This is a genomic window from Pseudomonas syringae (assembly GCF_001698815.1).
In the GTDB taxonomy this organism is placed as follows: domain Bacteria; phylum Pseudomonadota; class Gammaproteobacteria; order Pseudomonadales; family Pseudomonadaceae; genus Aquipseudomonas; species Aquipseudomonas syringae_A.
Map to the genome: position 1 here is coordinate 1 of NZ_LGSI01000022.1, position 55582 is coordinate 55582.

The 55582-nt window shown below is 59.4% G+C and carries 57 protein-coding genes (1 of these 57 cut by a window edge); 29 read left to right on the forward strand and 28 right to left on the reverse strand.

All coding sequences use genetic code 11. The annotated features are described in order from the left end of the window. Nucleotides 1–247: pyridoxal-phosphate dependent enzyme (locus tag AFK24_RS06625; RefSeq protein ID WP_139110459.1), on the reverse strand; the 247-nt coding region annotated here is incomplete at its 3' end. 227 nt (nt 248–474) lie between these two features. On the opposite strand from AFK24_RS06625, the gene rpiA reads away from it, so the two are divergent. Beyond that, a complete protein-coding gene (gene rpiA, locus AFK24_RS06630; RefSeq protein ID WP_065832504.1) occupies nt 475–1146 on the forward strand; it encodes a ribose-5-phosphate isomerase RpiA in 672 nt (223 codons plus the stop codon). A gap of 378 nt (nt 1147–1524) precedes the next feature. Here rpiA and AFK24_RS06635 read toward each other — a convergent pair whose 3' ends face one another. The 4 genes from AFK24_RS06635 to AFK24_RS06650 all read right to left on the reverse strand — a co-directional run bounded on the left by AFK24_RS06635 (nt 1525) and on the right by AFK24_RS06650 (nt 5855). Beyond that, entirely contained in the window at nt 1525–2430 is a 906-nt protein-coding gene (locus AFK24_RS06635) for an SdiA-regulated domain-containing protein (RefSeq protein ID WP_065832505.1), read from the reverse strand. A gap of 210 nt (nt 2431–2640) precedes the next feature. Then, nucleotides 2641–3561, reverse strand: coding sequence for an SdiA-regulated domain-containing protein (locus tag AFK24_RS06640; protein ID WP_080482062.1), 921 nt, complete (start codon nt 3559–3561; stop codon nt 2641–2643). 177 nt (nt 3562–3738) lie between these two features. Continuing rightward, nucleotides 3739–4404 carry a fumarylacetoacetate hydrolase family protein gene (locus AFK24_RS06645; RefSeq protein ID WP_065832507.1) on the reverse strand — a complete coding sequence of 222 codons (666 nt, stop codon included), beginning with the start codon at nt 4402–4404 and terminating at the stop codon, nt 3739–3741. A gap of 56 nt (nt 4405–4460) precedes the next feature. Further along, nucleotides 4461–5855, reverse strand: coding sequence for an FAD-binding oxidoreductase (locus tag AFK24_RS06650; protein WP_065832508.1), 1395 nt, complete (start codon nt 5853–5855; stop codon nt 4461–4463). Between the two features lie 170 nt (nt 5856–6025). Between AFK24_RS06650 and serA the strand changes: the two genes are divergently transcribed. Beyond that, complete coding sequence (gene serA / locus AFK24_RS06655; protein WP_065832509.1) at nt 6026–7255, forward strand: phosphoglycerate dehydrogenase; 1230 nt, start codon at nt 6026–6028, stop codon at nt 7253–7255. An 86-nt stretch (nt 7256–7341) separates the two neighbouring features. Continuing rightward, nucleotides 7342–7872, forward strand: a complete 531-nt coding sequence (locus AFK24_RS06660) for a GNAT family N-acetyltransferase (RefSeq protein WP_080482063.1) — start codon at nt 7342–7344, stop codon at nt 7870–7872. 125 nt (nt 7873–7997) lie between these two features. Here AFK24_RS06660 and AFK24_RS06665 read toward each other — a convergent pair whose 3' ends face one another. Then, complete coding sequence (locus AFK24_RS06665; protein ID WP_065832510.1) at nt 7998–8435, reverse strand: DUF4399 domain-containing protein; 438 nt, start codon at nt 8433–8435, stop codon at nt 7998–8000. Between the two features lie 165 nt (nt 8436–8600). Beyond that, nucleotides 8601–8978 carry a DUF423 domain-containing protein gene (locus AFK24_RS06670; RefSeq protein ID WP_065832511.1) on the reverse strand — a complete coding sequence of 126 codons (378 nt, stop codon included), beginning with the start codon at nt 8976–8978 and terminating at the stop codon, nt 8601–8603. 80 nt (nt 8979–9058) lie between these two features. Here AFK24_RS06670 and mtgA point away from each other — a divergent pair, with 80 nt between their 5' ends. Next, nucleotides 9059–9769, forward strand: a complete 711-nt coding sequence (mtgA, locus tag AFK24_RS06675) for a monofunctional biosynthetic peptidoglycan transglycosylase (protein WP_065832512.1) — start codon at nt 9059–9061, stop codon at nt 9767–9769. 78 nt (nt 9770–9847) lie between these two features. Here mtgA and rpoH read toward each other — a convergent pair whose 3' ends face one another. From rpoH to ftsY, 4 genes are all read right to left on the reverse strand, one after another. Then, nucleotides 9848–10702 (reverse strand): RNA polymerase sigma factor RpoH, encoded by an 855-nt coding sequence (gene rpoH / locus AFK24_RS06680; protein WP_065832513.1) that lies wholly within the window; start codon nt 10700–10702, stop codon nt 9848–9850. Between the two features lie 208 nt (nt 10703–10910). Continuing rightward, nucleotides 10911–11942 carry a permease-like cell division protein FtsX gene (ftsX, locus tag AFK24_RS06685; RefSeq protein WP_065832514.1) on the reverse strand — a complete coding sequence of 344 codons (1032 nt, stop codon included), beginning with the start codon at nt 11940–11942 and terminating at the stop codon, nt 10911–10913. Beyond that, entirely contained in the window at nt 11939–12610 is a 672-nt protein-coding gene (ftsE, locus tag AFK24_RS06690) for a cell division ATP-binding protein FtsE (protein ID WP_020293460.1), read from the reverse strand. The genes ftsX and ftsE overlap by 4 nt, the downstream gene beginning before the upstream one ends. Next, nucleotides 12607–14127 (reverse strand): signal recognition particle-docking protein FtsY, encoded by a 1521-nt coding sequence (gene ftsY / locus AFK24_RS06695; RefSeq protein ID WP_065832515.1) that lies wholly within the window; start codon nt 14125–14127, stop codon nt 12607–12609. The genes ftsE and ftsY overlap by 4 nt, the downstream gene beginning before the upstream one ends. Nucleotides 14128–14481: 354 nt before the next feature. On the opposite strand from ftsY, the gene AFK24_RS06700 reads away from it, so the two are divergent. The 6 genes from AFK24_RS06700 to AFK24_RS06725 all read left to right on the forward strand — a co-directional run bounded on the left by AFK24_RS06700 (nt 14482) and on the right by AFK24_RS06725 (nt 20331). Then, the gene (locus tag AFK24_RS06700; RefSeq protein WP_065832516.1) at nt 14482–15834 is read left to right on the forward strand and encodes a M16 family metallopeptidase; all 1353 of its coding nucleotides are present in this window, start codon (nt 14482–14484) and stop codon (nt 15832–15834) included. Continuing rightward, the gene (locus AFK24_RS06705; protein ID WP_065832517.1) at nt 15831–17309 is read left to right on the forward strand and encodes a M16 family metallopeptidase; all 1479 of its coding nucleotides are present in this window, start codon (nt 15831–15833) and stop codon (nt 17307–17309) included. Before AFK24_RS06700 ends, AFK24_RS06705 begins: the two co-directional genes overlap by 4 nt. Further along, nucleotides 17309–17893, forward strand: coding sequence for a 16S rRNA (guanine(966)-N(2))-methyltransferase RsmD (gene rsmD, locus AFK24_RS06710; RefSeq protein WP_065832518.1), 585 nt, complete (start codon nt 17309–17311; stop codon nt 17891–17893). The genes AFK24_RS06705 and rsmD overlap by 1 nt, the downstream gene beginning before the upstream one ends. 198 nt (nt 17894–18091) lie before the next feature. Continuing rightward, complete coding sequence (locus tag AFK24_RS06715) at nt 18092–19108, forward strand: hydrolase (protein WP_080482064.1); 1017 nt, start codon at nt 18092–18094, stop codon at nt 19106–19108. Nucleotides 19109–19282: 174 nt separating this feature from the next. Then, nucleotides 19283–20011: an AzlC family ABC transporter permease gene (locus tag AFK24_RS06720; protein ID WP_065832519.1), complete on the forward strand. Its 729-nt coding sequence runs from the start codon at nt 19283–19285 to the stop codon at nt 20009–20011. Next, entirely contained in the window at nt 20008–20331 is a 324-nt protein-coding gene (locus AFK24_RS06725; RefSeq protein ID WP_065832520.1) for an AzlD domain-containing protein, read from the forward strand. The genes AFK24_RS06720 and AFK24_RS06725 overlap by 4 nt, the downstream gene beginning before the upstream one ends. Before the next feature lie 153 nt (nt 20332–20484). On the opposite strand, the gene AFK24_RS06730 is transcribed toward AFK24_RS06725, so the two are convergent. Together AFK24_RS06730 and AFK24_RS06735 are read right to left on the reverse strand one after the other, a co-directional pair. Continuing rightward, nucleotides 20485–21342: a sulfurtransferase gene (locus tag AFK24_RS06730; RefSeq protein WP_065832521.1), complete on the reverse strand. Its 858-nt coding sequence runs from the start codon at nt 21340–21342 to the stop codon at nt 20485–20487. A 52-nt stretch (nt 21343–21394) separates the two neighbouring features. Further along, nucleotides 21395–22066, reverse strand: coding sequence for a TetR/AcrR family transcriptional regulator (locus AFK24_RS06735; protein ID WP_065832522.1), 672 nt, complete (start codon nt 22064–22066; stop codon nt 21395–21397). Between the two features lie 165 nt (nt 22067–22231). Here AFK24_RS06735 and AFK24_RS06740 point away from each other — a divergent pair, with 165 nt between their 5' ends. The 4 genes from AFK24_RS06740 to ggt all read left to right on the forward strand — a co-directional run bounded on the left by AFK24_RS06740 (nt 22232) and on the right by ggt (nt 26520). Then, on the forward strand, nt 22232–23662 hold the full coding sequence (locus AFK24_RS06740) for a coniferyl aldehyde dehydrogenase (protein WP_065832523.1): 1431 nt from the start codon (nt 22232–22234) through the stop codon (nt 23660–23662). A gap of 231 nt (nt 23663–23893) precedes the next feature. Next, the gene (gene coaD, locus AFK24_RS06745; protein WP_065832524.1) at nt 23894–24373 is read left to right on the forward strand and encodes a pantetheine-phosphate adenylyltransferase; all 480 of its coding nucleotides are present in this window, start codon (nt 23894–23896) and stop codon (nt 24371–24373) included. Nucleotides 24374–24476: 103 nt separating this feature from the next. Next, nucleotides 24477–24728, forward strand: coding sequence for a YfhL family 4Fe-4S dicluster ferredoxin (locus AFK24_RS06750; RefSeq protein ID WP_020293448.1), 252 nt, complete (start codon nt 24477–24479; stop codon nt 24726–24728). A 64-nt stretch (nt 24729–24792) separates the two neighbouring features. Then, nucleotides 24793–26520 (forward strand): gamma-glutamyltransferase, encoded by a 1728-nt coding sequence (gene ggt, locus AFK24_RS06755; RefSeq protein ID WP_065832525.1) that lies wholly within the window; start codon nt 24793–24795, stop codon nt 26518–26520. An 8-nt stretch (nt 26521–26528) separates the two neighbouring features. On the opposite strand, the gene AFK24_RS06760 is transcribed toward ggt, so the two are convergent. The 3 genes from AFK24_RS06760 to AFK24_RS06770 form a co-directional block, all read right to left on the reverse strand. After that, nucleotides 26529–26867 carry a multidrug transporter gene (locus AFK24_RS06760; RefSeq protein WP_065832526.1) on the reverse strand — a complete coding sequence of 113 codons (339 nt, stop codon included), beginning with the start codon at nt 26865–26867 and terminating at the stop codon, nt 26529–26531. A gap of 244 nt (nt 26868–27111) precedes the next feature. Further along, nucleotides 27112–27924 (reverse strand): bifunctional DNA-formamidopyrimidine glycosylase/DNA-(apurinic or apyrimidinic site) lyase, encoded by an 813-nt coding sequence (mutM, locus tag AFK24_RS06765; protein WP_065832527.1) that lies wholly within the window; start codon nt 27922–27924, stop codon nt 27112–27114. A 43-nt stretch (nt 27925–27967) separates the two neighbouring features. Next, a complete protein-coding gene (locus AFK24_RS06770) occupies nt 27968–28780 on the reverse strand; it encodes an HDOD domain-containing protein (RefSeq protein ID WP_170826298.1) in 813 nt (270 codons plus the stop codon). A gap of 356 nt (nt 28781–29136) precedes the next feature. Here AFK24_RS06770 and AFK24_RS06775 point away from each other — a divergent pair, with 356 nt between their 5' ends. Together AFK24_RS06775 and AFK24_RS06780 are read left to right on the forward strand one after the other, a co-directional pair. Next, on the forward strand, nt 29137–30333 hold the full coding sequence (locus AFK24_RS06775; protein ID WP_065832529.1) for a class I SAM-dependent rRNA methyltransferase: 1197 nt from the start codon (nt 29137–29139) through the stop codon (nt 30331–30333). A 390-nt stretch (nt 30334–30723) separates the two neighbouring features. Next, nucleotides 30724–31404 carry a TIGR04211 family SH3 domain-containing protein gene (locus tag AFK24_RS06780; RefSeq protein ID WP_170826299.1) on the forward strand — a complete coding sequence of 227 codons (681 nt, stop codon included), beginning with the start codon at nt 30724–30726 and terminating at the stop codon, nt 31402–31404. Between the two features lie 165 nt (nt 31405–31569). Here the strand turns inward: AFK24_RS06780 and rnk are convergent, their stop codons facing one another. The 3 genes from rnk to cyaY form a co-directional block, all read right to left on the reverse strand. Further along, nucleotides 31570–31980, reverse strand: a complete 411-nt coding sequence (gene rnk, locus AFK24_RS06785; protein ID WP_065832531.1) for a nucleoside diphosphate kinase regulator — start codon at nt 31978–31980, stop codon at nt 31570–31572. 147 nt (nt 31981–32127) lie between these two features. Beyond that, a complete protein-coding gene (locus AFK24_RS06790; protein WP_065832532.1) occupies nt 32128–32379 on the reverse strand; it encodes a DUF1289 domain-containing protein in 252 nt (83 codons plus the stop codon). Nucleotides 32380–32381: 2 nt separating this feature from the next. Further along, nucleotides 32382–32714: an iron donor protein CyaY gene (gene cyaY / locus AFK24_RS06795; RefSeq protein WP_065832533.1), complete on the reverse strand. Its 333-nt coding sequence runs from the start codon at nt 32712–32714 to the stop codon at nt 32382–32384. Nucleotides 32715–32952: 238 nt separating this feature from the next. Between cyaY and lptM the strand changes: the two genes are divergently transcribed. From lptM to AFK24_RS06825, 6 genes are read left to right on the forward strand one after another with little or no spacing between them, the layout of a single operon-like run. Next, nucleotides 32953–33099, forward strand: a complete 147-nt coding sequence (lptM, locus tag AFK24_RS06800) for an LPS translocon maturation chaperone LptM (RefSeq protein WP_020293438.1) — start codon at nt 32953–32955, stop codon at nt 33097–33099. A gap of 9 nt (nt 33100–33108) precedes the next feature. Beyond that, nucleotides 33109–34356 (forward strand): diaminopimelate decarboxylase, encoded by a 1248-nt coding sequence (gene lysA, locus AFK24_RS06805; protein WP_065832534.1) that lies wholly within the window; start codon nt 33109–33111, stop codon nt 34354–34356. Between the two features lie 3 nt (nt 34357–34359). Beyond that, nucleotides 34360–35190: a diaminopimelate epimerase gene (gene dapF, locus AFK24_RS06810; RefSeq protein WP_065832535.1), complete on the forward strand. Its 831-nt coding sequence runs from the start codon at nt 34360–34362 to the stop codon at nt 35188–35190. Between the two features lie 13 nt (nt 35191–35203). After that, nucleotides 35204–35938, forward strand: a complete 735-nt coding sequence (locus tag AFK24_RS06815) for a DUF484 family protein (protein ID WP_065832536.1) — start codon at nt 35204–35206, stop codon at nt 35936–35938. Continuing rightward, the gene (gene xerC / locus AFK24_RS06820; RefSeq protein WP_065832537.1) at nt 35938–36837 is read left to right on the forward strand and encodes a tyrosine recombinase XerC; all 900 of its coding nucleotides are present in this window, start codon (nt 35938–35940) and stop codon (nt 36835–36837) included. The genes AFK24_RS06815 and xerC overlap by 1 nt, the downstream gene beginning before the upstream one ends. Beyond that, nucleotides 36830–37522: an HAD family hydrolase gene (locus AFK24_RS06825; RefSeq protein WP_065832538.1), complete on the forward strand. Its 693-nt coding sequence runs from the start codon at nt 36830–36832 to the stop codon at nt 37520–37522. The genes xerC and AFK24_RS06825 overlap by 8 nt, the downstream gene beginning before the upstream one ends. A gap of 158 nt (nt 37523–37680) precedes the next feature. Here AFK24_RS06825 and sutA read toward each other — a convergent pair whose 3' ends face one another. The 4 genes from sutA to glnK form a co-directional block, all read right to left on the reverse strand. Continuing rightward, a complete protein-coding gene (sutA, locus tag AFK24_RS06830) occupies nt 37681–38007 on the reverse strand; it encodes a transcriptional regulator SutA (protein WP_065832539.1) in 327 nt (108 codons plus the stop codon). A 101-nt stretch (nt 38008–38108) separates the two neighbouring features. Next, on the reverse strand, nt 38109–38534 hold the full coding sequence (locus AFK24_RS06835; protein WP_020293431.1) for a secondary thiamine-phosphate synthase enzyme YjbQ: 426 nt from the start codon (nt 38532–38534) through the stop codon (nt 38109–38111). Nucleotides 38535–38692: 158 nt separating this feature from the next. Continuing rightward, the gene (locus AFK24_RS06840; RefSeq protein WP_020293430.1) at nt 38693–40030 is read right to left on the reverse strand and encodes an ammonium transporter; all 1338 of its coding nucleotides are present in this window, start codon (nt 40028–40030) and stop codon (nt 38693–38695) included. A 33-nt stretch (nt 40031–40063) separates the two neighbouring features. After that, nucleotides 40064–40402 (reverse strand): P-II family nitrogen regulator, encoded by a 339-nt coding sequence (gene glnK / locus AFK24_RS06845; protein WP_002555808.1) that lies wholly within the window; start codon nt 40400–40402, stop codon nt 40064–40066. A 417-nt stretch (nt 40403–40819) separates the two neighbouring features. On the opposite strand from glnK, the gene AFK24_RS06850 reads away from it, so the two are divergent. Further along, a complete protein-coding gene (locus AFK24_RS06850; RefSeq protein ID WP_065832540.1) occupies nt 40820–41083 on the forward strand; it encodes an accessory factor UbiK family protein in 264 nt (87 codons plus the stop codon). Nucleotides 41084–41231: 148 nt separating this feature from the next. On the opposite strand, the gene AFK24_RS06855 is transcribed toward AFK24_RS06850, so the two are convergent. Beyond that, entirely contained in the window at nt 41232–42284 is a 1053-nt protein-coding gene (locus AFK24_RS06855) for a PLP-dependent cysteine synthase family protein (protein ID WP_240500353.1), read from the reverse strand. 132 nt (nt 42285–42416) lie between these two features. Here AFK24_RS06855 and AFK24_RS06860 point away from each other — a divergent pair, with 132 nt between their 5' ends. After that, complete coding sequence (locus AFK24_RS06860; RefSeq protein WP_065832542.1) at nt 42417–42878, forward strand: Lrp/AsnC family transcriptional regulator; 462 nt, start codon at nt 42417–42419, stop codon at nt 42876–42878. 17 nt (nt 42879–42895) lie between these two features. On the opposite strand, the gene AFK24_RS06865 is transcribed toward AFK24_RS06860, so the two are convergent. Continuing rightward, a complete protein-coding gene (locus AFK24_RS06865) occupies nt 42896–43537 on the reverse strand; it encodes an Abi family protein (RefSeq protein ID WP_240500354.1) in 642 nt (213 codons plus the stop codon). A gap of 509 nt (nt 43538–44046) precedes the next feature. Between AFK24_RS06865 and AFK24_RS06870 the strand changes: the two genes are divergently transcribed. Then, nucleotides 44047–45540 carry a YifB family Mg chelatase-like AAA ATPase gene (locus AFK24_RS06870; RefSeq protein WP_065832544.1) on the forward strand — a complete coding sequence of 498 codons (1494 nt, stop codon included), beginning with the start codon at nt 44047–44049 and terminating at the stop codon, nt 45538–45540. A 102-nt stretch (nt 45541–45642) separates the two neighbouring features. On the opposite strand, the gene AFK24_RS06875 is transcribed toward AFK24_RS06870, so the two are convergent. Further along, nucleotides 45643–47619, reverse strand: coding sequence for a methyl-accepting chemotaxis protein (locus AFK24_RS06875; RefSeq protein ID WP_065832545.1), 1977 nt, complete (start codon nt 47617–47619; stop codon nt 45643–45645). Nucleotides 47620–47809: 190 nt separating this feature from the next. Further along, nucleotides 47810–48730, reverse strand: a complete 921-nt coding sequence (locus tag AFK24_RS06880; RefSeq protein ID WP_065832546.1) for a LysR substrate-binding domain-containing protein — start codon at nt 48728–48730, stop codon at nt 47810–47812. Nucleotides 48731–48887: 157 nt separating this feature from the next. Between AFK24_RS06880 and AFK24_RS06885 the strand changes: the two genes are divergently transcribed. Further along, nucleotides 48888–50267 (forward strand): NorM family multidrug efflux MATE transporter, encoded by a 1380-nt coding sequence (locus AFK24_RS06885; RefSeq protein WP_065832547.1) that lies wholly within the window; start codon nt 48888–48890, stop codon nt 50265–50267. A gap of 149 nt (nt 50268–50416) precedes the next feature. On the opposite strand, the gene AFK24_RS06890 is transcribed toward AFK24_RS06885, so the two are convergent. Then, the gene (locus tag AFK24_RS06890; protein WP_065832548.1) at nt 50417–52084 is read right to left on the reverse strand and encodes a putative bifunctional diguanylate cyclase/phosphodiesterase; all 1668 of its coding nucleotides are present in this window, start codon (nt 52082–52084) and stop codon (nt 50417–50419) included. A gap of 216 nt (nt 52085–52300) precedes the next feature. On the opposite strand from AFK24_RS06890, the gene rep reads away from it, so the two are divergent. The 3 genes from rep to AFK24_RS06905 all read left to right on the forward strand — a co-directional run. Continuing rightward, nucleotides 52301–54310: a DNA helicase Rep gene (gene rep / locus AFK24_RS06895; protein WP_065832549.1), complete on the forward strand. Its 2010-nt coding sequence runs from the start codon at nt 52301–52303 to the stop codon at nt 54308–54310. A 44-nt stretch (nt 54311–54354) separates the two neighbouring features. Further along, entirely contained in the window at nt 54355–54927 is a 573-nt protein-coding gene (locus tag AFK24_RS06900) for a xanthine phosphoribosyltransferase (protein ID WP_065832550.1), read from the forward strand. 197 nt (nt 54928–55124) lie between these two features. Then, nucleotides 55125–55582, forward strand: the 5' portion of a protein-coding gene (locus AFK24_RS06905) for an MBL fold metallo-hydrolase (RefSeq protein WP_065832551.1). Its footprint extends 427 nt past the window's final position; 458 of the gene's 885 nt are visible here — the first part of the coding sequence; the start codon lies at nt 55125–55127; the stop codon falls past the right edge of the window.

Consider the following 55582-nt stretch of genomic DNA (forward strand, 5'->3'; position numbering starts at 1 on the left):
GGCCTTGCGCGTGATTGCCCGCCGACGCGGTGACCACGCCGCGCGCCAGCTCTTCCGGGCTCAACTGCGCCAGCTTGTTGTACGCGCCGCGAATCTTAAACGAGAACACCGGCTGCAAGTCTTCGCGCTTGAGCAGCACCTGATTGCCCAGCCGTTCGGACAGCTGGCGAGCGCCATGCAGCGGAGTTTCCACGGCCACGTCGTAGACGCGGGAGGTGAGGATTTTCTTGACGTACTGTTCAAGCATCGGGGAAACATCACTGGCGAAAAAGGGCAAGGGCTCGAAGTCTACCGCGCACACTGATGGACGACCACACGAATGACGGGGTTTTCCCGGCGGCATGTCGCTATAATGCTGGCCCTTTTGAGCCATGTAGGAACGAACTTGTTGGCGAGTGGGCATTCCTGATGCAGTACGTCAGGCCCTTCGCCAACAGGTTGGCTCCTGCAAGGTCGCTTTGACTCGGAGCCCGCATGACCCAGGATCAACTCAAACAAGCTGTGGCCCAGGCCGCCGTGGACTTCATCCTCCCGAAACTGGACGACAAGAGCGTCGTCGGCGTCGGCACTGGCTCCACCGCCAACTGCTTCATCGACGCGCTGGCCAGGCACAAGGGCGCTTTCGATGGCGCGGTCGCCAGTTCCGAAGCCACTGCGGCACGCCTCAAGGGCCACGGCATTCCGGTCTACGAACTCAATACCGTCAGCGATCTGGAGTTCTATATCGATGGCGCCGATGAAAGCGACGAACACCTGCACCTGATCAAGGGCGGCGGCGCGGCGTTGACCCGCGAGAAAATCGTCGCGGCCGTGGCCAAGACCTTCATCTGCATTGCCGATGCCAGCAAACTGGTGCCGGTGCTGGGCGCTTTTCCGCTGCCAGTGGAAGTTATTCCTATGGCCCGCAGCCATGTCGCTCGCCAACTGGTGAAGCTGGGCGGCGATCCGGTCTACCGCGAAGGCGTGCTGACCGACAACGGCAACATCATTCTCGACGTGTTCAACATGAACATCACCAACCCGGTCGAGTTGGAAAGCCAGATCAACGCCATCGTCGGCGTGGTCACCAACGGCCTGTTCGCTGCGCGTCCGGCTGATTTGCTGCTGCTGGGCACCAGCGAAGGCGTGAAGACACTGACTCGATAAGCCATTGATCGGTAGGACCGGACTTGTCCGGGAAGCGGTCGGCAAAGACACAGGGTTGGGTCAAGTGAAATGATGCTGACCCATCCGCCGTCATCGGGGACAAGTCCCCTCCTACCGGCTTTGCAAGAATCAGCTAGGACCGGACTTGTCCGGGAAGCGGTGAAGCAAGCGATGAGCCATTTCTGGCAAATCAACGCTGGTCCTGCCTCCTTCGGGGACAAGTCCCCTCCTACCGGCTTTGCAAGAATCAGGTAGGACCGGACTTGTCCGGGAAGCGGTGAGGCAAACGATGAGCGATATCTGGCAAATCAACGCTGGTCCTGCCGCCTTTCGGGGACAAGTCCCCTCCTACCGATTGTTTGCAAAGCGAGACCGGCTTCACTGCTTCTTGAATACATAAAACAGATTCGGCTCGCTGACCAGATACAGCGTGCCGTCGTCGCCCATGGCGATGCCTTCGGCTTGCGGCACATTCTTGCGCAGGCCCATCTGGCCGCCGCTCAGCGAGACATTGCCAACCGGTCGTCCTTCGGTGTCGAGTTCGAGAATCTGTCGCGACTCATCAGACAGCGCCAGCAAATGCCCGCTGCGCTCGTCGAATTGCAGGCTGGACAGGTCACGCACGAACAATCCCGCATCGCGTTGCGCATTGGAGGCTACTTCGATGACATTGGGCGTATCGGTGCTGAGATTGGGAAAGCCCCGCACCTCGATGATCTGCACCGGCTTGCGCTCTTTGGCGACAAACAGCCGCTGGCCCTTGGTGTCGTACGCCAGACCTTCAAAACCGCTATTGCCGCCAGCATCAATGCCCAGGGTCAGTTGTTCGGCGTCCGCCGCGTCGAGAAACAGCGTGTCATCGTCCACGTGCACCTTGATCAGCCGTTGCTGGTATTCATCGCTGATGACGTAAATGCCAGGACTGATGTACTCCACCGCCTCGGCATCACCAAAACCGGTCAGCGCGATGCGGCGCAGAATCCGGCCATCAAGGCTCAGCTCGACCATCTCGGCATTCTTGTTGGTGACGGTGAACAGGCTTTTGCGGTCCGGATCGTAGCTGAGGGCGGAAACGTCATCGTCGAGCCCGACGATGGGCTGGGCTTCGATGATCACGCGATAGTCGCCAAGCCCAACCGTCGCGAGATCTTTCGCTTGCCACAGCACGTGCCAATTGAACCAGGCGCGCTCCATCAACCGATACTCGCGGCCCACGAAAAACATCAGCAACGCCAGGAGAATCAGGATCGGGTAGACAATTTTTGCAGTGAAGAAGCGACGCATGCAGAGGGCTCGACGATCAGACGGGCAGCATAAATACCATGCCAAACTGAATTAAAACTTAATAGCGTTGAGCCATCACCAAATTAATTGCGGGCCGCTCGTTGGAGCGAGGCTTGCCCGCGAAGACAGTATTTCAGGCTCGAAGAATCAGGGCTAATGTACTGGCCTCTTCGCGGGCAAGCCTCGCTCCAACGGATTTGTAGGTCATCCTTACTGTTTCTTGAACGAATAAAACAGGTTCGGCTCGCTGACCATGTACATCGTGCCGCTTTCATCGACTGCCACACCTTCGGCACGAGGAATGGTCTTGTTCAGGCCGTTGAAGCCGCCCAGCAGAGTCATGAAGCTGACCTGCTCACCCTTCTCGTCCAGTTCCAGCAGCAAGTGCGAATCCGCGGACAGTGCGAGGGTGTGGCCGGTGCGCGGCTCGATGCTGAGTGCCGACAGGTTGCGCATATTCAATACGAGGCTTTCGAGTTTCTGTTTGTCGCCCTCAAGCAATCCGCTGCCATCACTTTTCCAGGCAAACATCGCCGCCGGACGCTCTTCGCCAAGCAGGATTTGCTGGCGGCGCGGGTCCCAGGCGATGCCTTCAAAGCCCTTGTTCTGGTCTTTCGACGGGCCGAGGTCGTATTTCATGGCCTCGGCGATGTTTAGCGTCGTGGTGTCCGGCGCTACCTTGACGATGGTCAGCAGGTGCTGGCGCTCATCGGTGATCGCAATCAAGCCATTCTCCAGCACCGCGACGCCTTCAGGATTGCTCCAGCCCACCAGCGGAATCTTGCGCAGTACATCGCCTTTCAACGTCAGCTCGACCAGAAAAGCGTTCTTGCCCATGACCGAAAACAGGGTTTTGCTCGCAGGGCTGTAGGACAGATCAGAAGCCTCGTCCTTCTCCATGCCCGGCAGCAACTTGGCGTCGATATCAACCTTATAGTCGGGCAACCAGAAGCTGGCGGCGCGCTCGGACGGGCTTTCCAGCGCTTCCTTGATCCACAGCACGCCGCGATCATCCCAATGCAGCAGGAAAGCCACGCCGTAGCCGATCACCGCGACAAGCAGCAATCCTGCATACCAGCGCATGCGCGACAGGCGGCCTTTGGGTTTCAACAATCGGGAGCGGGTGGACATGGAGGACATTCCTGAGCAGATACGGCGTCTGGTTGCGCAATGCCCCCGAGCAGGGCCGAGGCGGGATTATCCAGATCAATTGTGAAAAAAACGCCAATTGAATGGAGCAGTGCGGATCGGACATAAAAAAGCCGCCTGCGACAGCGTCGCAGACGGCTTTTCAGGTTCAGGCCAGAATCACCGAACGCTGCTTTCGAAACGGGTGTGGCCGGTCAGTTCAAGCACCAGATCGTCTCCAGCCTGGAACGGACCAACGCCGGCTGGCGTGCCGGTCATGATCAGGTCCCCAGCTTGCAGCGAGAAGCACGCCGCCATGTGCTGAATCATCGGCACGATGGGGTTGAGCATGGAGCTGCTGTTGCCGTCCTGACGAACTTCGCCATTGATGGTCAGACGAATACCAATATCGGTCAGGTCGTCATAGGTTTCTGTCGGGACGAAAGGTGCGATAACTGCCGCGCCGTCGAACGATTTGGCCAATTCCCAAGGCAGGCCTTTCTCTTTCAGCTTCGACTGCAGATCACGCAAGGTCAGGTCCAGGCCCGGAGCGAAGCCGGAAATGGCATCCAGGACTTCTTCGCGGGTCGGGCTCTTGGTCAGCGGTTTGCCGATCAGTACGACGATTTCGGCTTCGTAATGCACCGAGCCGCGATCAGCCGGAATCGTGAACCCACCTTCCAGCGGCACCACGCAACTGCCTGGCTTGATGAACAGCAGCGGCTCGCTCGGCACCGGATTGTCCAGTTCCTTGGCGTGTTCGGCGTAATTGCGGCCAATGCACACCACTTTGCCCATTGGAAAGTGGATGCTGGTCCCGTCGACATACTTGTGCTGATAGCTCATGGCTGCTCCTGGCTCTGATCGTTGTAGGTGTTGCCACTATAAATAGCGAAGGCCGATTAAACCGCGAAGATTTTGCCCGGATTCATGATGCCGTTCGGGTCGAATACGGCTTTGACGGCCTTCATGTATTCGATCTCAACCGGCGAACGGCTGTAAGTCAGATAATCGCGCTTGGTCATGCCCACGCCGTGTTCGGCGGAAATCGAGCCGTTGTACTTCTGCACGGTTTCGAACACCCATTTGTTGACCTTGGCGCACTTGACGAAGAACTCGTTCTTGTCGAGCGCCTCAGGCTTGAGGATGTTCAAGTGCAGGTTGCCATCGCCGATATGACCGTACCAGAGCACTTCGAAATCCGGATAGTGTTCGGCGACGATCGCGTCAATTTCGCTCAAGAACGCGGGCACTTTAGAAACTGTGACCGAAATGTCGTTCTTGTAAGGCGTGAAGTGCGAGATGGTTTCCGAGATGTATTCGCGCAGCTTCCACAGGTTCTGCAGTTGCTGTTCGCTCTGGCTCATCACGCCATCCTGCACCCAGCCCTGCTCGACGCAATGCTCGAACGTCGCCAGCGCTTCGTTGGCCACGTCTTCGGTGGTCGCTTCGAATTCCAGCAGGACATAGAACGGGCACGGGGTATCGAACGGCGAAGGTACGTCGCCACGGCTCATGACCCGGGCGAATGCCTTGTCGGAAAAGAACTCGAAGGCCGTCAGATCCAGCCTGCCGTGGAAAGCATGCAGCACGGGCATGATCGAATCGAAGTCTGTGGTTCCCAGCACCATCGCGGTCAGGTTCTTCGGCGCACGGTCCAGGCGCATGGTGGCCTCGACCACAAAGCCCAATGTGCCTTCACCGCCGATGAACAACTGACGCAGATCGTAGCCGGTGGCGTTCTTGATCAGGTCTTTGTTCAGTTCGAGGATGTCGCCCTTGCCGGTGACGACTTTCAGGCCCGCAACCCAATTGCGCGTCATTCCATAGCGAATGACCTTGATCCCGCCGGCATTGGTGCCGATATTGCCGCCAATCTGACTGGAACCCGACGACGCGAAATCGACCGGATAGTACAGGCCGTTTTCTTCCGCGAGGTTCTGCAACTGCTTGGTGATCACACCCGGCTGGCAGCGTGCGGTGCGCTCGGTGAGGTTCAGTTCCAGCACCTGGTTCATGTAGTCGAACGAGACAACCACTTCGCCATTAGCTGCCACGGCTGCGGCGGAAAGCCCGGTCCGGCCGCCGGATGGCACCAGCGCAACCTTGTGTTCATTGGCCCAAAGGACGATTGCCTGCACTTGCTCGATGGTCTTGGGAAAGACGATGGCAACGGGCGCGGGTGCGTACTGCTTGGTCCAGTCCTTGCCGTAGGCCTCAAGGGAGTCGGCATCGGTCAGCACTTTGCCAGGCTCAACCAGGGTCTTCAGCTCATCTATCAGCGCAGGATGGGTCATCGACGGAACTCTCGAACAATTCATGGTCATCCTGAGAACGCTTCACGTCCAGGAATGGGGTTTCGCGGGGTGCATATGCTAGCATACGCCCCCCGCTAATCGAGCTTTCGGGCCGATAAAGCGAAGGCTTCACTTCCTGCCATTTTTCTCCGGGACACAGGTTTAAGCAGATGAGCAAGACTTCCCTCGACAAGAGCAAGATCAAGTTCCTTCTTCTCGAAGGCGTCCATCAATCCGCTGTGGACGTCCTCAAGGCAGCCGGTTACACCAGCATCGAGTACCACACCAAGTCTCTGCCGGAAGCCGAACTGAAAGAAAAGATCGCCGACGCTCACTTCATCGGCATCCGTTCCCGCACGCAACTGACTGAAGAGCTGTTCGACAACGCCAGGAAACTGGTCGCAGTCGGCTGCTTCTGCATCGGTACCAACCAGGTCGACCTGAACGCTGCCCGCGAGCGCGGTATCGCCGTGTTCAACGCGCCATATTCCAACACCCGTTCGGTTGCCGAGCTGGTACTGGCCGAAGCGATCCTGCTGTTGCGCGGCATCCCTGAGAAGAACGCATCCTGCCACCGTGGCGGCTGGATCAAGAGCGCGGCCAACTCCTTCGAAATCCGTGGCAAGAAGCTCGGCATCGTCGGCTACGGCTCGATCGGCACTCAGCTTTCCGTGCTGGCCGAAGGCCTTGGCATGCAGGTTTATTTCTACGACACCCTGACCAAGCTGCCATTGGGCAACGCGACCCAGGTTTCCAGCCTGACCGAACTGCTGGGCATGTCGGACATCGTGACCCTGCACGTTCCGGAAACCGCTGAAACCCAGTGGATGATCGGCGAGAAAGAAATCCGCTCCATGAAAAAGGGCAGCATCCTGATCAACGCGGCGCGCGGCACCGTCGTTGAACTGGACGCCCTGGCTGACGCGATCAAGGACAAACACCTGATCGGCGCGGCCATCGACGTGTTCCCGGTTGAGCCTCGCTCCAACGACGACATCTTCGAAAGCCCGCTGCGTGGCCTGGACAACGTGATCCTGACCCCGCACATCGGTGGTTCCACCGCCGAAGCCCAGGCCAACATCGGCCTGGAAGTGGCAGAGAAGCTGGTCAAGTACAGCGACAACGGTACGTCGGTGTCCTCGGTCAACTTCCCGGAAGTTGCGCTGCCGGCTCACCCTGGCAAGCACCGTTTGCTGCACATCCACGAAAACATTCCGGGTGTGATGAGCGAGATCAACAAGGTCTTCGCCGAAAACGGCATCAACATCTCCGGTCAGTTCCTGCAGACCAACGAGAAAGTCGGCTACGTGGTCATCGACGTCGATGCCGAGTATTCCGATCTGGCGCAGGAAAAGCTGCAGCACATCAAAGGCACCATCCGCAGCCGCGTGTTGTTCTAAGCTTTAAGCGTCAACAAAAAAGGAGACCTTCGGGTCTCCTTTTTGGTTTTTGGCGTTTTGTGAGCAAGGGAAAAAGGGAGAAGGTCATGACCGGAAATGGAATCAAGATCCGCACAGCGCGCAAAGCGGATCTGCCCGGAATCGTAAAGCTTCAGCACGCGAATCAACTGGCTCAAGGTGGCACACTCGCCGCCGAACTGACATCTGAGCAGATAGAAGAAATGATGTCGGACATGCCGCAGATCGTCGCTTGTCGCGACAATGAAGTGGTTGCTTTCCTGATGACGACATCCCAGACAGTGAACAGCCTGCGGCCGATCCCTGTTGTGGAAAAAACGCTCCAGACCTATGCCTACCTGGATGACGACGCCTACATCTACGGCCCGATCTGTGTCAGCGAAACCGAGCGCGGTGGCGGCCTCGCGCAGGCGATGTTCAAGCATTTGCTGGAGCTGGAGCCCGGCCGACAAGGTGTGTTGTTCATCCGGGGCGACAATGAGCCGTCGATCAAGGCGCACAAGAAGATGGGCATGAATCAGGCCGGGGAGTTCACACTCAACGGCGCGCAGTTCCAGGTCTTCGCTTACAAAGCCATGGCGCGGGACAGACGGGGTTAGCGGGCGCGTTGCGTAGGACCGGCTTTAGCCGGGAGAGCTTCATTCCTGACCAAGGAGTTTCAGCGAATGTACCGCCCCCTCCCGGTTGAAGCCGGTCCTACGGTAATGGGCTGGTGCCCAGCCGATTACTTCACATTAACCGTAATCGCCTTCGACTCGACCGACGGGTTGAGCGGGATGTGGCTCTTGTCGCCGACAATCAATTGCAAGGTGTGGCGACCCGGCGGCAAGGTGATTTCGGTTTCGGTCTGGCCTTTGCCGAAGTGGCGGATGTTATCGCTCACCGGCAACGGTGCGTTGGGGTCAGGCTGATCTTTTACGTCAATCAGCAAATGATGGTGCCCGGTATCGGGAACATCCACGCCCGCCGGCGCAACGCCCATGCCTTTAAGACCGAACTGAACCTTGAACGTACCCGGAACGGTGGAGCCGTCCTTGGGCGAGATAATGTAAACCTCGGCACCCGCAGGCGACGCGGTGTGCGGAACGTCGGCAGCATTGGCGAGAAGAGAGGCGCTCAGCAAGAGGCCCGCGAGAGCAGTTTTTACCAACAAGGTCTTCATGTTTTCTCCAGGTTTTTTTATGAGACTCAGCCATCGGACCTTGGATCCGTGGCTTCGGCTCAAGCCGCGCGAGGCTCAAGCATGATCCTTACCATAGCGCGGGACTGGAGTTATGTTTGAACCAAGTGGCTTTATGTCAGAGATTTCATGTTGCAGCGGCGGCAATCAAACCCCGCCCAGACGCCACGCGGCCAGACCGAGAATCGCCCAGCCAATCAAAAACGCCAGCCCGCCAAACGGCGTGATGATGCCCAGCTTGCTGACTCCGGTAAGCGTCAGCAGATAAAGGCTGCCGGAAAACAGCAGGATGCCGATGGCGAACGAGTAACCGGCCAGGGTCATCAAGCGGCCGGGAATCTGCGCCGCGAGCAACGCCACGCCCAGCAACGCCAGCGCATGCACCAACTGATAGAGCACGCCGGTATGGAAAATCGCCAGATATTCAGCGCTTAAGCGGTTTTTCAGGCCATGGGCAGCGAATGCACCGAGGGCCACGCCGGTGAAACCAAAGAAGGCGGCAAGCATTAAAAAGGTACGAAGCATCGAGAACTCCAGTCAAAAATCGTCCAAAGGCGCACGGTCTGTATAATGGCCCGCTCAACGGGTTCGGCCAAGCCATCTCTATGCTGCGTTTAATTGTGCAACGGTTCATCAAAGGCCTGCTCTGGTTTGCAGCGGGTAGCGTCATTCTGGTTTTGATCTTCCGTTTCGTGCCACCCCCAGGCACTGCACTGATGGTCGAGCGCAAGGTTGAATCCTGGCTCGACGGCCAGCCTATTGACCTGCAACGCGACTGGGAGCCTTGGGAAAAAATCTCCAACAACCTGAAAATTGCCGTGATTGCCGGTGAAGACCAGAAATTCGCCGAGCATTGGGGTTTTGACGTCGGTGCAATTCAGGCGGCCATCAGCCATAACGAGCTTGGCGGCTCCATTCGCGGCGCGAGCACCTTGAGCCAGCAGGTGTCGAAGAACCTGTTCCTGTGGTCCGGCCGCAGCTATGTGCGTAAAGGCCTGGAGGCGTGGTTCACCCTGTTGATCGAGATGCTCTGGTCCAAGGAGCGGATTCTTGAGGTCTACCTGAACAGTGTCGAATGGGATGAAGGCGTGTTCGGCGCCCAAGCGGCGGCGCAGCACCACTTCGGCGTCAACGCCAGCGCCCTGTCCACGCAACAGGCGAGCTATCTGGCCGCCGTCCTGCCCAACCCCCGCAAATGGAGTGCAAGCCACCCGAGCAGCTACGTGCTGCGCCGTGCCGGCTGGATCCGCCAGCAAATGCGCCAGTTAGGCGGGGATGAGTATTTGACCGGGTTGAATCATAGCCGGACGTTTTGAGCCCAAGCCTCGCTCCAACGAAAATTGACAGCCAATAAAAAACGCCCCATTCGGGGCGTTTTTTTGTTCGGCTACCGCTTACGCAGCAATCGACAACTTGAGCTTGTTCATCGCGCTTTTTTCCAGCTGACGAATACGCTCGGCGGAGACGTTGTACTTCTGCGCCAGGTCATGCAGCGTGGCTTTCTCTTCAGCCAGCCAGCGCTGATAGAGAATGTCGCGGCTGCGATCGTCCAGCACTTCCAGCGCCTGATGCAGATTGGCGGTGGAATTGTCGGTCCAGTCGGAATCCTCCAGCTGACGCGCCGGATCGTAACGGTGGTCTTCCAGATAATTGGAAGGCGACTGGAACGCGCTGTCGTCGTCGGCTTCGGCTGCCGGGTCGAACGCCATGTCGTGACCGGTCAGACGACTTTCCATCTCGCGCACTTCACGTGGCTCGACACCGAGGCTTTCCGCCACGCGATGCACTTCTTCATTGTTCAGCCAGGCCAGACGTTTCTTCTGGCTGCGCAGATTGAAGAACAGCTTGCGCTGTGCCTTGGTGGTCGCGACCTTGACGATGCGCCAGTTGCGCAGGATGAACTCGTGGATTTCCGCCTTGATCCAGTGAACGGCGAAGGAAACCAGACGCACACCCATCTCCGGGTTGAAGCGTTTCACGGCTTTCATCAGGCCAACGTTGCCTTCCTGGATCAGGTCAGCCTGGGCCAGACCGTAGCCGGAATAGCTGCGTGCGATGTGCACGACAAAACGCAGGTGGGCGAGGACCATCTGCCGAGCCGCCCCCAAATCCTGCTCATAATACAAACTCTCAGCCAGTTCACGCTCCTGCTCCGGCGTCAGCAAAGGGATGCTGTTCACGGTGTGCACATAGGCTTCCAGGTTTGCGCCTGGGGCTAATGCATAGACAGGTTGCAAAGAAGTGGTCATACGAAACGATACCTCCGACACATGACTCGTGCAGTTCAGCACTGCGAAATTGACCGGGAACCGCTAGACAAGTTCCCTAACCAAACCGCGCTCCCTCTTGGGAATACGCTATGTAGGAAGCGGCTTTAGCCGCAAGGGCCGCGAGAGCCGCGTTTTCACGTGCTCCCGGCTAAAGCCGGTCCTACATCGTCAATAGATGAAGAAAAATTTACCGAGGTGCCAACTCACTCAAATGGCGTGCTACTGCAATCCACGCACCGATATACCCCAAGAGCACCGCTCCAAGCAAGAGCGAAAGGCCATCTGCAAGCGGAACACCGGCCAGCGCGAAGTCACTTCCATACAGCCCGGCCAGCCCGACAACCGCGTCGTTGAGCCAGTCTAGACCAAAAGCCAGAACCCCCCAAGACAGAAACCCTGCCCCGAGACCATACAATGCGCCCATATAAAGGAAAGGACGCCGTACATAACTATCGGTGCCGCCAACCAGTTTAATGACCTCAATTTCCGTGCGTCGGTTCTCAATGTGCAGACGAATGGTGTTACCAATCACCAGCAGCAAGGCCAGAACCAGTAGGACAGTCAGGCCAAACACAAAGCGGTCGCCCAGTTTCAGGATCGCCGCCAGACGCTCGACCCAGACCAGATCCAGTTGGGCCTGCTGCACCTTCGGCATTTCCGCCAGACGGGTGCGCAGTGCTTCCAGCGCGGGCTTGTCGACTTCGTTCGGCGTGACCAGCACGACGCCCGGCAACGGGTTTTCCGGCAACTCCTTGAGCGCCTCGCCCAGCCCCGATTGCTGCTGAAATTCGGTCAAGGCCTGCTCGCGGCTGATGTATTCAGCGTCGGCAACCCCCGGCATCAGCTTGATTTCATCGCGCAGCTTGTCGCCTTCGCTGGCGCTGGCATCGAGCTTGAGGTACAGCGAAATCTGCGCCGCCCGCTGCCAGGAACCGCCGAGACGCTCGACGTTGTTCAACAGCAACGACAGGCCCATCGGCAGGCTCAAGGCGATCGCCATGACCAGACAGGTAAAGAAGCTGCCAATCGGCTGCTTGCCCAGACGGCGCAAACTGTCGGCCAGACTGGAGCGATGGCTTTCCAGCCAGGCATTGAACAGCGTGCCGAAATCCGGTCCGTCGTCATCGTGGCTGTTTTTCTTGGGTTTTTTCTGTGGCGTCGGTTCGGCGGCTTTTGGCGCGACGCGATCGGAAACCTTGGACGAACGTGTGGCACTCATACCCCAGCCTCCCCGTCGCCGATCAAACGACCGCGTTGCAAGGTCAGCATGCGATGGCGCATGCGGGCGATCAGCGCCAGGTCGTGACTGGCAATCAGCACGCTGGTGCCCAGCCGGTTGATGTCTTCAAACACGCCCATGATTTCCGCCGCCAGGCGTGGATCGAGGTTACCGGTCGGTTCATCGGCCAGCAGCAAAGCCGGGCGATGAACGATGGCGCGGGCGATACCGACGCGTTGCTGTTGACCGGTGGACAGATCGCCGGGGTACAAGTCGGTCTTGTCCGACAGCGCCACACGCTCCAGCGCGGAATCGACGCGCTTGTTGATCTCGGCCTTGGACAAGCCAAGAATCTGCAACGGCAAGGCGATGTTGTTGAACACGGTGCGATCAAACAGTAACTGGTGGTTCTGGAACACCACGCCGATCTGCCGACGCAAAAACGGGATCTGCGCCGTGGTGATCTGGCCCAGATCTTGACCGGCCAGCAGCAGTTTGCCCGTGGTCGGGCGCTCCATGGCCAGCAGCAGGCGCAACAAGGTGCTTTTGCCCGCACCGGAGTGACCGGTGACAAACAAGAATTCACCGCGACGTACTCGAAAGCTCAGCTCATGCAAGCCGACGTGTCCGTTCGGATAGCGTTTACCGACCTGTTCGAAACGAATCATGTGCGCTCCCGCTCCGCAAACAGAGCCTGGACAAAGGGTTCGGCTTCAAAGGTGCGCAGGTCATCAATGCCCTCGCCCACGCCGATGTAACGAATCGGCAGCCCGAACTGCTTGGCCAGCGCGAAAATCACGCCGCCCTTGGCGGTGCCGTCGAGCTTGGTCAAGGCCAGACCGGTCAGGGTCACGGTTTGATGGAACTGTTTGGCCTGGTTGATGGCGTTCTGCCCGGTGCCGGCATCGAGTACCAACAGCACTTCGTGCGGCGCGTCGGCGTCGAGCTTGCCCATGACCCGGCGAACCTTTTTCAGTTCTTCCATCAGGTTGTCTTTGGTGTGCAGACGCCCGGCGGTGTCAGCGATCAACACGTCGATACCACGGGCCTTGGCAGCCTGCACGGCATCGAAGATCACCGAAGCGGAATCCGCGCCGGTGTGTTGGGCGATGACCGGAATATTGTTGCGCTCACCCCAAACCTGCAATTGCTCGACAGCCGCAGCGCGGAAGGTATCGCCCGCGGCCAGCATGACTTTCTTGCCTTCCAGCTGCAGCTTCTTGGCCAGCTTGCCGATGGTCGTGGTCTTGCCCGCGCCATTGACGCCGACCACCAGAATCACGAACGGTCGGCGGCTGCTGTCGATGATCAGCGGTTGCTCAACCGGCTTGAGCAGCGCGGCCAGCTCGGCCTGCAAGGATTTGTACAGCGCGTCGGCATCGGTCAGCTGCTTGCGCGCGACCTTCTGCGTCAGGCTTTGAATGATCACACCCGTGGCTTCGACACCGACATCGGCGGTCAGCAGGCGGGTTTCGATTTCTTCGAGCAGATCATCGTCGATGACTTTTTTGCCAAGAAACAGGCTGGCCATGCCTTCGCCGAGACTGGCGCTGGTTTTCGACAGGCCTTGCTTGAGGCGGGCAAAGAAACCAGCTTTGGCCGCTTCGGTCACGGGCACGACGGCTGGTGGCGCAGGTTCTGGCTCTGGCGCGACGACAACTGGCGCGATCACCGGCGCAACCGGGACGATCACCGGCGCTACGGCGACTGGTTCTGGTTCCGGGACTGGCTCTGGCTCTGGCTCTGGAACGATGGTCGACTCGGGCTCAACCATTGGCACGTCAATTCGCGGCTCTGGCTGCGGCTCAGGAGTCGGCGCTGGCTGCGGATGGAAAACCACCGGCGGCGCGATTGGCGGCGTAACGTGCGGCTCAAGCTCGTCGATCAGCGCCACTGACTCTTCGGCAACCGGCAAGGTCAGCCACGGCTGGGACTGCGCAGGCGGATTGATCGGCTGCGGCTCAGCGTGGAAGGCTTCGCGCACAGGTTCAGGCGTCGCCGCCGGGACGAACTGCGGCTCAGCGACCAGCGGAGTCGATTCGACAATCGGCTCAGGCGTAGCTGTGGGTAAGTCTTGTGGCTGTTCGACTACGGTTTCCTGCGGCTTCTTGCGCAGCCATCCGAACAGGCCTTTCTTCTCGCCAGCCGGGGCTGGGTTCTTCTTGTCGTCGTTGGAACCAAACATGGAGGACGGCTATCTCAAGGTAGCGACGCGCCAGAGCGGCGCCTCTGAAAATTCTGACATGCAAAACAGACTACTTTTGCGACTGCTTGTTCAGCTGCCCGCCGAGCATAATCCGCAACTCACTGTAGGAGCGAGCTTGCTCGCGATTCGATTTATCAGGCGAAGAGCTCATCGACCGACTTAGCGCTATCGCGAGCAAGCTCGCTCCTACAGGGATGGTCAGCTACGTGACAGCCCGGCAACACAGTTGCTGAATCATTGTAATGGTCGCAGAGCACACGGATCGCTATCCTAACACCCCCGCGCCCGCCGACGCTAAGTTCACGCGGGCCGTCCTACAGGTTCAAATTACGAATGAATGCTTTAGCCCGCCGCGCCGCAGGCCTGCTGCTCAGCACAATTTGTCTGCCCCTGACAGTATTGGCCGCCGACCCGCAACCTACCCATGAATTCATGCTCGAGAACGGCCTCAAAGTGGTCGTGCGCGAAGACCACCGCGCTCCGGTGGTGGTTTCGCAGGTCTGGTACAAAGTCGGCTCCAGCTACGAGACGCCCGGCCAGACCGGTTTGTCCCACGCGCTGGAACACATGATGTTCAAAGGCAGCTCCAAAGCAGGTCCGGGCGAAGCCTCGTTGATCCTGCGGGATCTGGGCGCCGAAGAAAACGCGTTCACCAGCGACGACTACACCGCTTATTACCAGGTCCTGGCCCGCGACCGCCTGAGCGTTGCCTTCGAGCTGGAAGCCGACCGCATGGCCAGCCTCAAGCTGCCGGCCGACGAGTTCAGCCGCGAAATCGAAGTCATCAAGGAAGAGCGTCGCCTGCGCACCGACGACAAGCCGAACGCCAAGGCCTATGAACGCTTCAAGGCCATGGCTTACCCGGCCAGCGGCTACCACACGCCCACCATCGGCTGGATGGCTGACCTCGAACGCATGAAAGTCGAGGAGCTGCGCCACTGGTATGAATCCTGGTACGTGCCGAACAACGCCACGCTGGTGGTGGTCGGTGATGTAAACCCGGAAGAGGTCAAAGCCCTGGCCGAACGCTTCTTCGGTCCGATCCCGCGTCGTGACGTACCGCCATCGAAAAAACCGCTGGAACTGGCGGAGCCGGGCGAACGACTGATCACGCTGCATGTGCAGACGCAGATGCCAAGCCTGATGTACGGCTTCAACGTGCCGAGCCTGGCCACCGCTGAAGACCCGCGTTCGGTCAACGCCCTGCGCCTGATCGCTGCCCTGCTCGACGGCGGCTACAGCGCGCGCATCCCGTCGCGCCTGGAACGTGGCGAAGAACTGGTCTCCGGCGCTTCGTCCAACTACGACGCGTTCGCCCGTGGCGACAGCCTGTTCATGATCAGCGCTACGCCCAACATGCAGAAGAAAAAAACCCTGGCCAACGTGGAAGCTGGCATCTGGAAACTGCTCAACGAGCTGAAAACCAAGCCGCCTTCTGCTGAAGAGCTGGAACGGGTCCGCGCGCAGGTTATCGCCGGGCTGGTCTACGAGCGCGACTCCATCACCAGTCAGGCCAGCACCATCGGCGAGCTGGAAACCGTCGGACTGTCGTGGAAGTTGATCGACGAAGAGCTGGCATCCCTGCAAAGCGTCACCCCGGCCGATATCCAGAAGGCCGCTAGCACTTATTTCACCCGTGAGCGCCTCAGCGTTGCGCACGTTCTGCCTGAGGAGAAAGCAAAATGAGTGAGCGCAACGGCCCACGTAATACGCTGTTTGGTCTGTTGTTGAGCACCGGACTCAGTGTTTTCGCCGCACAAACGGTGCTTGCCGAAGATGCAGTCAAAACCGACGCTCCCGCGCAACCTGCACTGCAATCGCTGAAAGAGCTCGACGGCAAGGCACCCGCTCGACGCGCCCTGAACATCCAGACCTGGAAAACCGCCGAAGGCGCGAAAGTCCTGTTCGTCGAAGCCCGCGAGCTGCCGATGTTTGATCTGCGCCTGACCTTTGCCGCTGGCAGCAGTCAGGATCAGGCCACGCCCGGTATTGCCGTGCTGACCAACGCGATGCTCAACGAAGGCGTCAAAGGCAAGGACGTCAGCGCCATCGCTGAAGGTTTCGAAGGTCTGGGCGCTGATTTCAGCAACGGAGCCTATCGCGACATGGCCGTGGCTTCGGTCCGCAGCCTGAGCACAGCGGATAAGCGCGAACCTGCGCTGAAGCTGTTTTCCGAAGTGGTCGGCAAGCCTACCTTCCCGGCCGATTCGCTGGCGCGGATCAAGAACCAGTTGCTGGCCAGCTTCGAGTACCAGAAGCAGAACCCCGGCGCGCTGGCGGGCAAAGAGCTGTTCAAGCGCCTGTACGGTGATCACCCTTACGGCCATCCAAGCGAAGGCACCGCGCAGACCATCACGCCGATCACCCTGGCGCAGCTCAAGGCCTTCCACGCCAAGGCTTATGCCGCTGGCAATACGGTAATTGCCCTGGTGGGCGATTTGTCCCGCGACGAAGCGCAAGCCATTGCCGCGCAGGTCTCGGCATCACTGCCAAAAGGCCCGGCGCTGGCGAAACTGCCAACGCCTGTTGAGCCCAAGGCCGGGGAAACGCATATCGAGTTCCCGTCCAAGCAGACTCACCTGATGCTCGCGCAGCTGGGCATCGACCGTAACGATCCGGATTTCGCCGCGCTTTCACTGGGCAATTCGGTACTCGGCGGTGGTGGCTTCGGAAGCCGACTGATGACCGAAGTGCGTGAGAAGCGCGGCCTGACCTACGGCATTTCCTCGGGTTTTACCCCGATGCAGGCCCAGGGCCCGTTCATGATAGGTCTGCAGACCCGCGCCGAACTCAGCGAAAACACGCTGAAACTGGTGCAGGACATCGTGCGCGACTTCCTCGCCAACGGCCCGACCCAGAAAGAACTCGACGACGCCAAGCGCGAGCTGTCCGGCAGCTTCCCGCTGTCCACCGCCAGCAACTCGGCTATCGTTGGGCAATTGGGCGCCATCGGCTTTTATGACCTGCCGCTGACCTTCCTCGAAGACTTCATGACCCAATCACAGGAAGTCACCGTCGAGCAGGTCAAGGCCGCCATGAGCAAACACTTGAGCGCAGACAAGATGGTTATCGTCACTGCCGGGCCGACGGTCCCGCAGCAACCACTGCCGCCACCTACCGAAAAACCCGCAGAGCGACCTCTTGGGGTCCCGGAGCATTAATGGCCAATCCACGCCCAAAGGGCCATAACGGCCTGGGCCAACTACGTATCATTGGCGGGCAATGGGGCAGTCGCAAGCTGACTTTCCCTGATGCTCCAGGTCTACGCCCGACACCTGATCGGGTGCGCGAAACCCTGTTCAACTGGCTGGCGACGCACATTGAAGGCGCCCGCGTGCTGGATGTGTTCACCGGCAGCGGAGCGTTGTTCTTCGAAGCGCTGTCCCGTGGCGCGAGCAAGGGCCTGGCACTGGATAACAGCGCGGCGGCCATCGCCAGCCTGCGTCAGAACCTGACCATGCTGGGCTGCACGACCGGTCAGCTGTCGCATACCGACTCGCTGCGTTACCTGGAAAACCAGGCCGCAGAGCCGTTCGATGTGGTGTTCCTCGACCCGCCGTTCCATCAGAACCTGCTGGCCTCGGCCTGCGCTCTGCTGGAATCCCACGGCTGGCTGGCGGAAAACGCCTGGATCTACACCGAAAGCGAAACGCCGCCGTCAACGACCGGCCTGCCGGGTAGCTGGCGCCTACACCGCGAGAAAAAGGCTGGCCAGGTGTATTACGCGTTGTGGCAGCGCGGGTGATCTAGAACCGGCTTTAGCCAGGAGGGGGCATTCGCAGCAATTGCGCTGCCAGGAATACCATCCTCCCGGCTAAAGCCGGTCCTACAGGTGTAATGTCGCCAGCCTGTCGCAGTACCACTCAGCAAAAACCCGCTTACAGCGCACCCCACTTGTGGCAACTTACGCTTATCCAGCAACGTCACTTGCCGGAGGACGACCGTGATCACTCAGCTCGCAAATTCCTCGTTTGCCAACCGCTTCGTCCCCGCCTCGGGTCTGGGCAATCCACATCTGCAAACCTTGTGGGGGCCGCTGTGGCGTCGGGTCAAGCCGATGGAACGCCAGCGCGAGCGAGTCTGGCTGGATGATGGCGATTTCCTGGACCTGGACTGGTACGGCCCGCATCAACTCGACACGCCGCTGGTGCTGGTGCTGCACGGCCTGACCGGCTCGTCGAACTCGCCTTATGTGGCGGGATTGCAACAGGCGTTGGCACAGGAAGGCTGGGCCAGCGCGGCGCTGAACTGGCGCGGCTGCTCCGGCGAACCCAATCTGCTGTCACGCAGCTATCACTCCGGCGCCAGCGAAGACCTCGCTTCGGTGGTCGCCCATTTGCGCGCCCTGCGTCCATTGGCGCCGCTGTACGCCGTTGGTTATTCGCTGGGCGGCAATGTCCTGCTCAAATATCTTGGGGAGTCGGGCACCAACAGCGACTTGCTCGGTGCCGTCGCGGTGTCCGTGCCGTTCCGCCTTGACGAGTGCGCGGATCGGATCGGCATGGGCTTTTCCAAGGTTTACCAGCGGCATTTCATGCGCGAGATGCTCGCCTATATCCACGACAAACAGCGCCATTTCCAGCATGAAGGCATGAGCGAAGGCCTGGCCGAACTGGCGGCGCTGGGCTCGCTGGAAAACATGCGTACTTTCTGGGACTTCGACGGCCGGGTCACCGCCCCGCTGAACGGCTTCGTCGATGCCAAGGATTACTACCGGCGCGCTTCCAGTCGCTATTTCCTCGGAGAAATCCGCACGCCGACGCTGATTATTCAGGCCGAGGACGATCCTTTCGTCTTCAAACACAGCCTGCCCGAAGCCGATGAACTGTCGTCCAGTACGCAATTCGAGCTGCAGGCCAAAGGCGGACATGTGGGGTTTGTGGACGGATCCCTGAAAAATCCCGGTTATTACCTGGAGCGGCGCATTCCGTTGTGGCTGATGACGACGCACCGGGGATAACCCGCGTAACACCTATCGTTGGAGCGAGGCTTGCCCGCGAACAGGTCGACACATTTACAACATCAGAGCCCGGAAGTAAGCCTTCGCGGGCAAGGTGGATCGCCACCCCGGTCGCTCCAACGGAGATTCTGCGTCACGTCCTGAGCTAAGATGCGCGACATAAGGAGGACCCTAATGTCCCGCACTCAACTGTATCTTCAAGGCCTTCGCGACAGCGTGCCGATGATTGTCGGCATTATCCCTTTCGGTATCATTTTCGGCACTCTGGCTGGCGTGGCCGGGCTATCGCTCTGGCAGGCCGTTGGCATGTCGATGTTTGTCTACGCGGGCTCCGCGCAATTCATTGTGATCAGCCTGATGAGTGCTGGCGCCGGTGCAGTGGTCATCCTCCTGACAACCTTCATCGTCAATCTGCGCCACGTGTTGTACAGCGCCACCTTGCAGCCGCAGGTTTCCGGGTTGCCGCAACGCTGGCGGCTGTTGCTGGCGTTCTGGCTTACCGATGAAACCTTCGCCGTGGTGCAGCGTTTCTACCTCGTACACGGCCGCACGCCGCTGGCGCATTGGTATTGGCTGGGCGTTGCCAGCGCGCTGTATGCCAGTTGGGTGCTCAGTTCGCTGGTGGGCGTGTTGTTCGGGCAAGCCGTGCCGGACATGGCTAGCTGGGGACTGGAATTTGCCATGCTCGCCACCTTCATCGGCATTGTCGTGCCGTTATTGCGCAACCAACCGCAAATTGCCGCCGCGCTCGCCGCTGGGGCGGTGGCGCTGATGACTTACGCCTGGCCCTACAAGCTCGGGCTGATGGCCGCGGCTTTCAGCGGTATTGCGGTGGGGGTGATTCTGGAGCGGCTGCGGGCAGCGGCCGGCCCTGAAAGTACGACGAAGGAGGTTCGCTCATGAGTTATTGGTGGCTGATCCTGACGATGGCGGCGATCACGTTTCTGATGCGCTACAGCCTGTTCGCCTGGCCGAACCTGCGCTTCCCGCCCGTGGTGCGCCAAGGCCTGCATTACGTGCCGACCGCAGTCCTGACGGCGATTGTCGTACCCGGCATGTTGCTGCCCGACGGCACTCATTGGCAGCTGAGCCTGGACAATGCTTATCTGCTGGCTGGATTGGCCTCCATTGCCATCGCCGCGCTGAGCCGCAATCTGCTGGCGACCATTGGCGGCGGGCTGCTGGTGTTTTTTCTGCTGCGCTGGGTGTTGGGGCACTTTTAATCAACCCCGGATTATTTGCGGGCAATACATGCCGTAGGACCGGCTTCAGCCGGGAGAAGCCCGTCCAATCGCAGCAGTTGCGGCTTCAGACTTCTCGCCCTCCCGGCTAAAGCCGGTCCTACAGATCCAATGTTTGCTGCAATAGACGCGATGTCAGGCGGCGCCAGTCGCCACTTCGCGCTTTGGATCGGTAATCCACTCGCTCCACGACCCGGCGTACAACTTCCCCAGCGGATAACCGGCCAGGCACAGCGAGAAGAGGTTATGGCAAGCGGTTACGCCCGAGCCGCAATAGGCGACGAGCTTCTCAGGCGCGCGACCTTGCAGCTTGGCGGCGAAGCGTTGCTTGAGCTGCTCGGGACTCAGAAAGCGTCCGTCCGGCCCGAGGTTTTCGTTGAACGCCGCACACTGCGCGCCCGGAATATGCCCGGCAACCGGGTCAATGGGTTCGACTTCACCCCGGAAACGCGCCTCGGCGCGGGCATCGATCAACGTCATGTCCGGATTGCCCAATCTCGCCTGCAGATGCTCGGCGTCGATCAGCAACGACTTGTCCGGCTGTCCGTTGAAATGACCGACTTTTTTATCCGGTGCATCAAGACTCAACGGCAAGCCCGCCGCATGCCAGGCTTTCAGCCCGCCATCGAGAATGAACACGCCATCACGTTTGCCCAGCCAGGCCAGCAGCCACCACGCGCGGGCGGCGAATGCACCCGGACCATCGTCGTAAAGGACGACGTCGCTGTCGGCGTTAACGCCCAGCACCTGCAAACGCTGCACCAGTGCCTGAGGATTCGGCAACGGATGGCGACCGGTTTTGCCCTTGCTGACCGGCCCGCTGAGGTCGCGCTCCAGGTCTGCAAAACAGGCGCCTGCAATGTGCCCTTCGGCGTAGCTGCGCTGCCCATATTCCGGGTCTTCGAGGGCGAAGCGGCAATCGAGAATTACCAGCCCGCCTTTCTCCTGGCGCTCGGCCAGTTGAAGTGGGCTGATCAGTTGCGCGATAGACATGACTGGCTCCTTAAATTGTTCATTATTTGATCGAAACCTGGAAAGCCGTGAATCAAACCGTTTGTGCCAGCGCCTCGTGCAGCGGCACATAGAACTCTGAACACAGGGCGCTCACTTCATCGCGCGCCTGAGCAGTGACATAGCCGAGTTCCAGCATCAACACCTGGTAAACCCCGCGCCGCATGGCGTTTTCGTTCAAATGACTGCTGTTCTCCCGGGTTGTGCAGAGAAAACGCACCCAGGACGTCAGGATGATCCAGGTATTGAGGGTCAGCGACTCGATCTGCACCTCATCCATATCCAGAATGCCAGCCTCGACAAAACCGCCATAGATCGCCATGGCCTGGATCAAGCAATGCTGGGAAAAACGCCGATAGCGGTCGGCAAGCTCCGGATCGGTGTCGAGCAAGTGCTCCAGATCGCGATGCAGGAAACGATAGCGCCACATGCCGTCGAGTATTTCCAGCAGGTAATAACGCTTGTCTTCTACGGTTGGCAATCGCCCGCGAGGTGGACGCAGAAAGGTGTTTACCAACGTCTCGTATTCGCTGAACAGCTCGGCGATGATCGCCTGCTTGTTGGGGAAGTGGTAGTACAGATTGCCCGGCGAAATCTCCATGTGCGCAGCGATGTGATTGGTGCTCACACTGCGCTCGCCCTGCAGATTGAACAGCTCAAGGCTGTTCTGCACGATGCGTTCACGGGTCTTGATGCGTGGGGCCATGCTCAGCTCGGTCGCTCGGGTGTTATTGGAATGAGACGGATGTTAACGCAAGTGCTGCCCGATCGCTGCCCCGCGGGGCTGGTGAATGTCTGCACAAGGTACAAATTGACTTTATAGAGCAACCACTCTAAAACCGGAGCATAACGTCGATTAAGGAAGTCGCGCATGTCTGCCGAACCCGCCTGGAAGCACGCAACGCAACAGCCGCTCAGCGAACTGGATCGGGTGCTCGCACTTCAGCGCAAGGCCTTCGCCGCTAATCCCATGCCGGCCGTCGGCCAGCGCCGGCAATGGCTCAGCAACCTGCGCGAGGTGCTCAGCGCCGAGCGGGAAGCGCTGATCACAGCGATCAGCAGCGATTTCAGTCACCGCAGTGCCGATGAAACCCTGCTCGCCGAACTGATGCCCAGCCTGATGGGCATCGAAGACGCGCGCAAGAATCTGCAGAAATGGATGAAACCGGCGCGGCGCAAGGTCGGCCTGGCCTTTCAGCCGGCGTCGGCGAAGGTCGTGCATCAGCCGCTGGGCGTGGTTGGGGTCATCGTGCCGTGGAATTACCCGCTGTTTCTTGCAGTGGGGCCGATGATCGGCGCGCTGGCGGCTGGCAATCGGGTGATGCTCAAGCTCAGCGAGTCGACGCCCGCTACCGGTGAACTGCTCAAGCGGCTGTTTGCACAAGTATTCCCGGAAGATCTGGTCGCGGTGGTGCTGGGCGAGGCCGAGGTCGGCATCGAGTTTTCCAGGTTGGCGTTCGATCACTTGTTGTTCACCGGCTCGACCAGTATCGGCAGGCAGGTAATGCGCGCTGCCGCTGAAAATCTCACGCCGGTGACGCTGGAACTGGGCGGCAAGTCGCCGGCTATCGTTTCCGCTGACGTGCCGCTCAAGGATGCTGCCGAACGGATCGCCTTCGGCAAGACTTTGAACGCCGGGCAAACCTGTGTCGCGCCGGATTACGTGCTGGTGCCGGAAGATCGTGTCGAGGGTTTCGTCGAAGCTTACCGGCAAGCAGTGCTCGGGTTTTATCCGACGCTGACCGACAACCCGGATTACACGGCAATCATCAATCAGCAACAACTGACGCGCCTTACCGGCTACCTCGAAGACGCCACTACCAAAGGCGCCAGGGTAATTGCGCTGTACGACCGGGGCCAGGACCGGCGCATGCCGTTCAGCCTGTTGCTCAATGTCAGCGACGACATGCTGGTCATGCAGGATGAAATCTTCGGGCCATTGCTGCCGATCGTGCCGTACAACCGCATCGATCAGGCATTTGCCTACATCAATCAGCGCCCTCGCCCGCTGGCTTTGTATTACTTCGGCTACAACAAGGCCGAACAACAGCGCGTACTGGAACAAACGCATTCCGGTGGCGTTTGTCTAAACGACACGCTGCTGCATGTCGCCCAGGACGACTTGCCTTTCGGCGGCGTCGGCCCTTCCGGCATGGGCCATTATCATGGTCGCGAAGGGTTTCTGACGTTCAGCAAGGCCAAGGGCGTGTTCATCAAGCAGCGCTTCAACGCCGCCCGGCTGATCTATCCGCCCTATGGCAAGGCGATTCAACGGTTGGTGTATCGGTTGTTTATTCGGTGAGTGCTGAGGCAGCCCTTACCCTGTTGGAGCGAGGCTTGCTGTAGGACCGGCTTTAGCCGGGAGGGCAATTGATGCTCTCGCGACTAAAGTCGCTCCTACGGGTCATCTAACCCTCGCGCGACATCAACTTTTCAAGGGCAATACGACCTTTGCCTCTGACACGCCGACTTGGCCCATGGGGATTGCTGCGATACCATCCGATTCCCCAAGGACTCCGACCAGGACGACGCGATGAACCGAGTGTTGTATCCAGGCACCTTCGACCCGATTACCAAGGGCCATGGCGATCTGGTCGAACGCGCCTCGCGCCTGTTCGACCAAGTGGTCATTGCCGTGGCCGCCAGCCCGAAGAAAAACCCGCTTTTCCCCCTGGAACAGCGAGTGGAGCTGGCCCGCGAGGTCACCAAACACCTGCCGAATGTCGAGGTGGTGGGCTTTTCAACGTTGCTTGCCCACTTCGCCAAGGAACAGAACGCGAATATTTTTCTACGCGGCCTGCGGGCAGTTTCCGACTTCGAGTACGAGTTTCAGCTGGCGAACATGAATCGCCAACTGGCACCGGACGTGGAAAGCCTGTTTCTCACGCCGTCGGAGCGTTATTCGTTCATATCTTCCACATTGGTCCGTGAAATCGCGGCTTTGGGCGGGGATATCACCAAATTTGTGCATCCGGCTGTCGCCCAGGCGCTTACCGAACGTTTCAAGCGCTAAGCTCTTTATCGGCAACGCCAGGGTGCATCGAATCTACTAATGCGGCACAATTCGCCGCATTAGATTTCATATGCCCCGGCGCTGTCCGTGGCAGGAGTGCTTCATGTCCCTGATCATCACTGACGATTGCATCAACTGCGACGTTTGCGAACCCGAGTGCCCGAACGAGGCGATTTCTCAAGGCGAAGAGATCTACGTGATCAATCCGAGCCTGTGTACCGAATGTGTTGGCCATTACGACGAGCCGCAGTGTCAGCAAGTCTGCCCCGTGGACTGCATCCCGCTGGATGAAACCCACGTCGAGAGCAAGGATGAGCTGATGGCCAAATACCTGATTCTAACCAGCAAGGTGTAGTACCGGCATCCGAGTCCTCGCCGAAACCGGGCTGTTCAGCCTGTCGACCAAAAGCGAGCCCCGCATGATTCCAACGCAACAGTTGCAGCACTATTTGTCGAGCGCACTATTTGCCCTGTGCTTGCTTACCGCACACGTTGTCCTTGCCGCAGAGTCGACCCCATCTGCACAACACGCCGCCATTGCCAGCCCACACCCTGAAGCCACCGCCGCCGGTCGGGAAATCATGGTTGCGGGCGGTAATGCCTTCGACGCGGCCGTGGCCGTCAGCGCGGCATTGGCGGTGGTTGAACCCTACGGGTCCGGTTTGGGCGGCGGCGGGTTTTTCCTGCTGCGCCAGAGCGGTGAACGGCCTCGCTATATTTTTCTCGATGCTCGGGAAAAAGCGCCACTGAAGGCCACCTACGACCTGTACCGCCGTGACGGCAAAATCCAGCCTTCTCTGTCGCTCAACGGCCCTCTGGCCGCAGCAATACCCGGCTTGCCCGCAGCGCTGGTGGAGTTGGCCGAACGTTACGGCAAGCTTCCGCTGAGCATCTCCATGGCGCCGGCCGTTCGCCTGGCTTACCAAGGTTTCGCCGTCGATTCGATCTATCGGCAGCGCGCCACGGCACGTCTGTCCGCGCTGCGCGACGATCCGGAAAGCGCGCGACTGTTTCTGCGGCGCGGTGAAGTGCCAGCGCTGGGTGAAATCATCAAGCAGCCGGAACTGGGCGCAACGCTGAACCGCCTGGCGGATCGTGGCCGCGAAGGTTTCTATAACGGGCTGACCGCGCAATCGCTGATCAGCGGTGTACGCGCGGCAGGCGGGATCTGGTGCCTGGATGACATGGACCGCTACCGGGTTGTCACTCGCGAACCGCTGCGCTTCAAGCTGGACGATAAACGCGAGCTGATCAGCGCACCACCACCTTCGGCTGGCGGCATTGCCCTGGCCCAGAGCCTGACAATGCTCGGGCAATTGCCGTGGCGCGACGCCGACAAGGTGCAGCGTGCCCATTACGTGGTGGAAGTGCTGCGCCGCGCGTATCGCGATCGGGGCTTGCTTGGCGATCCAGATTTTGTCGCCAATCCCGTCAGCCATTTGCTGGACCGGGAATACCTGACGCAAATGGCCAGCAGCATCTCCCCGCGCGATGCCACGCCCAGCAGCAGCCTGCGGCCATCGCCGCTATGGCGCGAGGGTGAACACACGACGCACTTCGCAACGCTGGACCGCGACGGCAACGCGGTGGCGGCCACGCTGTCAGTGAACCTGCCGTTTGGTTCGGCCTTCACAGCACCGGGCACAGGCGTGGTCTTGAACGATGAGATGGACGACTTTGCCGCCGACCCGCGAGGCAGCAATGCTTATGGGCTGGCGGGCAGTCAGGCCAACTCCATTGCGGCCGGCAAGCGGCCGCTGTCGAGCATGAGCCCGAGCTTCATTGAAAGTCCGACTGAATTCACCGCCTTCGGTACCCCCGGCGGCAGCCGAATCCCGAGCATGGTATTGCTGTCGATGCTGCAATACCTGGACGGCCAGCCCATCGCGACCTGGCCTGCGGTGCCGCGCTATCACCATCAATATCTGCCTGACGTCGTCGAACACGAACCGGGCGCGTTCAGCACCGGGGAAATGATTGATCTGCAGGCGCGCGGCTACACGCTCAAGGACATCAAGCATGTCTATGGCAATCAGCAGGTGGTGTTCTGGCACAAGGACAGCGGCAAGGTCGAAGCCGCGAGTGATCCTCGCGGGCTGGGGGTTTCGCAGCAATTCGATCCGAGGGTCTGGGAAGTTTCGCCCTGACTTCCAGGTTATTCGCGCTTGTTGTAGCCGTCGCCGGTGCAGCCCAGGCAGCGCACGAACGCGGCTTTGCCCGGATCAACGACCAACGCCTTGCCCGCATCGCCAATACCGCCACCCATTGCCGTGAACGGCAGCGCGACGACAAATAACCCGGCACCCACGACGGTCGCGACGATCAATAAGGGCCGAGCGATCAGCAGATCGCCGATCATGGCAAATGCCGGGGGATTCTGGATGCTGTAGACCGGATCGCCGCTACCCTGAGCTGGCGGCTGCGCCAGCGCCGGCATCGCCTGCAATCCGAAGAGCAGCGTCAGAGTGGCGGCAAGAATACGAAACGGCTTCATGGCATGGTCCTTCAGGCGCAGCGGATTGGGATGCCGTTCACTATAAACAGCGATGGGGCTTAAGCAAGGGGCGCAAGTGTTGCGAGGGTTGATCACGCCCTGTCAGCGGCCTACCCAAATCAGGTAGGACCGGACTTGTCCGGGAAAGCTTCGGGTCATGCAATGAAGCAGGGCTGGCAGATTGAGGTGGTCAGGCTGGCCGCTTCGGGGACAAGTCCCCTCCTACAGATCGCGCGCCGATCCGCTAACGCTGGCATTTCGGACAATACACACTCGCCCGCTGCCCCAGCTTGATCTCCCGCAGGGTTGTGCCACAGACCTTGCAGGGCTGGTCGCCGCGACCATAAGCGAACAGTTCCTGCTGGAAGTAGCCCGGCTTGCCGTCGCCGCCGGTGAAGTCGCGCAACGTCGTGCCGCCACGCTCGATGGCATGGGCCAGGATGCGTTTGATTTCCACGGCAAGCACCAGATAACGCGCCCTGGAAATACTCTTGGCCTCCCGGCGCGGATCGATGCCCGCAGCGAACAACGCTTCCGTCGCGTAAATATTGCCGACGCCAACCACCACGGCGTTATCCATGATGAACGGCTTCACGGCAATCGTCTTGCCACGGGAGCGTTCAAACAGGCGCTCGCCGTCAAACAGATCGGTCAACGGCTCCGGCCCGAGACGTATCAACAGTTCGTGGTTGAGCGGATCAAGACTCCAGAGCATCGCCCCGAAACGCCGCGGATCGGTGTAGCGCAGGGCCAGCCCGGACTCCAGCTCGATATCGACGTGCTCATGCTTGAGCGCGGGCAAGCCGACCTCAACCAGACGCAAATTGCCCGACATGCCCAAATGGCTGATCAACGTGCCGACTTCGGCCTGAATCAGCAGGTATTTGGCGCGGCGCTCGACCAGCACGATTTTCTGACCCGACAGGCGCACATCGAGGTCTTCCGGGATCGGCCAGCGCAGGCGCCGATCACGGACGATGACGCGGCTGACCCGCTGACCTTCCAGATGAGGCGCAATGCCTCGGCGGGTGGTTTCGACTTCAGGTAATTCAGGCATGGGCAACTCGGTGGAGCGCGGGTGGAAGGCCGTCAGCACACGGTCAGTGTGCGGCCAGTTCGCGAATGCTTTCTTTGAGGTTTTCGAAATCGTAATCGGACAGACCGACGTAATCCAGAATCAGATGCCCGATAGCATTCCATTCATGATCTTCGCTCTGATTGCCCAGCACCCGGTGGGACGCGCAGATATGCTCGGCCATCTTCAATACCGCCAGCAGATTCTTCAGTGGCGCGTTGCGCCCGGAATCATCCTGGAAAATCGCCAGCGCATTGTGATGGTTGGCAATCGCGTTGCTGACATGCTCCGGCAAACGCCAGGACTTGGCGGTGAAATAACCCACCACGGCATGGTTGGTATTCAACGCCTCGTTTTCAGTGTCCACCACCCGCGTGGTCGGGCTGGCATTGGCATAGCCTTGCTCAAGTACATCCATATAGTTGGGAAAACGCTTGAGCATCAGCGGAATACCGCAATCATGAAACAGACCCAGCGCGTAGGCTTCGTCCACGGTTTGCGAGCCGATGCGCTTGGCCAGCGTCAGACTGGTATTGGCCACGTCCTGCGCTGAATCCCAGAAACGGTTCAGAGTCACGATGGTTTCGTCAGTCATCTCGCCCCTGATCGACTGGGCGTTGATCAGATTGATGACAGTGCGGCTGCCCAACAGATTCACGGCGCGCTGGATCGAGGCGATCTTGTTGGTCAGCCCGTAATGCGGCGAATTGACGATCTTCAGGAGCGCCCCTGACAAACCGGGGTCCTGCGAGATCAGGCGGGAGATCACGCCCAGATCCGGGTCGGGCATGTACTGCTCCATCTGCAAATCCACCATGATTTGCGGCTGCGGCGGCACGCTGATGCCTTGCAAGGCCTGCTGGATTTGCTCGGGGGTTAGCTCTTCGGACATAGGTACGCACTCGGGGGCAGACCTGGATTCTACCCCTGAGGCCTCCAATTCCATAACCACTGATTCATAAGCTTTACAAGTTGGACGCGTCAAGAATGCGCACTAGCGTGCGTATTTCCCGGCCAAAGCATTCAATTCAATGACTAAATGCGTCTGAGTCTCACTCCGCGTGAAAGAAATTTCATGAGTTACAAAACGTGAGCGTCGAAGCCCGGAGTACCGCTAGCCGGTTAATTACGGTGATCTCGGCCCCAGAACGGCATGACGCGCTATAATCCCGCTCTTTTTTCCGGAGCGACGTCATGTCCCTGCCTAGCTTGCGCCTCAAAGCCAACGCCGACCGTCGCCTGCGCGCCGGTCACCTGTGGGTCTACAGCAACGAAATCGACGTAGCCGCGACCCCGCTGAACGGCTTTGCCGCAGGCGACCAAGCCCTGCTGGAAGCCGCTGGCGGCAAACCGCTGGGCATCGTGGCCATGAGCCCCAACAACCTGATCTGCGCACGCCTGGTTTCGCGCGACATCAAGTTGCCGCTGGACAAATCGCTGCTGGTGCACCGTATCAACGTCGCGCTGTCGTTGCGTGAGCGTCTGTTCGACAAGCCGTTCTATCGCCTGGTCTTCGGTGACTCCGACCTGCTGCCGGGTCTGGTGGTCGATCGTTTTGGCGACATCCTGGTCGTCCAGCTGGCTTCGGCCACCATGGAAAACCTCAAGGACGACGTCATTGCTGCGCTGGTACAGGTGCTCAAGCCAAGCGGCATCCTGTTCAAGAACGACTCGGCTGCTCGCGACGCCGAAGGCCTGAATCGCTATGTCGAAACCGTCTTTGGCCTGGTTCCGGAGTGGGTCGCGCTGGAAGAGAACGGCGTGAAATTCGAAGCGCCGGTCATGGCCGGGCAGAAAACCGGCTGGTTCTACGACCACCGCATGAATCGCGCGCGCATTGCGCCGTACGTCAAAGGCAGACGCGTTCTGGACTTGTACAGCTACATCGGCGGCTGGGGGATTCAGGCGGCCGCGTTCGGCGCCAGCGACGTGACTTGCGTCGACGCATCCTCGTTCGCCCTGGATGGCGTGGAGCGTAACGCCGCGTTGAACGGCTTCGCGGAAAAAATGACCTGCATCGAAGGCGATGTATTCGAAGCGCTGAAAGAGCTGAAAGCAGGCGAAGAGCGTTTCGACGTGATCATTACCGATCCTCCGGCGTTCATCAAACGCAAGAAAGACATGAAAAACGGCGAAGGCGCGTATCGCCGCCTGAACGAGCAAGCCATGCGTTTGCTCAGCAAGGACGGTATCCTGATCAGCGCTTCGTGCTCGATGCACTTGCCGGAAGATGACCTGCAAAACATCCTCCTGACCAGCGCCCGCCATCTTGATCGCAACATCCAGCTGCTGGAACGCGGCAGCCAGGGCCCGGATCACCCGGTGCACCCGGCAATCGCCGAAACGCGCTACATCAAGAGCATCACTTGCCGGTTGCTGCCTAATAGCTGATTCGGCTGATAAATCCCTGCCCGCTGCAATGGCGGGCGGGGATGAGAAAGATTTTGTAGGAGCCAACTTGTTGGCGAGGCGGAGTTTCAGGCCCCTTCGCGAGCAAGCTCGCTCCCACACAAGTTCGCTTCAACGGGGACTACCGCAAGTCCGAATTCCTACACCCCTCGCGTCCAGTAATGAACCTGAAACCATTCCCACTGTCTGTGACTTGGGGATAAAACGGATGGCGTGTCGGACGTAGAACCCAAACGGGCTTCAGCTTTGCGTCAGCCCGTCGCCAAACTCCGCAGCAGTAGCAGCGATATGCCTGGCAAATCGTTGCCCCATCTTTACCGGCCCGTGCATCGGCGCCTTTATCTTTTCCTTTCATCGAAGATAACAATGTCTATGTCTCGTCACCTTTCTGCATTCCTCTCTCGACTCCCACAACTGCTGAACCAGCCGCGTCGCGCCATTGTTGGTGCCGGCTTGCTCGGCGGTCTGCTCGCCCTGTGTGGCCCAACCCACGCCGCGGAAACCAAACCCAATGAACGCTGGGTCAGCGACAGCCTCAACACCTTTGTCCGTAGTGGCCCAACCGATGGCTACCGGATTGTCGGCACCCTGAAATCCGGACAAAAAGTCGAATTGCTCAACACCCAAGGCGACTACAGCCAGGTCCGCAGCGAAGGCGGCGGCACCGTATGGATTCCAAGCAGCGACTTGCAGAGCGTGCCGAGCCCCACCGAGCGCTTGCCGGAGCTGTCCCAGCAAGTGGTGGACCTGACCAGCCAGTTGAAGAACATCGACGACACCTGGAAGACCCGTGTGCAAGGCATGCAGGAGACGCTGGATACCCGCAAGAAATTGATCGACGAACTCGAAGCCCGCACCAAGGACCTCAACGCGCAACTGGTCGATAGCCAGTCGGAACTGCGCAGTACCCAGGCCAAGCTGGGCGACGAGAACAAACAGGTGCTGATGCGCTATATGGTCTACGGCGGCAGCATCGCCGGCGCCGGATTACTGGTCGGCCTTATCATTCCCGCGCTAACCCGTGGCCGCAAGAAGAATGATGGGTGGGTTTGATCGAGTCGCAATTTGCGGATTAAGCCTCGGTCTGCAGGAGCGAGGCTTGCCCGCGAATGAGGGCGGTACATCCCGCCGAAGCTGGAAACCAGAATCGACGTCTTCGGGGACAAGGTGGAGCGCCACCCCGGCCCCTCCTACCGAATTGACGTTTGAGGCGCGATGTTACTGGTCGTACTCGCCCGCCGCTTCCGGCTGATATTCCACTGCCAGTAACGTGAGCTTGAGGGTTTTGCCGCCCGGCGCGGGCCAGTCGATGTGCTGGCCGACTTGCAGGCCCAGCAAGGCCGTACCAACCGGGGCGAGCACGGAAACAGTGCCCTCGGCGCCGGCGTCCTGCGGATAGACCAGCGTCAGGTGGTAATCCTTGTGGCTGATCTCTTCGCGGCAATGCACGCGCGAATTCATGGTTACAACACCTGCGGGTACTTCATCGTGGCCAACCACTTGTTCAGCGCGGTCCAGTTCGGCTTGCAGCGCTTCAACGCCCGGCGTGTCTTCGTCCAGGCCGTCAATCAATTGCTCAAGGCGCTGCACGTCGAGTCGTGTGAGGATGATGGAAGGTGGGGTGCTCATGGAGGCAGACTCCTTATTTCTGCGCGACATAAAACAAAACCCCACCGGATTCGGCGGGGTTTCAGGACGAGCTTCGATGAATGAAGCATGTCTGGACACTAACACAGACGGACAAATACACAACCTGACGGGCGGGTCAGGCCAGCCTCAGTCTTCGGCGGCTTGATTTGGGTCAGACAATGCGCGGCGCGCCTGGGCGCCAGCGCAAATTTGCCGGCGACGTTCGTCGTCGGCCGAGCGCCATTCGCGGATATCTTCGACATGGCGAAAACAACCGAGGCAGACTTTCTGCTCGTCCAGGCGGCACAGGCTGATGCACGGGGAAGCCACCGCCGGGCTGATGTTGCTGAACAAGGGTTTCGGCGCACGCACCGGTGCGGTTGTAGCCGTATCCGTCACAATCAGATCTCGTCGAAGTCGAGCTTGACGCTCGCCTGTTCAAGGGTGATGCGCGCCAGCATTTCGCTCAACAGCTCGTCGCTGGAGTCGCAAACCCAACGTTTTTCTTCTTCGTCGTAGTCGAAGTGAAAACCGCCGGAACGCGCGGCCAGCCAGAGCTGACGCAACGGTTCCTGGCGACTGAAAATCAGTTGGCTGCCGTTTTCGAACTTGACGGTCAGCACGCCAGCGGAGTTTTCCAGATCAACGTCCAGACCACTCTCGTCGAAAATATCTTCCAGCGATTGCTGGGTGGCATCGACCAGATCGTGAAAACGGGCTTCGGTCAAACTCATTACGTGAACCTCGAAAAGTGTCTACTGACGGCGCAGCGACGCAAGATACGGTCGCTTAAACGTAAATGCAAAGCTTACCCGCTCAACGAGCATGGTAGACGCCAATAATCCGCACACCAGGCCAAAACATAGCCCAACCGCGTCAAACCCCCGCCGGACGGGAAGCCCGCCACGTAGGCAAGGCGCTGGGTGGCCGGTATACTCGGGCGCAATTAATGCTTTTACAAAGGATTTCGCCATGAAGCGCCTGATCTCTTCGCTTGCTGCGCTTGTCGCGGTCGCCTGTCTTGTTGCCGCCTGCGGTCAAAAAGGCCCGCTTTATCTGCCTGATGACACCAAATCTCCAGACGAACAAGCCAAGTCGCAATCGCATAAGCATCTTTAAGGGAATTACATGGACGCCTTCAACTACCGCGACGGTGAGCTGTTCGCGGAGGGAGTAGCGTTGTCTGCCATTGCCGAGCGTTTCGGCACGCCGACCTACGTCTATTCCCGTGCGCATATAGAAGCGCAATATCGCGCGTTTGCCGACGCGCTGAGCGGCATGCCGCATTTGGTGTGTTTCGCCGTCAAAGCCAACTCCAACCTGGGCGTGCTCAATGTCCTGGCGCGTATCGGCGCCGGTTTCGACATTGTTTCCCGTGGCGAGCTGGAGCGTGTGCTGGCCGCTGGAGGTCAGGCTGACAAGATTGTGTTTTCCGGCGTCGGCAAGACCCGCGATGACATGCGGCGCGCCCTGGAAGTCGGCGTGCATTGCTTCAACGTCGAATCCACTGACGAGCTTGAGCGCCTGCAGATCGTTGCGGCTGAACTGAATGTGCGGGCGCCGATCTCCCTGCGCGTCAATCCGGACGTCGATGCGGGCACGCATCCGTACATTTCCACCGGTCTGAAAGAGAACAAGTTCGGCATCGCCATTGCGGACGCCGAAGACGTGTACATCCGCGCCGCGCAGCTGCCGAATCTGGAAGTGGTCGGCGTCGATTGCCATATCGGTTCGCAACTGACCACGCTGGAACCCTTCATTGATGCGCTGGATCGCCTGCTCGCGCTGGTTGATCGCCTCGGTGATTGCGGCATCCACTTGCGTCATATCGATCTGGGTGGCGGGCTCGGCGTGCGTTATCGCGACGAAGAGCCGCCGCTGGCGTCGGACTACATCAAGGCCGTGCGTGAACGCCTGGACGGTCGCGACCTGTCGCTGGTTTTCGAACCCGGCCGTTTCATCGTCGCCAACGCTGGTGTGCTGCTGACCCAGGTCGAGTACCTCAAGCACACCGAACACAAGGATTTCGCCATCGTCGACGCGGCGATGAACGACCTGATCCGCCCGGCGCTGTATCAGGCCTGGATGGACGTCACGGCGGTTCGCCCGCGCGATACTGCGCCGCGCACCTACGACATCGTCGGCCCGATCTGCGAAACCGGTGACTTCCTGGCCAAAGGCCGCGAGCTGGCACTGGCTGAAGGCGATCTGCTTGCCGTGCATTCGGCAGGCGCCTACGGTTTTGTAATGAGCTCGAACTACAACACCCGTGGCCGCACCGCTGAAGTACTGGTCGACGGCGCGCAAGCTTTCGAAGTACGCCGCCGGGAAACCGTGGCCGAGCTGTTTGCCGGCGAAAGCCTGCTGCCGGAGTAACCCATGCTGCTGCGTTTTACCAAGATGCACGGCCTGGGCAACGACTTCATGGTTCTGGACCTTGTGAGTCAGCACGCGCATATTTTGCCCAAGCACGCCAAGCAATGGGGCGATCGGCATACCGGCGTGGGCTTCGATCAGCTGTTGCTGGTGGAAACCCCGACCAACCCGGACGTGGATTTCCGTTACCGGATCTTCAACTCCGATGGCTCCGAGGTCGAGCAGTGCGGCAACGGTGCGCGCTGTTTCGCCCGTTTCGTGCTGGATAAACGCCTGACCGCTAAGCGCCAGATCAAGGTCGAGACCAAAAGCGGGATTATCGAACTGGACATCCGCAACGATGGCCAGATCAGCGTCGACATGGGGCCGCCGCGCCTGATCCCGGAAGAAATTCCGTTTCAGGCTGTGGAACAGGCCTTGAGCTACAGCCTTGATGTAGACGGACAAACCGTCGAGCTGGCGGCGGTGTCGATGGGTAATCCCCACGCAGTGCTGCGCGTCGACGACATCAACAATGCCCCGGTGCACACACTCGGGCCGAAAATCGAGCATCACCCACGCTTTCCCGCGCGAGTGAACGTCGGTTTCCTGTATGTCGTGGATCGTCAGCGCGCACAGTTGCGGGTCTGGGAACGCGGCGCCGGGGAAACCCAGGCATGCGGCACCGGAGCATGCGCCGCAGCCGTTGCAGCCATCAGCCAGGGCTGGATGGATTCGCCGCTGTTGATCGACCTGCCGGGTGGCCGCTTGTCCATCGAATGGGCCGGCCCAGGTCACCCGGTCATGATGACCGGCCCCGCTGTTCGGGTTTATGAAGGCCAAGTTCGTCTATAAGTGAGCAAATGCGATGACCGACAAGCCTCAGACTTCAACCGACACGCCCAGCGAATCGCCTGCCGATCACGCTGCGCCAAACACTGAAGCAGAGGCGATCATCGCTTTCCTGCTCGACCATCCGGATTTCTTCGCCGAGCACGACGAACTGCTGGTGTCGATGCGTATCCCGCATCAACGCGGCGACACCGTCTCGCTGGTCGAACGCCAGCTCAAGCTGCTGCGCGAGCGCAATATCGAGATGCGCCATCGCCTGTCGCAGCTCATGGATGTTGCCCGCGACAACGACCGCCTGTTCGACAAGACCCGCCGCCTGAACCTCGCCTTGATGGACGCCACCAGCCTCGAAGAAATCGTGATTGCCGTGGAAGACAGCCTGCGCCAGGAGTTTCAGGTGCCCTTCGTCAGCCTGATCCTGTTCAGCGACAACGCCATGCCGGTCGGCCGTTGGGTCACCGCTGCCGAGGCGCAAAAAGCCATTGGCGGTCTGATCGGCGAAAAAACCGTGTGCGGCGCGTTGCGCGAACACGAGTTGGCGTTTCTGTTCGGCGCCGAGCAAAGCAAGGAAGTCGGCTCAACGGCCATCGTCACCTTGAATCACCTAGGCCTGCATGGTGTGCTGGCCATCGGCAGTCGTGATCCGCAGCATTACAAAAGCTCGGTCGGCACCCTGTTCCTCAACTACATCGCCGACGTGCTGGGACGTTTGCTGCCGCGCTTCACTCACGCGCTGCGCTCGGTCCGCTAATGGAACGGCAGCTGGACGCTTACTGCACTCACTTGCGCAGTGAGCGCCAAGTCTCGCCTCACACCCTCGAAGCCTATCGGCGGGACCTGAATAAAGTCCTCGCCTTCTGCGACAAAGAAAAAATCACCCGTTGGGCGGCGCTGGATATTCAACACCTGCGCAGCCTGATCGCCCGCCAGCACCAGCAAGGCCAGTCGTCGCGCAGCCTTTCGCGGCTGTTATCCGCCGTGCGTGGGCTTTACCACTACCTCAATCGCGAAGGCATCTGCGAGCACGACCCGGCAAATGGCCTGTCGCCGCCCAAGGGCGAACGCCGCCTGCCCAAGACGCTGGACACCGACCGCGCCCTGCAATTGCTGGATGGCGCTATTGAAGATGACTTTCTGGCCCATCGCGACCAGGCAATTCTGGAACTGTTCTACTCTTCGGGCCTGCGCTTATCGGAGCTGACCGGCTTGAACATGGAGCAGCTGGACCTCAGCGAAGGCCTGGTTCAGGTGCTCGGCAAAGGCAGCAAGACCCGCGTCCTGCCGGTGGGCAAGAAGGCCCGCGAGGCGCTGCAAACCTGGATTGCCTTGCGCGCCCTGGCCAATCCCGAAGACGACGCCGTCTTCATCAGCCAGCAAGGCCGCCGTCTGGGGCCGCGCGCGATTCAGAAGCGGGTCAAACTGGTGGGCGAGCGCGAACTGGGGCAAAACCTGCACCCGCACATGCTGCGGCACTCCTTTGCCAGCCATCTGCTGGAGTCATCTCAGGATCTGCGCGCCGTACAAGAACTGCTCGGCCACGCCGATATCAAAACCACGCAGATCTATACGCACCTGGATTTCCAGCATCTGGCGACGGTGTACGACAGCGCCCATCCTCGGGCCAAACGCAAAGGTTCTGACCATGATTAAGCTGATCACCTTCGATCTCGATGACACGCTGTGGGACACCGCGCCGGCCATCGTCGGCGCCGAGGCCACCTTGCGCGACTGGCTGGCCGCCAATGCGCCAAAGCTGGGCCCGGTGCCCGTCGAGCATCTGTGGGAGATTCGCACCCGCCTGCTGGACGCTGATCCGACCCTCAAACACCGCATCAGCGCCTTGCGACGTCGGGTTTTGTTTCATGCGCTGGAGGACGCGGGCTACGCGCAGGACGTGGCGCAGGATCTGGCCGACAAGAGCTTCGAGGTTTTCCTGCATGGCCGCCATCAGGTGCAGATTTTTCCCGAAGTGCAGCCGATGCTGGAGATTCTGGCCAAGACGTTCACGTTGGGCGTCATCACCAATGGCAATGCCGATGTACGCCGATTAGGGCTGGCGGATTATTTCGCCTTTGCGCTGTGTGCCGAGGATCTGGGCATCGGCAAGCCTGATCCTGCGCCGTTTCTGGAAGCGCTCAAACGCGGCAACGCCGATCCGGCGCATGCCGTGCATATCGGCGATCACCCTGGCGATGACATTGCGGGCGCCCAGCAAGCCGGTATGCGCGCCATCTGGTACAACCCGCAGGGCAAACCCTGGGAAGCCGAAAAGCTGCCGGATGCCGAGATCAGCAGCCTGACGCAATTGCCGGATGTGTTGCGGCGCTGGAGCTGACCCCGTTGGAGCGAGGCTTGCCCGCGAAATAAACGATAACGCGGTGTGCCTGCATTACCGAGGCGTCCGATTCGCGGGCAAGCCTCGCTCCAACGAGATAAACGCGCAAAAAAAAGCCCGCAGCGACAGCGGGCTTTTTTCATGCGGCAACCGAAACCCTAGATCGGGCGGCTACCGTATTTGTTGTCGGGCTTCTTGGGAGGATCGGCGACCACGTTGGCTTCCACTTCCTGAACCTTGCCGCCCCGGGCGAGGAACTCTTCCATTGCACGAGCCAGAGCATCACGCTCTTTGTTTTTGGCTTCCACGCTAGGCAGTTCATCAACCGAGACTGCAGCCTTGGCTTTTCCCTTGGCTGGAGTGACGGAAGGTTCAACGCTGTCATCAACTTCAGCGCCATCGTCTTCGGCAGCAGCTACAAGCTCCTCCCCGTCCTCTTCACCTTCCAGATCATCAACCAGATCGTCGTTGTCGTCGTCGCTCATGTTCTACCTCATGACTTGCGAAAGCAGATTAGTTATAGCCCAGCTGCGCCCGTTTTCGAATGCGGCCGGAAAAAATTCAACATAGCGCTGAAGCTCAGCGATCACGCCTTCTCACCTTGCAAGGTGGCGAGGACGTTGCGAGCACCGCCAACATCGCGATGCTCACCTAGATAAACACCTTGCCAGGTGCCTAGCGCCAATCGCCCTGCCGTTACCGGCAACGTCAATTGGCAGCCTAGCAAACTGGCCTTGAAGTGCGCTGGCAGGTCGTCAGGTCCTTCGTCGTCATGTTCAAAGCCGTCCACGCCCTGAGGTGCCAGACGGTTGAAATAGCGTTCGAAGTCGCGACGCACAGCCGGATCGGCGTTCTCGTTGATGGTCAACGAAGCCGAGGTATGCTGCAGCCACAAATGCAACAGACCCACTCGACAACCGCGCAGCTCGGGCAAGCCTGCCAGTATCTCGTCGGTCACCAGATGGAACCCACGAGGCCTGGCCCGCAGGGTAATCCTGGTCTGTTGCCACATACAGTTCTCCGCACGTTCGGCGCGCATTCTAACGCGCTGGTAGAAAAAGCAAAGCGCGCAATAAACCGGCTTTCCTGTAAGACATCCGCGATGTCCTCTATCGACAAACGCCAGACAAAAAAATGCCCGGCAAACCGGGCATTTTTTTTGGCGCTGACTTACAAGTTGTAGCCACGCTCGTTGTGTTGCGCAAGGTCGAGGCCGACAGCTTCTTCTTCCTCGGTGATGCGCAGGCCCATGACCGCGTCCAGCACCTTGAGGATGATGAAGGTCACGATCGCGGTGTAGATGATCGTGAAGCCGACGCCTTTGCACTGGATCCAGACTTGTGCCGCGATGTCAGTCACGGTGCCGAAGCCGCCCAGAGCAGGGGCTGCGAATACACCGGTGAGGATCGCGCCGACGATACCGCCGATACCGTGCACGCCGAAGGCATCCAGGGAGTCGTCGTAGCCGAGCTTGCGCTTGAGGCTGGTGGCGCAGAAGAAGCAGATCACGCCTGCAGCCAGACCGATGATCAGAGCGCCCATCGGGCCAACAGTACCTGCGGCAGGAGTAACGGCAACCAGACCGGCAACCACACCCGAAGCGATGCCCAGGGCACTTGGCTTACCGTGGGTCAGCCACTCGGCGAACATCCAGCCCAGAGCAGCGGCAGCGGTAGCGATCTGGGTAACCAGCATCGCCATACCGGCAGTGCCGTTGGCCGCAGCAGCGGAACCGGCGTTGAAGCCGAACCAGCCTACCCAGAGCATTGCCGCGCCGACCAGGGTGTAACCCAGGTTGTGCGGAGCCATCGGGGTAGTCGGGAAACCTTTACGCTTGCCCAGTACCAGACAGGCAACCAGACCAGCCACACCCGCGTTGATGTGAACCACGGTGCCGCCTGCGAAGTCCAGGACGCCCCAGTCCCACAACAGACCACCGACGCCGCCCCAGACCATGTGCGCGATTGGCGCATAGACCAGAGTGAACCAGATGCCCATGAAGATCAGCATCGCGGAGAACTTCATGCGCTCTGCGAAGGCGCCGACGATCAACGCCGGGGTGATGATGGCAAAGGTCATCTGAAAGGTGACGAACACCGCTTCAGGGAACAACGCAGCCGGGCCAGTGATGCTGGCTGGCGTGATGCCAGCGAGGAACGCTTTACCCATGCCACCGAAGAAGGAGTTGAAGTTGACGACGCCAGCTTCCATACCCGTGGTATCGAACGCAATGCTGTAGCCGTAAACGACCCACAGGATGCTGATCAAACCAGTGATAGCGAAACACTGCATCATCACGGAAAGAATGTTTTTCGACCGAACCATGCCGCCGTAGAACAGCGCGAGGCCGGGAATAGTCATGAACAGCACCAAGGCTGTCGAAGTCAGCATCCAGGCGGTGTCGCCTGAGTTGAGGACTGGAGCTGCCACTTCGTCCGCCGCCATGGCAAGGCCAGGGGTTACGAGGGACAACAGGGCTCCTAGCCCTGCGAATTGACGCAGAGTCATATTGTTTTCTCCTGGGGCGTTGGGGTTGGCGGCTTAGATTGCGTCGGTATCGGTTTCGCCCGTACGGATGCGAATAGCCTGTTCCAGATTGACCACGAAGATCTTGCCGTCACCAATCTTGCCGGTGTTGGCTGCTTTGGTTATCGCCTCGATAACCCGATCCAGATCCTTGTCATCAATGGCTACATCGATCTTCACCTTGGGAAGGAAGTCGACTACGTATTCCGCACCGCGATACAGCTCGGTGTGGCCTTTCTGACGTCCGAAGCCTTTGACTTCAGTGACGGTGATGCCCTGCACGCCGATTTCAGACAGCGACTCGCGCACGTCGTCCAGCTTGAACGGCTTAATGATTGCAGTGACTAGCTTCATGAAACTTTCTCCCGAATTGGTGGACTTGCCCCAGGAAAACAAACCCGACTCAAGTCTAAGCGCAGTGCCTGGCTTTGTAACGCGTCGGTCGCCTTAAATAGAGGCCCGACCAACCCCAGAAACCGCTTCTGACGAAACACATCCCCGCTCCGCCTGCCGCACTGCCTTCGTCATAGCGACTGCCTCAGTGCATGGGTCATAAGCGTCTAAGCAGAAAGCTTGCCATCTCGTGATATTTCATTGAATACAGGCCCTTGACCCACAATTGCCCAGCCCCGGCCCCTTCCAGACGAGCGGAACGCACAACTACAGTGCGCGCGTGCACGCCACGATGCGCGATAACCGTGCATCCCCGACCTGGATTGACTATAGACGCTGCGTGCTACACTGCCGCCCATCTGATTCTGGAACCTGACCATGCTCGCGCCCAAAGCTTTCCTCGATGCCCTGAGCGGCCACGCCTCGCGCTTGTTCAACGGCGAGACGCCGATCCCGCGCAATGAATTTGAAACCCAGTTCAAAGCCCTGCTGCAAAGCGGCTTCAGCAAACTGGATCTGGTCAGTCGTGAGGAGTTCGACAGCCAGATGGCCGTCCTCGCCCGCACCCGGGCACGTCTGGAAGCGCTGGAAGCCAAGGTTGCGGAGATGGAAGCGAACGCTTCGCCAAAGAATGACGCCTGACCCGTAACCATCCGTTGGAGCGAGGCTGCCCGCGAAGAACGATTACACGGTGGGTCTGGTCCACCAAGGTGCCTGATTCGCGGGCAAGCCTCGCTCCAACGGATTGGTGTTTGCCCTGTATCGAAACAGTGCATCTACCCTTCATCGATTATCTGGCCGGCACCAACAAGTGCTCCAGCTTGCGCGTATAAGGCGCGAGATCACCGATGGTGCGCGCGACCCATTGTGGGTCGTAGTAGGTGTCCAGATAACGCTCGCCGCTGTCGCACATCAGCGTCACCACTGACCCTTTCAAACCTTGCTCCTGCATCTGCAGCGCCACCGTCAGCGCGCCCCAGACGTTGGTACCGGTCGAGCCGCCGGGCTTTTTACCGAGCAGACGTTCCAGCCAGGCCAGCGTGGCGATGCTCGCGGCGTCAGGCACCTGCATCATGTCGTCGATCACACCCGGCAGAAACGACGCCTCGACCTTGGGCCGCCCGATGCCTTCAATGCGACTGCCATGCTGGCTGGTCACGCAGGTATCACCCGTTCGGTAGCTCTCATAGAAGACTGAATTCTCCGGGTCCACCACGATCAGCCGTGTGTCATGCCCCTTATAGCGGATGAAACGCCCAATCGTCGCCGACGTGCCGCCGGTTCCGGCGCTCATCACGATCGCGGCGGGCACCGGATACTCTTCGCCGCTCAACTGCTCGAAGATGCTGTCGGCAATATTGTTATTGCCGCGCCAGTCGGTGGCGCGCTCCGCATAGGTGAACTGGTCCATGTAATGACGATCGCCCGCGCTCGCCAGCCGCTCGGCCTCGGGGTACACATCGCACCCGCGTTCGACGAAATGACAGCGGCCGCCGAGCAATTCCACCTGTTCGATTTTCTTGCTTGCCGTATTGCGCGGCATCACAGCCGTAAAGCTCAGCCCCAGCAGCTTGGCAAAATAAGCTTCGGACACCGCCGTGCTGCCCGAAGATGCCTCGACCACATGCGTACCCTCACGAACCTTGCCGCTGCAAATGGCATGCAGGAACAACGAACGCGCCAGCCGGTGCTTCAAACTGCCACTCGGGTGCGTGCTCTCATCCTTGATGTAGATATCCACATCTTTGAGTGCGGGAACATCCAGTTTGAGCATGTGCGTATCCGCCGACCGCTGTTGATCGCTGGAAATCTTTTTCATGGCCGTACGAATCCAGTCGCTCATCACTGCTATGCCTCTGCTCAAAAGCGGGTTAATGAGCAAATTTTACTGATACGCGGCGAAAATAATTTTCCTTCGTGCTACCTGGATAGCTAATCTCTAGAAAATATTTCTCCAGAACATCGGTAGTGAAGAATGGACAGTTTTGACCGGCACATCCTGACCCTGCTCCAGCGCGATGCGTCCATGCCGCTCAAGGATCTGGCCGAAGCGGTCAACCTCTCGACCACACCGTGCTGGAAGCGCGTGAAGAAGCTCGAAGAAGCGGGCTTCATCAAATCCAAGGTGGTGCTGCTCGACGCGGAAAAACTCGGCCTCGGCTTGTCAGTGTTCGTGCAACTCAAAACCCAACGCCACGACAGCCAGTGGCTCGAACACTTCGCCCAGACCGTCATGCAGTTCGAGGAAGTCATGGAGTTCTACCGGATGGCCGGCGAATGGGATTACATGCTGCGCCTGGTGGTCCACGACATGGCCGCTTATGACCGCTTCTACAAAAAACTCATCAGCAGCACCGAAGGCCTGTCGACCATCACGTCGAGCTTTTCCATGGAACAACTCAAATACACCACCGCGCTGCCGTTGCCGCGTGGTTGATGTTATGCCCCTCTGTTTTAAGTCGTTGCGAATTGGGGCGTGAACACGAGAGAACCTTTCCAGCATTTCCAGTCGGCAAGTATTGGTGGAAACCGATCATGCGCTTGCATCCAACCGAACAAGACCGGATCAATCCACTGGATGATTTCCGAGATATCACGGTGCAGCACCAACAGTGGTTGCCATAGCAAGGGCTCGTGATGGAAGCATCTGTTGCGCAGTACTCTTCCATTGTTAAGGCGCTTGCGGATCAGATCAGGTTGACGCAGAGCTTTGGGACAATGGAAAAAGACCTTCATCAACGGTTTTGACAAAGTCTTGGTCGTCGCTTTGTTGAATAGAGCCGTCCAGAATCCGAAGCTTAGTTCTGCAACGATATTGTCCGGGGAGACTGCAACGTGTCGTTGAATCAAGATTGCTTTTGCATCGCGTATCTTCTCGTAAAGCTTTTCAAGCGCGCCGTCACCGCAGCAACGCCACTCCTCATACCAGTCTTCACGGCCATAGTTAAGAGCCATTTCTTTTTGGATACCGTTGCGTAGCGCAACTTCCAGAATATGGAATACCGAAACCAATGCCTCAGCGATCCTCATATTGTGGACGTAGGCTTGTGCGGCTATCGACTCATGCCCCCTATGTCCGCGTAAGTAACGAGCCATCCTGGGAGTCGATAACTTTGATTCCAGTGTCTGCCATATCATCGACGGTCAAAATCCTTTTTACGTTATGCCGCGATCCTGCTGTTCCTTTTGTGCGAGCTCTCTGGGCGCTGATCTATTAGCCCCCAGATACAGAAGACACGGATAATACCCAGCGCAGGGGACACCTCGAATTCAGCCTTTTCCTCACGGTGTGACGGATATTTCATCTAGTCGTGCAAGCCTTGGCTATCACCTGTTTGATGGCCGATTTCAGGTTTGACCATGCCGTCCAGGTCGAATATATTCGCCGGGCAGCCCTGACAACTCCACTCCCGGGATTCTGAAACGGTGATGAGCTCAGGTAAGAATATGGCCCCGCTCTGCGGGGCCAACTCATTTCTGCCCCGCACGTTTTATCGCCCAGCGCTGCTGGCTTCCTCTGCCGTTAACACCCTGTATCCATTCATTCCCTCACGACGCTTCGCAATCGCGCAGGATGCGCAAATCGCATTCTCAAGGAAGAGTCCATGTCTCTCGCTATCGTTCACAGCCGCGCCCAGGTCGGGGTGGAGGCGCCTGCTGTTACGGTTGAAGCGCACTTGGCCAATGGTCTGCCCGCGCTGACGCTGGTGGGATTGCCGGAAGGTGCCGTGAAGGAAAGCAAGGATCGCGTGCGCAGTGCGATTTTGAATTCCGGGCTGAAATTTCCTGATCGGCGCATCACGCTGAATCTCGCCCCGGCGGATCTGCCCAAGGATGGCGGGCGTTTTGATCTGGCGATTGCCTTGGGGTTGCTGGCTGCAAATGGGCAAGTGCCGCTTACGGCGTTGCTGGATGTGGAGTGCCTTGGCGAGTTGGCGTTGTCGGGGGCGATCCGGCCGATTCAAGGGGTGCTGCCAGCGGCGTTGGCCGCCCGCGCTGCCGAGCGCACGCTGATCATTCCTGCGGTCAACGCCGAAGAAGCGTGTCTGGCGTCAGGTTTGCGAGTCATCGCCGCCAATCATTTGCTGGAGCTGGTGGCCCATTTCAACGGGCAGGTGCCAATCGCGCCCTATCAGGCCAGCGGGCTTCTGCATCAGACCAAACCTTACCCGGACCTCAGTGAAGTCCAGGGCCAGACCGCCGCCAAACGCGCGCTGATCGTCGCTGCAGCCGGCGCGCATAACCTGCTATTCAGCGGTCCGCCCGGTACAGGTAAAACCCTGCTCGCCAGTCGTCTGCCTGGTTTGCTGCCACCGCTGGACGAGCATGAAGCGCTGGAGGTCGCGGCGATTCAGTCAGTCGCCAGCCAGATTCCGCTGACAAGTTGGCCACAGCGGCCGTTCCGTCAGCCGCACCATTCGGCATCCGGCCCGGCGTTAGTGGGCGGCGGAAGTCGTCCGCGGCCGGGGGAAATTACCCTGGCGCACCATGGCGTGCTGTTTCTCGATGAGCTGCCGGAATTTGACCGTCGGGTTCTGGAAGTGCTTCGCGAGCTGCTAGAGTCGGGGCATATCGTGATTTCGCGGGCGCGGGATCGGGTGCGTTTTCCGGCGCGTTTTCAGCTGGTCGCGGCGATGAATCCCTGTCCGTGCGGCTACCTGGGCGAGCCAACCGGTCGCTGTCGTTGTTCTACTGAGCAGATTCAGCGTTATCGCAACAAATTATCCGGCCCGCTGCTGGACCGGATTGATCTGCACCTGACCGTGGCGCGGGAAGCGACGTCGCTCAATCCTTCGCCGCAGCAAGGCGACGACACCGCCAGCGCCGCCAAATGGGTCGCGCAAGCCAGGGAACGTCAGCAGCGGCGTCAGGGTTGCGCCAATGCATTTCTCGATCTGCCCGGCTTGCGCCAGCATTGTGGGTTGTCTGCTGCCGATGAAGCCTGGCTGGAAACAGCATGCGAGCGACTGACGCTGTCTCTGCGCGCCGCCCACCGCTTGCTGAAAGTCGCCCGCACCCTGGCTGATCTGGAGCAGGTCGAGGCGATCAACCGCAGTCATGTCGCGGAGGCGTTGCAGTATCGGCCTTCGAGTAATTGAGCGTGCGGGCGACTTGATCCTTGTGGGAGCGAGCTTGCTCGCGAAGGCAATGTTTCATACCTATCTATTCGCGAGCAAGCTCGCTCCCACAGGATTAACTGATCAACGAAACCGATCAACCTCAGTGCGCAATTCTGCCGCCAGCGCATTCAGTTCTTCGGCGGTCACTGCCAGATGCGAGACCACTTCGCGCTGTTCGGTGTTGGCCATCGCGATGCTTTGCAGGTTGCTGCTGAGCAAGGTCGCGGTGCTGCTTTGTTCCTGGGTCGCGGTGGTGATGGCGGCAAACTGCTCACCGGCGGAACGGCTTTGCTCGTCGATCTGCGCCAGCGCGGCAGCGACCTTGGCGTTGCGTGACAGACCTTCCTGCATCAACGCATTGCCCTGCTGCATCGTGCTGATGGCGTTGCCGGTTTCCTGCTGAATGCTGGCGATCATGCCGGAGATTTCATCGGTAGCCTTGCGCGTCCTGGATGCCAGGCTGCGCACCTCGTCCGCCACCACCGCAAAACCACGGCCTTGTTCACCGGCTCGGGCTGCTTCGATTGCGGCGTTGAGGGCCAGCAGGTTGGTCTGGTCGGCAATCGAGGTAATCACGCCGACGATGCTGCCGATTTCCTGGGAGCGCTGCCCCAGCGTATCGATGACCGTCGCGGTGCTGCTCAGCGACGAAGCAATCTGCTCAAGGGACAAGGACGCTTCCTGCATCGAGGCGCGACCGATACGGGTTTGCTGGGCATTTTCACTGGCCAGACGTTCGGTATTTCCCATATTGTCGGCGATGTTCAGGGAAGTGGCGCTGAACTCCTCGACAGCGCCAGCCATGCTGGTAATTTCGCCGGACTGCTGTTCCATGCCTTCATACGCACCGCCCGACAGGCCGGACAACTCGTGAGCGCGACTGCTGACTTGCTGAGCGGCAGTGCGGATGTGGGAAACCATGGTCGACAAGGCTTCGCCCATCTTGTTGAAGCTGCCCGCCAACTGACCGATTTCGTCGTGACTGGACACGTTCAGGCGCACGCTCAAATCACCGGCGCCCAAGGCTTCAGCCTGACGCACCAGATCGGACAACGGCTGCAGTTTGCTGCGCAACAGCCAGATCGCCGAACCGACCGCGATAAACATGGCCAACAGGCTGCCAATGGCCAGCTGCGTGCCGACGCTCCAGGTCACCGCGCTGATTTCAGCTTTCGGCATGCTGGCGATTACCGTCCATGGCCCGTCCTTGAACGGCTGGGCAACGCTGTAGAAATCCTGACTGGTGTCGTTCCAGAACTGACCCTTGCCCGGCAGCTTGACGACGTCAGCGACGGTTTTACCTGCCTGCTCCGGAGCTTTCACGCCTGCCGGCGATACCAGCCAGCGGCCTTGATCATCCAGCAGCGCCAATGAGCCTGTTGTGCCGATGCGGAAATTCCTCAGGTTTTCGAACTGAGCGTTTTGCGCATCGGTGTAGTCGAAGCCGACAAACAGCACCGCAATGACTTTGCCGCCGCTGTCGCGTACCGGGGAGTATTGCGTCATGTAATTGCGATCAAACAACACCGCCTTGCCGATGTAATTCTGCCCGCCCATCAAGCGATCGTAAGCCGGATGCTTGTGGTCCAGCTGGGTGCCAATGGCGCGTGTGCCGTCCTGCTTGGTCAGCGAAGTGCTGATGCGGATGAACTCGTCGCCGCTGCGCACGAATACTGTGGCCACCCCGGCCGTCAACTGGCGGAAGCTATCAACTTCGGTGAAGTCGTTGTTCAGGACAGTGGCGCCCTCATACAAACCTGGCGTCTGGATCCCGGCCACTGTGACCGGCTTGTCGGCCTGCACCGTCAAGCCACCGGCAAAGCGTTTTTCAAACAACCCGCTCAAGCGCTGGGTGCTGTCACGCAAGGTGCTATGAAAGGTGGTGAGCTGATCCGCCAACAACCGCGCTTCACTGCCCATATGCTCTTCACGAATGACGAGGTTGGCAGAGTCCAGTGAACGCAACGCAAAAACGGTACTGCCGCTGATGACAACCGCCAGAATAACGGCCAGAGCTATACCGAGTTGCGAGGCAATTCGAGCGCGGGGCTTTGACATAAGGGCTCCTGACTGAACAGTTCGGACCTTTGGATTCCGAACTGTTCAGCAAATTATCTATTTGAGTTTTAGGCTTTTTCCGTACTTCTGGTACGAATACTCCCATGCCTCAACATCGGCCACCCAAATGAATACTTGAGTGCTTCCGTTGGTTTAGCAAACGATTGCGAAGCTGAAATCCGCGAATCATTTACCTGAGAATTTCCACGTCCGGCAACTCCATGGCCTGGACTTCGCTTTGCAGAAAGTCGCCCAGTCGACGCAGCCGCTCTGTTCCGGGCCTCGTGCGCGGCCAAACCAGATAATAGTCCTCGCCGCTGTGCACTGCGGTGCGCCACGGCAGGCTCATACGACCGTGCGCCACGTCCTCGGCGACCATCAGCAAATCGCCCATCGACACCCCATAACCTCGCGCTGCGGCGATCATGCCCAGTTCCAGCGTATCGAAGACCTGGCCGCCCTTGAGTGAGACCTGCGTCGACAAACCGGTGCGTTCCAGCCAGGTGCGCCAGTCACGCCGGTCCAGTGTCGGATGCAGCAGTTCGGCGGCGGCCAGGCGTTCGACGTCCCAGGGCAGCTCTTCGAGCAAGCTCGGTGCTCCGACCGGAATCAGCAGTTCAGGGAACAGATAAATCGCTTCCCAATCCGCCGGAAAATGCCCGCGACTGAGCAAGACCGCGCAATCAAAGGGTTCCTGGCTGAAATCCACCACGTCGATTTCAACCCAGGCGCTGGTCAGCTGCACTTCATTGCCGACCTGCAAATGACGAAAACGGCTGAGCCGCGCCAGCAGCCAACGCATGGTCAGGGTCGGCGGGGCCTTCATGCGCAGCACGCCTTCGTCGCTCAACAACGTGCTGCACGCCCGCTCCAGCGCCGAAAAACCGTCCCGCACGCCAGGCAGCAAGGTACGCGCCGCCTCGGTGAGTTGCAGGTTGCGACCCTTGCGTTGAAACAATCGACAGGCGAAATGCTCTTCGAGGGTGCGAATGTGCCGGCTGACCGCACTTTGCGTGATGGATAACTCTTCCGCCGCGCGGGTAAACGAGCTGTGTCGCGCGGCCGCTTCGAATGCACGAAGCGCATAGAGTGGAGCGAGACTACGTGCCATTCAGATCTTTCCTACTGCGGGGAGCACTGACTTTAGCGTATATCCTCGTGCATGAGTTTTACTCATGCAACTGATCTGATTTATCCCTTTGTGCATCACCGGCTAACTGCCGAGAATGTGCCGCTCATAAATGCCCCCGAATTCGAGCACCATCGCTATGCAACAACCTGCCATCAAAGAACTCTGGATCATCCTGCGCCTGGCCGGGCCGCTGATCGCTTCACAGATGGCGCACATGTTGATGGTGTTCACTGACACCGTGATGATGGGCCAGCTCGGTCCCGAAGCGCTGGCGGGCGGCGGTTTGGGCGCGGCCAGTTACAACTTCATCTCGTTTTTCTGCGTGGGCGTCATGGCGGCGGTCGGCACGTTGGTAGCGATTCGGCATGGCGCGGGCGACAACAAAGGCGCGGCCCAGCTGGTTCAAGCCGGAGTCTGGCTGGCCTGGGGCATGGCGTTGATCGCCATGTTGATGCTGTGGAACCTGGAGCCGATCCTTCGCCAGTTCGGCCAGACCGAAGCCAACGTCCACATGGCCGGTCAATTCTTGATCACCTTGCCATTGGCGCTGCCGGGGTTGCTGACCTTCATGGCGCTGCGCGGCTTCACCAGTGCGCTGGGTCGCGCCGGTCCGGTCATGGCCATCAGCCTGGGCGGCGCGGCTGCAAACTTCGGTCTCAACTATGCCTTCATTCATGGCCTGTTCGGGCTGCCGCACCTGGGTTTGATGGGCATTGGACTGGTCACGGCAATTGTCACCAACGCCATGGCGCTGATCCTCGCGCTGCACATCCGTCGGCACCCGGCTTACGCGCCCTATCCAATTCTTCAGGGGTTTTGGCAGCTGTCGCGCAGTCATCTCAAGGAACTGTGGCGTCTGGGTCTGCCCATTGGCGGGACGTATGCGGTGGAAGTCGGGTTGTTCACCTTTGCCGCGTTCTGCATGGGCGCGATGGGCAGCACGCAGATGGCCGCGCACCAGATCGCGCTGCAAACGGTGTCCATGGCGTTCATGATTCCGGTGGGTATTTCCTACGCCGTGACCATGCGCATCGGTCAGCATTACGGCGCGGGCAATTTGTTGCTGGCGCGGACTGCCGGACGTGCGGGCATTGTTTTCGGCGGCAGCGTGATGCTGGCGTTCGGCGTGCTGTTCTGGCTGGCGCCGCATTCGATTATCGGGCTGTTCCTGGACATCAACGACCCGGCGTTCGCCGACATTGTCGATCTGGCCGTAAAACTGCTGGCGATTGCCGCCTGGTTCGAAATCCTTGATGGCACGCAAACTATCGCCATGGGCGCGATTCGCGGCTTCAAGGATGCCAAGACCACCTTCCTGATCGGGCTGGCCAGCTATTGGCTGGTGGCGGCACCTGCGGCGTGGATTCTGGGTTTCTATATGAATCAGGGCGCAGTTGGTGTGTGGTGGGGCCTGGCGCTCGGTTTGCTGTGCTCGGCGCTGGCGCTGACCTACGCGTTCGAAAGGAAGACTTCGCGGTTGTTGCGGCGCGAAGCGGGTGCGGCAGTGGTGGCGTGAATTACTTGCGGTATTCGGTAGGAAGGGACTTGTCCCCCGAAGATGTCCGCTCGGTCGCTCATGCCTGGATTTGCCCGTTGTCTGGGCAATTGTCTTCGGGGACAAGTCCCCTCCTACCGGTCTCTGGGCTGCATTGACTGCCTGCCCGATCAAACACTACTCAACGACCGCGAAACACCTTGATCGAAGGTCAGGAACTCAACCAGATCCTGCATCGCCAGCGGGCGGCTGATGAGGTAGCCCTGCACCTGATCGCAGCCGAAGCTGCGCAGCAAGGCCAGTTGTTCGACGTTTTCGACGCCTTCGGCCACCACTTCCAGACTCAGGTTATGCGCCAGATTAATCATGGCGTGGACCAGCTTGCGGTTCTCCTCGCGCTGCTCCATTTCGGCGACGAAACTCCGGTCGATCTTGAGCAGCGCAATGGGCAGGCTGTTCAGATGTACGAAAGACGAAAAGCCGGTGCCGAAGTCATCCAGAGAAAAGCGCACGCCGAGCCTGCCCAGTGCGTCCATGGTGTGCTTGACCAGATCGCTGCGGCGCATGACGGCGGTTTCAGTCAGCTCGAACTCCAGCCATTGCGCATCGACGCCACGGTCGGCGATCAACCTGCTCAACGTCGCCAGCAACTGGTTGTCCTGAAACTGGCGGAACGACAGGTTGATGGCCATGTGCAGCGGCGGCATGCCGAGTTCGCGCAGCGCCTGCATGTCGCGCAGGGCACGGGAAATCACCCAGTAGCCCAGCGGCACGATCAAGCCACTTTGCTCGGCCAGCGGCACGAATTCGCTGGGCGGCAACAGGCCACGCTCCTGATGACGCCAGCGCACCAGCGCTTCCAGACCGACAATGCGCCCACTGGTCAGGCAAAGCCTGGGTTGATAGTGCAACTCCAGCTCGTCACGTCGTAGCGCCCGACGCAGTTCACTTTCCAGATCGGCGAGGCTGCGGGCATTGCGATTGATGCGTTCGTTGAAGACATGAAAGGTGCAGCCCTGAACACCCTTGGCCTGTTGCATGGCGATGTGTGCATGCCACATCAACGGATCGGCGCCGGCCAGCGCGCGCGAGTGGGCGATACCCAGGCTGCAACCGATCAGCAGGCTTTCGCCATCGACCCAGTAAGGCTCGGCCAGCGCTTCAGTGATGCGTTCGGCCATCCACTCGGCGCGGCGTGGCGCCCGCCGCGTGTCTATTAACAAGGCAAATTCGTCGCTGCCAAGGCGGGCGATCTGATCGCCAACCTCTAGCTGGCTTTTCAGGCGCGCCACAACCTGCAGAATCAATCGATCGCCGGCCTGATGGCCTAGGGCATCGTTGGCGCGGCGGAAGTTGTCCAGATCCAGATGTCCAAGGGCCAGCCCGCGGCCTTCGTTTTCCAGCAAACGCGCGGTCAGCAACGTCTGAAAACCCTGGCGATTGGCGATGCCGGTCAACGTGTCCTGTTCGGCCAGGCGTTGCAGCGTGTCTTCCAGCAAGCCTTTTTCGCGGATATGTCGCAGACAGCGGCGCACGGTGTCAGTCGTCAGGCTGCCGCGTACCAGCCAGTCGACAGCGCCGACCGGTCCGACAGGCGGTTCCTGCTCCAGCAGCATAACCACAGGCAAACTGCAGCGTCCCGGCGCAGGTTGCAGCGCGGGCGTGGTCAGCAGCACCGTATTGCTCTGGTCGACAAGATGCTCGCTGACTTCATTCCAGTCGGCGACACACAGCAATTCAATGCCATCGAGTGGAACCAGGCAAACGCGAAGCAATGCTTGCCATTCCGGCTCTCGGGCCAGCAATAACAGTCGCACGGGTTGGAAAAGCGTAGACAAGCTAGCTCCCTAGGCTCGTCAAGGACGAGCAACAAAGCCCAAAGACGCGGGGCCAAACCAGCGCCTTTACAGCGCATTGGTACGCAAATGTAACAAAAATTACAGGATTAGATAGCGCAGCGATATTTAGTGCAAGTACAGGGGCGGACGGTGGCCGCACAATCGTCCCAGCCTGTTAAAATGCCCGCCCATTTCGCTTGTGACCCTCTCCCTGTTATGTCCCGACTCAATCCCCGGCAACAAGAAGCCGTGAACTACGTCGGCGGCCCTCTTTTGGTGCTCGCCGGCGCTGGCTCCGGCAAGACCAGCGTGATTACGCGCAAGATTGCTCATCTGATCCAGAATTGCGGCATTCGTGCCCAATACATCGTCGCCATGACCTTTACCAACAAGGCGGCGCGGGAGATGAAGGAACGGGTCGGCACCTTGCTGCGCGCTGGCGAAGGCCGTGGCTTGACCGTTTCCACCTTCCACAACCTGGGCCTAAACGTGATCCGCAAGGAGCACACGCGGCTGGGCTACAAACCGGGTTTTTCGATCTTTGACGAGACCGACGTCAAAGCGCTGATGACCGACATCATGCAGAAAGAGTATTCCGGCGACGATGGGGTCGACGAAATCAAGAACATGATCGGCTCGTGGAAAAACGACCTGATCCTGCCGCCCGAAGCGCTGGCCAACGCACGCAATCCCAAGGAACAGACCGCCGCCATCGTCTACACCCACTATCAGCGCACGCTCAAGGCGTACAACGCGGTGGACTTCGACGACCTGATCCTGCTGCCGGTGAAACTCTTCCAGGAACACGCCGACATTCTCGAAAAGTGGCAGAACAAGGTTCGTTACTTGCTCGTCGATGAATACCAGGACACCAACGCCAGCCAATATTTGCTGGTGAAATTGCTGATCGGCATGCGCAACCAGTTCACCGTGGTGGGCGACGACGACCAGTCGATCTATGCCTGGCGCGGCGCGCGGCCGGAAAACCTGATGCTGCTCAAGGACGACTATCCGTCGCTGAAAGTGGTGATGCTGGAGCAGAACTACCGTTCCACCAGCCGCATCCTGCGCTGCGCCAACGTGCTGATTTCCAACAATCCCCACGCCTTCGAAAAGCAATTGTGGAGCGAAATGGGTCACGGCGATGAAATTCGCGTGATCCGCTGCCGCAATGAAGACGCCGAAGCCGAGCGCGTGGCCGTTGAAATCCTCAGCCTGCACTTGCGCACCGATCGGCCTTACAGCGATTTTGCGATCCTGTATCGCGGCAACTATCAGGCGAAACTGATCGAGCTGAAATTGCAGCACCATCAGGTGCCGTATCGTCTGTCAGGCGGCAACAGCTTTTTCGGACGTCAGGAAGTAAAAGACCTGATGGCCTATTTCCGTTTGCTGGTCAATCCGGATGACGACAACGCCTTCCTGCGCGTGATCAACGTGCCGCGTCGGGAAATCGGCTCGACGACCCTGGAAAAACTCGGCAACTACGCCACCGAGCGCAAGATCTCGATGTACAACGCCACCGACGAAATCGGCCTGGGCGAGCATCTGGACAGCCGCTACACCGACCGTTTGCAGCGCTTCAAGCGCTGGATGGACCGCGTGCGCGAACAATGTGCCCAGGACGATCCGATTGGCGCGCTGCGCAGCATGGTCATGGACATCGATTATGAAAACTGGCTGCGGCAGAACAGCTCCAGCGACAAGGCCGCCGATTACCGCATGGGCAACGTCTGGTTCCTGATCGAGGCGTTGAAAAACACCCTCGAGAAAGACGAAGAAGGCACCATGACCATCGAGGAGGCCATCGGCAAGCTGGTCCTGCGCGACATGCTCGAACGCCAGCAGGAAGAGGAAGACGGCGCCGAAGGTGTGCAAATGATGACCCTGCATGCTTCCAAGGGCCTGGAATTTCCTTACGTGTTCATCATGGGCATGGAAGAGGAAATCCTCCCGCACCGTTCCAGCATCGAAGCCGACACCATCGAAGAAGAGCGCCGCCTGGCTTACGTGGGCATCACCCGCGCGCGCCAGACGCTGGCGTTCACCTTCGCTGCCAAGCGTAAGCAATACGGCGAAATCATTGATTGCTCGCCGAGCCGCTTCCTCGATGAACTGCCCCCGGACGACCTGGCTTGGGAAGGCAACGACGACACACCGACCGAAGTGAAGGCCGTGCGCGGCAATACGGCATTGGCCGATATTCGTGCCATGCTCAAACGCTAGAATTGATTACTTTTTGCGCACATTCGCGCAGCCGAGGAACCGACGTGGAAGCACTGCACCAGAAAATTCGCGAAGAAGGCATCGTATTGTCCGACCAGGTGTTGAAGGTCGATGCGTTTCTCAATCATCAGATCGACCCTGCGCTGATGCAGCTGATCGGCGATGAATTCGCCACGCTGTTCGCCGACTCGGGCATCACCAAGATCGTCACCATTGAGGCCTCGGGTATTGCTCCGGCGATCATGACCGGCTTGCGCCTTGGCGTACCGGTGATCTTCGCCCGCAAGCATCAATCCCTGACGCTGACGGAAAACCTGCTGTCGGCCACGGTGTATTCGTTCACCAAGCAGACTGAAAGCACCGTCGCCATTTCGCCACGGCATCTGAACAGCAATGACAACGTGCTGATCATCGATGACTTCCTGGCCAACGGTAAGGCATCCCAGGCGCTGATTTCGATCATCAAGCAAGCCGGCGCTACGGTTGCCGGGCTGGGCATCGTGATCGAGAAGTCGTTCCAGGGCGGCCGCGCCGAACTGGACGCCCAAGGCTATCGCGTCGAATCGCTGGCCCGGGTGAAGTCCCTGGCGGGCGGGGTTGTAACCTTTATCGAGTAACTTGTAGGAGGGGACTTGTCCCCGAATGCAATTACCCGAATGCAACTTGCCCGACAACGAGATATCCGAAAATCAACGCCGCTTGAACTGACGTTTTCGGGGACGAGTCCCCTCCTACCAGAATCCTTGTTGCCAGCAGGTATCGGGAATACCCAACCCACTACCCCGCCAGCCTCAACAACCGTTTTGGAGACCCCATGATCATTCGCGAGCGCCTGTACATCGAAGCACTGTTCGATCCTCATACCTCGACCATCAGCTATCTGGTCATGGACCTGAGCAGCAAACACTGCGCGCTGATCGACAGCGTGCTGGATTACGACCCCAAGTCCGGGCATACCGGGACCGAGTCCGCCGACCGCTTGATCGCCCGTGTTCGGGAGCTGCAAGCCTCGGTGCAATGGATTCTCGAAACCCATGTACACGCTGATCATCTTTCCGCAGCCGCGTACCTGAAAGACCAGCTGCACGGGCAGATCGCTATCGGCAGCCATATCACCCAGGTGCAGAAAGTGTTCGGTGCGCTGTTCAACGCGCCGGGCAGTTTTGCGCGCGATGGCAGCCAGTTCGACGTGCTGCTGGGCGACGGCATGTCATTCCAGATCGGCACGCTTGAAGCACGGGCGATGCACACCCCTGGCCACACTCCGGCGTG

Bases quoted from the DNA above. Each gene is read 5' to 3' on its own strand.
- dapF (WP_065832535.1), top strand. From the start codon at position 34,360: ATGCTGCTGCGTTTTACCAAGATGCACGGCCTGGGCAACGACTTCATG.
- AFK24_RS06665 (WP_065832510.1), bottom strand. From the start codon at position 8,435: ATGAAGACCTTGTTGGTAAAAACTGCTCTCGCGGGCCTCTTGCTGAGC.
- AFK24_RS06835 (WP_020293431.1), bottom strand. From the start codon at position 38,534: ATGTGGCAACAGACCAGGATTACCCTGCGGGCCAGGCCTCGTGGGTTC.
- rep (WP_065832549.1), top strand. From the start codon at position 52,301: ATGTCCCGACTCAATCCCCGGCAACAAGAAGCCGTGAACTACGTCGGC.
- AFK24_RS06705 (WP_065832517.1), top strand. From the start codon at position 15,831: ATGAGTGAGCGCAACGGCCCACGTAATACGCTGTTTGGTCTGTTGTTG.
- AFK24_RS06750 (WP_020293448.1), top strand. From the start codon at position 24,477: ATGTCCCTGATCATCACTGACGATTGCATCAACTGCGACGTTTGCGAA.
- sutA (WP_065832539.1), bottom strand. From the start codon at position 38,007: ATGAGCGACGACGACAACGACGATCTGGTTGATGATCTGGAAGGTGAA.
- AFK24_RS06725 (WP_065832520.1), top strand. From the start codon at position 20,008: ATGAGTTATTGGTGGCTGATCCTGACGATGGCGGCGATCACGTTTCTG.
- AFK24_RS06850 (WP_065832540.1), top strand. From the start codon at position 40,820: ATGCTCGCGCCCAAAGCTTTCCTCGATGCCCTGAGCGGCCACGCCTCG.
- AFK24_RS06720 (WP_065832519.1), top strand. From the start codon at position 19,283: ATGTCCCGCACTCAACTGTATCTTCAAGGCCTTCGCGACAGCGTGCCG.
- lptM (WP_020293438.1), top strand. From the start codon at position 32,953: ATGAAGCGCCTGATCTCTTCGCTTGCTGCGCTTGTCGCGGTCGCCTGT.
- AFK24_RS06700 (WP_065832516.1), top strand. From the start codon at position 14,482: ATGAATGCTTTAGCCCGCCGCGCCGCAGGCCTGCTGCTCAGCACAATT.
- cyaY (WP_065832533.1), bottom strand. From the start codon at position 32,714: ATGAGTTTGACCGAAGCCCGTTTTCACGATCTGGTCGATGCCACCCAG.
- mutM (WP_065832527.1), bottom strand. From the start codon at position 27,924: ATGCCTGAATTACCTGAAGTCGAAACCACCCGCCGAGGCATTGCGCCT.
- AFK24_RS06650 (WP_065832508.1), bottom strand. From the start codon at position 5,855: ATGACCCATCCTGCGCTGATAGATGAGCTGAAGACCCTGGTTGAGCCT.
- AFK24_RS06875 (WP_065832545.1), bottom strand. From the start codon at position 47,619: ATGTCAAAGCCCCGCGCTCGAATTGCCTCGCAACTCGGTATAGCTCTG.
- AFK24_RS06635 (WP_065832505.1), bottom strand. From the start codon at position 2,430: ATGCGTCGCTTCTTCACTGCAAAAATTGTCTACCCGATCCTGATTCTC.
- AFK24_RS06775 (WP_065832529.1), top strand. From the start codon at position 29,137: ATGTCCCTGCCTAGCTTGCGCCTCAAAGCCAACGCCGACCGTCGCCTG.
- ftsX (WP_065832514.1), bottom strand. From the start codon at position 11,942: ATGAGTGCCACACGTTCGTCCAAGGTTTCCGATCGCGTCGCGCCAAAA.
- AFK24_RS06730 (WP_065832521.1), bottom strand. From the start codon at position 21,342: ATGTCTATCGCGCAACTGATCAGCCCACTTCAACTGGCCGAGCGCCAG.
- ftsE (WP_020293460.1), bottom strand. From the start codon at position 12,610: ATGATTCGTTTCGAACAGGTCGGTAAACGCTATCCGAACGGACACGTC.
- rsmD (WP_065832518.1), top strand. From the start codon at position 17,309: ATGGCCAATCCACGCCCAAAGGGCCATAACGGCCTGGGCCAACTACGT.
- AFK24_RS06860 (WP_065832542.1), top strand. From the start codon at position 42,417: ATGGACAGTTTTGACCGGCACATCCTGACCCTGCTCCAGCGCGATGCG.
- AFK24_RS06670 (WP_065832511.1), bottom strand. From the start codon at position 8,978: ATGCTTCGTACCTTTTTAATGCTTGCCGCCTTCTTTGGTTTCACCGGC.
- AFK24_RS06870 (WP_065832544.1), top strand. From the start codon at position 44,047: ATGTCTCTCGCTATCGTTCACAGCCGCGCCCAGGTCGGGGTGGAGGCG.
- coaD (WP_065832524.1), top strand. From the start codon at position 23,894: ATGAACCGAGTGTTGTATCCAGGCACCTTCGACCCGATTACCAAGGGC.
- AFK24_RS06815 (WP_065832536.1), top strand. From the start codon at position 35,204: ATGACCGACAAGCCTCAGACTTCAACCGACACGCCCAGCGAATCGCCT.
- glnK (WP_002555808.1), bottom strand. From the start codon at position 40,402: ATGAAGCTAGTCACTGCAATCATTAAGCCGTTCAAGCTGGACGACGTG.
- AFK24_RS06880 (WP_065832546.1), bottom strand. From the start codon at position 48,730: ATGGCACGTAGTCTCGCTCCACTCTATGCGCTTCGTGCATTCGAAGCG.
- AFK24_RS06855 (WP_240500353.1), bottom strand. From the start codon at position 42,284: ATGAGCGACTGGATTCGTACGGCCATGAAAAAGATTTCCAGCGATCAA.
- AFK24_RS06865 (WP_240500354.1), bottom strand. From the start codon at position 43,537: ATGGCTCGTTACTTACGCGGACATAGGGGGCATGAGTCGATAGCCGCA.
- rpiA (WP_065832504.1), top strand. From the start codon at position 475: ATGACCCAGGATCAACTCAAACAAGCTGTGGCCCAGGCCGCCGTGGAC.
- mtgA (WP_065832512.1), top strand. From the start codon at position 9,059: ATGCTGCGTTTAATTGTGCAACGGTTCATCAAAGGCCTGCTCTGGTTT.
- AFK24_RS06840 (WP_020293430.1), bottom strand. From the start codon at position 40,030: ATGACTCTGCGTCAATTCGCAGGGCTAGGAGCCCTGTTGTCCCTCGTA.
- rnk (WP_065832531.1), bottom strand. From the start codon at position 31,980: ATGAGCACCCCACCTTCCATCATCCTCACACGACTCGACGTGCAGCGC.
- lysA (WP_065832534.1), top strand. From the start codon at position 33,109: ATGGACGCCTTCAACTACCGCGACGGTGAGCTGTTCGCGGAGGGAGTA.
- AFK24_RS06735 (WP_065832522.1), bottom strand. From the start codon at position 22,066: ATGGCCCCACGCATCAAGACCCGTGAACGCATCGTGCAGAACAGCCTT.
- AFK24_RS06780 (WP_170826299.1), top strand. From the start codon at position 30,724: ATGTCTCGTCACCTTTCTGCATTCCTCTCTCGACTCCCACAACTGCTG.
- AFK24_RS06885 (WP_065832547.1), top strand. From the start codon at position 48,888: ATGCAACAACCTGCCATCAAAGAACTCTGGATCATCCTGCGCCTGGCC.
- AFK24_RS06660 (WP_080482063.1), top strand. From the start codon at position 7,342: ATGACCGGAAATGGAATCAAGATCCGCACAGCGCGCAAAGCGGATCTG.
- ggt (WP_065832525.1), top strand. From the start codon at position 24,793: ATGATTCCAACGCAACAGTTGCAGCACTATTTGTCGAGCGCACTATTT.
- AFK24_RS06825 (WP_065832538.1), top strand. From the start codon at position 36,830: ATGATTAAGCTGATCACCTTCGATCTCGATGACACGCTGTGGGACACC.
- AFK24_RS06640 (WP_080482062.1), bottom strand. From the start codon at position 3,561: ATGTCCACCCGCTCCCGATTGTTGAAACCCAAAGGCCGCCTGTCGCGC.
- xerC (WP_065832537.1), top strand. From the start codon at position 35,938: ATGGAACGGCAGCTGGACGCTTACTGCACTCACTTGCGCAGTGAGCGC.
- rpoH (WP_065832513.1), bottom strand. From the start codon at position 10,702: ATGACCACTTCTTTGCAACCTGTCTATGCATTAGCCCCAGGCGCAAAC.
- serA (WP_065832509.1), top strand. From the start codon at position 6,026: ATGAGCAAGACTTCCCTCGACAAGAGCAAGATCAAGTTCCTTCTTCTC.
- AFK24_RS06760 (WP_065832526.1), bottom strand. From the start codon at position 26,867: ATGAAGCCGTTTCGTATTCTTGCCGCCACTCTGACGCTGCTCTTCGGA.
- AFK24_RS06740 (WP_065832523.1), top strand. From the start codon at position 22,232: ATGTCTGCCGAACCCGCCTGGAAGCACGCAACGCAACAGCCGCTCAGC.
- AFK24_RS06645 (WP_065832507.1), bottom strand. From the start codon at position 4,404: ATGAGCTATCAGCACAAGTATGTCGACGGGACCAGCATCCACTTTCCA.
- ftsY (WP_065832515.1), bottom strand. From the start codon at position 14,127: ATGTTTGGTTCCAACGACGACAAGAAGAACCCAGCCCCGGCTGGCGAG.